The sequence below is a fragment of the Kitasatospora sp. NPDC088346 genome (assembly GCF_044740765.1).
In the GTDB taxonomy this organism is placed as follows: domain Bacteria; phylum Actinomycetota; class Actinomycetes; order Streptomycetales; family Streptomycetaceae; genus Kitasatospora.
Genome location: NZ_JBIURH010000046.1, coordinates 1 through 57403, shown reverse-complemented (window position 1 = coordinate 57403; position 57403 = coordinate 1). Strand labels below are relative to the sequence as shown.

Here is a 57403-nt window from a genome sequence, read left to right as displayed (position 1 = left end):
CCAGGGCGTCCTGGTCGCGGGACGGGGACTCGACCTCGACGAGCGTCCTGAGGTCCTCGATCATCGCGTCGACGCTCACGTCGGCGGTGCTGTGCATCGTCACGCCGCACAGGGTATCCGGCGCACCGGGGCCGGCCCGAAGGCCGGCGTCCCGGCGGCCGGCACCTCGACCGGCCGGTGCGCCGGACCCGGCGGCGGTGCCCCGCGGCAGTGGGCTCAGGGCCCCTGGTCGGCGACGAAGACGAAGCTGGCGGAGTGGTAGTAGTCCGGCAGCTGTGTGAGGGGGGTGCCGAGCGACGGGGGGCTGGTCTTGGCCCACTCCTCGGGGCCGAGCAGGTGGGCGGCGTAGTCGCTGCCGGGGACCGGCGGCACGAACAGCAGCCGGAACGAGGTGCCGTCCGGTTCCGTGGCGAACTTCCAGAGCTGGACGGTGCGTTCGGCGGCGGGAAGGCATGCCGCCTGGACGACCCTGACGACGTTCCCGCCGTCGTCCGTGCCGTCGAGGCAGTTGCCGGTACCGGTGTTGCGCAGCTGGTAGGTGTTGCCGCCGGCGGCGATGCGTTCCCAGCGTTCGGAGGGGTCCTGGTTGCAGGGCCGCAGCGCGAGGTACGGCCCCGCGGCGTCCGCCGGGCCGACGCACAGGCCCGACCGCGTGTTGAGGAGACGGAAGCCGGCCGGCCGGACGCTGGGGGAGGGGGCGGTCGGGGAGGCGGGGGCCGGGCGGGTGGTGGAGGCGGTGACGGGGACCACCGGGACGGACTCGGTGGATGCGGTGGATGCGGTGGGTTCCTGGGTGCTGGGTGTGGCCTCCGCCGTCGGCGAGGCGGGCCCCACGGTGGACGGGGCGGCCGCGAGCGTGGGCACGGAGAGGCTGATGGGCTCGGAGGTCCCCGGGCGCCCGTCGGGGAGGGCCACCATGACCGTCACGACGACCACGACCGTCGCCGTCGCCGCTCCCGCGCACAGGACGAGCAGACGCCGGTGGTCGCGGCGCCGCTCGTCCGTGTTGCGCCGCTCGTCCGTGCGGCGCGGTGCGGCCGTGCTGCGCGGTGCGGTGGTGAGGGCAGCGGAAACGGTCGCGGGGGCGGTACCGGCGTGGCCGGCGGGGATCGCGGGTGCGGCGGCCGGCAGTGCGAGCGCGGGCACCCGTCCCGGCGGGGCCTCGGCGGGCGGGTCGGACGGTCGTCGCGCGGTCCACAGCATCAGGGCGCCGTACAGCACGTCGACGTCCCAGGCGTGGACGGCTTCCAGCTCGCTCCGGGCCCGGCGGCAGCGCTCGCAGGAGGCCGTGTGCCGGTCGAGGCTGGGATGGACCGTCCCGTGCTGCACGGCGTCGCCCATGGCGGCCGCGAGGTGGCGGCAGGGTCGGTCGGCGGTCTGCGCGAACGCCTGGAGGTACGCCTCCCACAGGCCGTCCCCGGCGGCGGCGGACGGTCGCGGGCCGTCGGGCTCCATGGGCTCCTCGGCCACCGCGCGCCACAGCGCGGCCTGCCGGTGTTCCGGCAGGGCCCGCAGCGCCCGCAGCAGGACGGACGCCTCGTCGGCTCGCGTCGCCGCCGACAACGGGTCATCGGCGCCGGGCAGTTCGGCGATCCAGGCGGTGAAGGTGACCGAGAGGCCCGCCGCGCGGTCGTCACCCGCCCACCGCGCGGCGGTGCGTCTCAGTTCCGACGCCAGGTAGGGGCGCCAGGCCGAGGACGGGCCGGCACCCGCGCGGACGGCGTCGAGGGTCGAGGCGAGGGACTCCTCGGCGAGGCGGTGCGCGTCCCGCCCGTCCGGGCAGTACAGGCCGGCGTGGGCGAGGACGGCGTCCCGGTGGCGGGCGAGGGCCTGGGCCGGGGCCGACGGGTGGCCCGCGCGGATGAGTCTGGTGATCCGGGCGTCCGCCGTCTCGCTTGCCATGGACTCGGGCACTGCGCTCCTCGGGAGGTCGGGTGAGGACGGCCGGAATCGGTTCCGGCCACCCACTCCGGTGATCCGGCCGGACGGGCAGGATAACGGAAAGCCGGGCTCCGGTTCGATCTTCGTTTGTGGGCGCCCGAGGGCTTCCGGTCCCTGGTCCCCGGCCGGACGCTGCACGGTAGCGGCCGGAAGGGTGTCGTCGCTGCTCGGAGGGCCGAGTCTGAGCGGAACCTTAGGGCTTTGTCAGCGGACCCTGTGCACCGCCGATTCGGCGCCGCGCCGATCCTACGATCGGACCATCGGTCACCGGCCGGGCGGACAACCCGAACGGGGACCGGTTCGAGGAGCCCGGTCCGGTGGCAGACCGTCACGGAGCCGGCTCCAGACCGATGGTGCGTCCGACGGCGGGTCCCACCGTCGGAACGGCGCGCCGACCGTGCCGCGTCCCGTCCCCCCCGGGCATCCCCCCGCACCGGAAGGGCCGGCGACGCCCCGGGTGGACCGCAGGGCGGCCTCCTGCGGTCCGCCCGGGCCCTCCGGAAGGACGGGGTGTGCCCCGTGGCCGGTCACCGCCGGAGGAGCCGTCGGCGCCCACGACCACCACACCCATCCGCCGCCCCCGACCCCTCCGTCGGTGAGGCACGTCCTCCGGCGCGCCGCGCCGGGTGGGGCCCCGCCGTAGCCGTGGCCGCCGTGTCGGCGGCCCGTCCGGGGGCGAACGAGTGAGGAGCTGCGTGTGACGAGCGAACGAGATACCTGGGTGGCGGACGTCGCCGCGGCCCAGGCCGGTGACAAGGCGGCGATGGGGCGGCTGGTGGCCGCGTTCCTGCCGCTGGTGTACCGGTTGATCGGGCGGGAGCTGGACGGGCACGTGGACGTGGACGACGTGGTCCAGGAGACCATGGTGCGGGTCGTCGACCGGCTGGACACGCTGCGGGATCCGGCCTCGTTCCGGTCCTGGCTGGTGGCGGTGGCCAAGAACGAGGTGCGCCGCCGCTGGACCCGCCGCCAGCAGGTCCTGGAGCCGGTCGAGCCGGGGGACCAACTCCCCGACCCGCAGGCCGACTTCGTCGAGGTGACCATCCTGCGACTGGGCATCCTGGAGGCCCGGCGGGAGTTCGCGGAGGCCGTCCGGTGGCTGGACCCGGAGGACGGCGAGCTGCTGGCCCTCTGGTGCCGGGAGAACGCGGGTGAGCTGAGCCGGGCCGAGCTCGCCGCGGTGCTGGGGGTCTCGCTGCACCACGCGGGCGTACGCGTCCAGCGGCTCAAAGCCCGTCTCACCACCGGCCGTTCGGTGGTGCGGGCGCTGGCCGCGCGGCGCGGATGCCCCGCGCTCGCTCTCGCGACCGCCGACCGCGACGACGCCGTCACACCGCTGTGGCGCAACCGCATCGCCCGGCACATCCGCGGCTGCGACTGCTGTTGCGGCCAGCAGGGCGACCTGATGCCGGTGGAGGTCCTGCTCGCCGGCGCGGCCCCGCTCGGCCCGGTCCGGCGCCGGATGCCGTACGCCGGCGCCCGCCGCCCCCTCCTGCCCGCGCAGCGCCGCCGTTCCGGCTCGCGCCCCGCCCTCGGCGTCGGCTGACTGCCGCTGCGTGGGCCGGGTCGGCACCTGCCGCAGCGCACCGTACGGCGAGTGATCGAAGGGCACGGTACACCGTCGGATCCGCCAATTGCAGACTTTTGCAATTCGCATGATGCACAGTCAGCTTGCTGACTAGCGTTGCGGACATGGCACACACAGACGTGGCGTTGAAGGAAGCGATGATGATCGAGGGCGCCATCGGCGTGGCCCTCGTCGACCTGGGCAGCGGCATGGCGCTCGGCACCCTGGGGGGCAACCGCGAGTTCGACCTCTCGGTCGCCGCGGCGGGCAACACCGACCTCGTCCGGGCGAAGCTGCGCACCATGGAGATGCTGGGCCTCCAGGGCTCCATCGAGGACATCCTGGTGACCCTCACCAACCAGTACCACCTGATCAGGCCACTGACCTCGCGGACCGGCAGTGGGCTCTTCCTCTACCTGGCCCTCGACCGCAGCCGCGCGAACCTGGCCATGGCCCGCCGGCGGCTGCAGCTGGTCGAGGGCGAGCTCGAGGTCTGATGCCGCAGCCCCCGCTCTACCAGGTCAAGGCGGAGTTCTTCCGCATGCTCGGCCACCCGGTACGGATCCGCGTGTTGGAGCTCCTCCAGGGCGGACCCCTGCCGGTGCGCGCCCTGCTGGCCGACATCGGGGTCGAGCCGTCGAACCTCTCGCAGCAACTCGCCGTCCTCAGACGCTCCGGCATCGTGGTCTCCACCCGGGAGGGCCCGGTCGTCCTCTATGCCCTCGCCGGCGGCGACGTCGCCGACCTGCTGCGTTCGGCCCGCCGCATCCTCACCGTCCTGCTCACCGACCGCGAAGGCCTGCTGGACCAACTGCGCGAGCCGGACGCCTCGGCGGGCACTCCCGCAGACTCCGACTCCGACGCCGAGACGGTGGCCGGGCCGGGTGCGGTGTCCGAGTGGGGAGTGGACGAGGGCGCCGAACCGGCGGTCTGCTCGGTGCTCCCCGAACCACGCTGACAGCGCGGTCCAGCCGCCCGCCGTGCACGCGCCCGGCCCGCTCCGAAGGCGGGGCCGGGCGCCACGTCGTGTACGGGGCCGGCGCCGGCCGGTCCGCGGGTCCCGGCGCCAGGCGTACCGCTGGTGCGGCCGTACCGTGATCCCGTCCGAGTGATCCCCCTTTGTTCCCAGGCGAGTTCGAGCTCGTGAACGAGATCCCCGGGGCCCCACGGTGCGCGAGAACCGCGCCGTCGTGTCGTCGCACCGCCGTGCAGCCGGGCGGAGGTGCCGTCCCCTCCCGTGCCCGGACTGCCCGGCGCGTCGCCAGGTCCTGCTCCCGGACCCGCGGCGACCGCTCGGCCCGGTCCCCGCTCCGCTCCGTGATGGGCGCCGGCGGGTGGGGTGCCCGGCGAGCCCGGTCCGAGGGCTGCCGTGACGTCAACCCGGCCTCCAGAAGCGGGCGTTCGGGCGTGGTTCGGCGAAGCGTGCCGATGGGGCCGTTGAGGCGCAGTGTTTCCGAAGTGTGTCCATGACAACACTTCAAAGGTCTGGACCTCGTGTATGCCGTTGGCATACGTTCCTCCCGCGACCGCGTGTCGATGTTCTGAACTCGGCATCAGGGATGGCTACTTGGCCTGTCCTGTCACCTGCCCGGTCGCCCGTCCGCACTGAACCGGAGGGAAACCCATGCGAGTCACGAGCAAGATCAGGATCTTGGCCGGCGCCCCGCTCGCCGCCGCCGCGCTCATCGCCCTGGGCGCGGGAACCGCCAGCGCCGCGATACCCGTCAACAAGCCGATGTCCGGAAAGGCGACGTACTACAACGACGCCGGATTCGGCGCCTGCGGCACCCAGATCAACGCCGGAACCCAGATGCTCGTCGCCGTCTCGCACGCCTGGTGGACGGCGGCGAATCCCAACAACGACCCGCTCTGCAAGGGGATCTCGGTCAAGGTGACCTACCAGGGCAAGACCGTCACCGTCCCCGTCAGGGACAAGTGTCCGTCCTGCGACCGCACGCACATCGACCTCAGCCAGCCCGCCTTCGGCCGTCTCGCCCCGCTGGGCCAGGGCGTGATCAACGGTCTCACCTGGCAGTTCGTCAAGGTCGGCTTCGCTGGCGAAACCGTCCCGCTCTCCGAGCCCGTGACCGCTTCGACCCTCGGCTGACGCCTACGGCTGACACCCGCGGCACCCCGCGCCGCCTCCCGTCTCCCCTTCCCGGGAGGCGGGAGGCGGGAGGCGGCGCGGGGTCGCGGAGAGTTACGGCCGGCGGGGGCTGAGCTCCGCCATCGCGGACCAGCCGTCCCCCGGGGCCTCGGTGCTGATGATCTCCGGGGTGGTGGCGATGGCGTCCGCCATCGTCTCCATGGCCTTCTTGAAGTGGGCCGACTCGACGTGGGTCTGGCCGGCCTCGCGGGAGGCGAATCCCTCGACCAGGACGAACTGGTGGGGGGTGTCGACGCTGGTGGACCACTCGAAGAAGAGGTTGCCGGGCTCCTCCCGGGTGGCGGTGGTGAACTCGTCGACGAGCGTGAGCCAGTCCTTGCTGTGTTCGGGGCGGACGGTCATCTTGACGACGACGAGGATCATCGGAGTCTCCTGTGCGGTCGGTACGGTCGGGACGGTGGTGCTTAGCGGCGGCGGTCCGTCGCCGCTGCCGGCCACGGACCGGGGCCACCAGCCACCGTAGCCGGGCGGGCCGTCGGCCGACCGATCCGACCGGTGCGTGCCGCGCGTCCGGCCCGTGGGGCTCCGGGGACGGCGGCAACCGGCGCTTCGGTTTCGGTGAGGCCCCTGAGGCCCCTGAGGCCCCCTGAGGATCCCCTGAGTGAGGCGCCCCTGAGCGAGACCCCCCGAGGTCCCCCACGCGGCCGCCGCGAAACCGCCGGGCGGGGACCCGTACCGCGCGCCGTGGACCGGACGCCGGTCGTCCCCGTCGTTCAGCGGTCCCCGGAGCGCCCGTGGCCGCGCAGCAGCAGCGGCAGGAGGGAGAGGACCACCACGGCCCCCACCAGGGCCCACAGGTAGTGGTCGATCCCCGGGACGGCCCCGCCCAACCAGAACCCGGCCAGTACCAGGCTCTGCGACCAGAGCACCCCGCCGACGATCTGCCAGACGGTGAAGGTGCGCGTGGGCACGCCCAGCATGCCCGCCACCGGGCTGAGCACCGTCCGCACCAGCGGCACGAAGCGGCCCAGCACGATCGCCTTGCGGTAGCCGTAGCGGCGCAGCAGCGCGTCCCCCCGGGCGGCCGCCGATCTCAGGCGCGGGTTGCCCGTATGGGCCAGGGCCGCCCGTCCGCCGTGCCGGCCGAGCAGGAAACCGAGCTGGGCGCCGGCGACGGCGCCGACGGCGGCGCAGACCATCACCTGCCACAGCGAGAGGTGGGGCCCGGGGCCGGTGCCCGCGGCGCAGAGCACGCCGGCCGGGAGCAGCAGGGTGTCGCCGGGGAGGAAGAATCCCACCACCAGCAGGCCGGACTCGGCGAAGACCACCACCAGGACGGCCAGCGCCCCGAAGGTGGCGAGCAGCGAGGACCCGCTCGTCGGGTCGACGGCCAGCAGCGGCCCGGTCATCGGGCCCCCGCCCCCGCCGTCCGGCGGTGCGGGTGTCGTCCTGCGCGGGAACCGGCCACGTCTTGAACCGTACTCGCGCGGCCGCGGATGTTCAGCGGCCTGCCGGGACGGTGTCATCGCCGTCCCGGCAGGCCGGGTGGGTGCGCCGCTGCGCACCGCGGGGGAGCCCGATGTCGGCTCGGCGCGGACGTCGGTCCGCGCCGGACGTCAGCTCGTGAGGGGCGACGCGGCCTGCGCGGCCGCCGTGTGGTTGCGGGCCAGAGGGCCGGAGAACCGGTAGGCGCCGCCCATCAGGGCGACCACGGCGACCGTCTCGGCCGTGCCCCACACCCAGGTGGAGGCGTCGGCCTGCTTGGCCGCGAGCTTGGGCAGCTTCTTCGCCGGGATGGGGGTGGCGGACTGTTCGGCGGCCTTCGCCTGGTACGCCTGGTTGCGGGCCGAACCGTGCAGGAACGGGGCGACGAAGAGCAGGGCCAGCCCGAGCACGACCTCGACGGCGACCACGAGCGGGAACCTGCGCAGCAGGACGGTGACCAGCGGGCGCTGGTCGCCCTCGTCGCAGAGGGCCTCGATCCGCGGGTGCAGCCAGAACTGGTTGAACGTGCCGAGCAGCAGCAGGCCGCCGAAGATCAGGATCTTCACGCCGAGCACCCGCCCGTACATGGTGGTGATCAGCTGCGACGGGCCGTCCACGTGGGCCCAGTAAAGGAACAGGCCGGACAGGGTGATGGCGGCGACGCAGCTCATGGCGGTGACCGAGAAGCGGCGGACGGTCGTCGACCAGAAGGCGCGCCGCTCGGCGGCGGGTACCGCGCCGGGTGCGGCGAGCAGCAGCAGGCCCGCCAGTCCGCCGAGCCAGACGCCGCCGCCCTGGAGGTGCAGCATCCACATCAGGGTGTCGAAGCTGGTGCGGCCCCAGTTCTCGGGTGTCTTGGTGGGGAACTTGGTGGTGCCGAGTGCCGCGGCGGAGGCGGCCAGGCCGGCGCCGAGCAGCCAGGGGCGCGCCGCGCCGCCCGCGACCGAGCGGGCCGCCAGCGGGGCCACCAGGACGGCTGCGGCCAGTGCGAGGGTGACTTCGAGCCCGGACAGCCGGCCGGCGTTGCTGCCGTCGTAGAGGGCGTCCCATGCGGCCGAGTAGTCGTAGCCGTGGCTCTTCGAGGCCCCGTGCGCCAGCTCGGTGAGGACCGCCGGGACGGTGAGGACGCCGAGCACGGCGGCGGCGCGGGCCAGCCGGGCGGTGACCACGGGCAGCGCGGCCGGTGCGGTGCGGGCGGCGGCCGGGCCGGCCGCCAGCAGGACGAGGGCGATCAGGCCGACCAGGCCCATGAGGGCGACCCACGTCGTCCAGGCCACGGCGCTGTCGACGAACGGGCCGAGTGGGGTGGAGGGCGCGGCCGCCGACAGGGAGGTCAGGGCGGGGGGTATCGACAATCCGGGCACGGGTCTGCTTCCTCGATCGGACGTGGAGGGGGAGGGGCGGGCGCTTAGGTTAGCCATACCTAATTGATGGTGCAACTGCCTGTGGGGCGGTGGGTCCGCGCCGGCCGGAACAGCCGGCGGGTCCACCTTCGGCGCGGCGGTCCAAATCTCCTTCGTGGGTGCCCGGTTGTGCTCACATCGAGGCGCGGTGGGCGTGTCGCGTGATTCCCCGGTCGAAACTATGCAGAAGTGTTGACTGCCGTCATGGGGGCGCCATACTGGCCTCACCCCTGCTGACCGAGAGGCGCCGCCCGTGGAACTCTCCCCGTCCGCCCACGTCGACACGTTCTGCCGCGATCGCCTGCCCCCCGTCGAGCAGTGGCCGGACCTGCTCTTCGAACTGCCCGAACTCCGCTACCCCGACCGCCTCAACTGCGCACGCGTCCTGATCGACGACGCCGTCCGGCGGTGGGGCCCGGACCGCCGCTGCCTGCTCACACTCGCCGAGGAGTGGAGCTACGGCGATCTCCGGCGCCGCTCGGACCAGGTCGCCCAGGTGCTCACCGAGGACCTGGGCCTGGTGCCGGGCAACCGCGTCCTACTGCGCGGCCCCAACAACCCCTGGCTGGTGGCCTGCTGGCTCGGCGTGCTGAAGGCCGGCGGGGTGGTGGTGACCACGATGCCGCTCCTGCGGGCCGCCGAGATCAGCTCCCTGCGCGAGATCAGCAGGCCGGTCGTCGCGCTGTGCGACCACCGCTTCCTCGACGCCGTCGGGTCGGCCGGGACGCCCGGCCTCACCGTCGTCCCGTACGGCGGGTCGGCCGCGGACGACCTGGCACTGCGCTGCGCCGCCAAGGAGGGCGTGTTCGCCGCGGTCGACACCGCCGCCGACGACGTGGCGCTGATCGCCTTCACCTCCGGCACCACCGGCCGCCCCAAGGCCACCCTGCACTTCCATCGGGACGTGCTGGCCAACGCCGACACCTTCTCGCGGCACATCGTGCGCCCCGCGCCCGACGACCTGTTCGCCGGGACGCCGCCACTGGCCTTCACCTTCGGCCTCGGCGGTCTGGTGGTCTTCCCGCTGCGCGCCGGCGCGGCCACCCTCCTGGTGGAACAGGCCACCCCCGAGCAACTCGCGGAACTGGTCGCCGAGCACGGCGTCAGCGTGCTGTTCACCGCGCCGACCGCCTACCGGGCGATGCTGGCGGCCGGACTCGCCGGCCGGCTGCGCGGACTGCGCCGCTGCGTGTCCGCGGGCGAACCGCTCCCGGCGGCCGTCTGGGAGGACTTCCACCGGCAGACCGGACTGCGTCTGATCGACGGCATCGGCGCCACCGAGATGCTGCACGTGTTCATCTCCGCCGCCGACGGGGACATCAGACCGGGTGCCACGGGTCGGCCGGTTCCCGGCTTCCGGGCGGCGGTCCTGGACGAGGACGGCGCGCCCGTGCCGGACGGGCAGCCCGGGCTGCTCGCGGTGCAGGGTCCCACCGGCTGCCGGTACCTGGACGACGAGCGCCAGAGCGTCTACGTGCGCGGCGGCTGGAACCTCACCGGCGACACCTACGTCCGGGACGGCGAAGGCTACTTCTGGTACCAGGCCCGCACCGACGACATGATCGTCTCCTCCGGCTACAACATCGCCGGCCCCGAGGTCGAGCAGGCCCTGATCGCCCACCCCGACGTGGTGGACTGCGCCGTGGTCGGCGCGCCCGACGAGCGCCGCGGCGCGATCGTGAAGGCGTACGTGGTCCTGCGGGCCGGCGCCGCCGACGACGCGGGGGCCGTGCGGGCGCTCCAGGAGTTCGTCAAGCAGGCGATCGCGCCCTACAAGTACCCCCGCGCGGTCGAGTTCGTCGAGGGGCTGCCCCGCACCTCCACCGGCAAGCTCCACCGCGCCGAACTCCGCCGCTGGGCGCACACCGACCGCTGACGGCCGGCCGCCGAGCGGCCCGCCCCACCCGCGTACCCGCCTCACCCACCTACCCCCCCGTGACCGTCGGAAGGCACCCCCATGGACCGTCCCGCCGAACCCGTGCAGCAGGCCGATCCGGCCGAATCCGCCCTCCCCAGTGTGGTGATCGAGCGGAAGGTCGAGTGGTCGGACACCGACGCCGCGGGCCACCACCACTTCTCGGCGGTGCTGCGCTGGGCCGAGGCGGCGGAGGCGGTGCTGCTGCGCCGGCTCGGGCTCGACGGCCTGTTCGGCAGCATTCCCAGGGTCCACTTCGAGGCGGACTACCTGGAACGGCTCTGGTTCGGGGACGTCGTGCGCGTCGCGATCCGCGTCGACCGGGTGGGCACCTCCTCGCTGCACTACGCCTTCGACGTACACGGCCCCCAGGGGCGGGCCGCGGCCGGGCGGATGTCGGTGGTCCACTCCGCCGCCACGGCCAAGGGCGCCGCCCCCTGGCCCGCGGAGACCCGCGCCAGGCTCGCCGGGGCGGGTCCGCAGCGCCCGGAGACGTACGGCGGCTGAACCCGGCCGCCGCGGGCAGCCGATATCGCGCATGCTTGACGGTCGCCAGAGTAACGCAATACCGTGAGTGTCGGAGAACCACTGGAGGGCCTTCATGCGCGTGGCAGTCATCGGGGGAGGGCCGGGCGGGCTGTACTTCGCCGCTCTGGCCAAGCAACTCTCCCCGGCGTGGGAGATCACGGTCTGGGAGCGCAACGCCCGGGGCGACGCGTTCGGCTTCGGCGTCGTCTTCTCCGACGAGACGCTGGACGGGATCGCCCAGGCCGACCCCGAGGTGTTCGCCGCGATGTCGGCCCGGTTCGCCCGGTGGAGCGACATCGACGTCCGCCACCGCGGCCAGGTCCGCACCTCCGGCGGGCACGGGTTCGCCGCCCTCGACCGCAACGTCCTGCGCGCGGTCCTCCAGGAGCGCTGCGCCGCGCTCGGCGTCGACGTCCGCTACCGCACGCCCGCGCCGCCGGTGGCTGAACTGTCCGACGGGTACGACCTGGTGGTCGCCGCGGACGGGGTCCGCTCGCCGACCCGCGAGGCCTTCCCGGACAGCTTCGGCACCGCGCTGGACGAGCGGACCGCCCGCTACATGTGGCTGGCCACCGACCGGGTCTTCGAGGCGTTCACCTTCATCGTGGAGGAGCGGGACTTCGGTGCCGTGCAGGTCCACGCCTACCCGTTCGACGAGCGGCGCAGCACCTTCATCGTGGAGCTGGGGGAGGACGCCTGGCGCCGGGCCGGCTTCGAGGCGCTCGCCGGAAGGGAGTTCGCCCGCGGCGAGAGCGACCTGGCGAGCGTGCGCCGCTGCGAGGAGATCTTCGCCGACCACCTCGACGGTCACCGGCTGATCCCGAACGCGTCGAAGTGGATCAACTTCACCACCGTCCGCAACGCCTCCTGGCGGCACCGGAACGTCGTGCTGCTCGGCGACGCGGCGCACACCGCGCACTTCTCCATCGGCTCGGGCACCAAGCTCGCCATGGAGGACGCCCTGGCGCTCGCCGCGAGCCTGCACGAACGCCCCACCGTCACCGAGGCGTTGACCGCCTACGAGGCGGAGCGGCGGCCGGTCGTCGAGTCCACCCAACGGGCCGCCCAGGCGAGCCTGGAGTGGTTCGAGAACATCGGCCGGTACACCGGTCAGGACGTCGACCGGTTCGCCTTCAACCTGCTCACCCGCAGCCGCCGTGTCACCTACGGCAACCTGCGGGAGCGGGACGCCGCCTTCGTCGACGCCGTCGACACCGCCTTCGCGGACAACGCCCTCACCGACGCCGTCCGGGTCGACAGCGTCCCGGTCGACGCCGACGCCGCGGGCCGCGGGCCCGCCGCCCCGCCGATGTTCCGCCCGCTGAACCTCGCCGGACTGACGCTGCGCAACCGCGTCGTGGTACCGCCCCTGGCGACCTTCACCTCCGTCGACGGCCGCCCCGGGGAGTTCGAGCGGGCCCAGCTCACCGCCCAGGCGCTCGGCGGAGCCGGGCTGGTGTTCGCCGGGATGACGGCCGTCAGCCCGGACGGCCGCGCCACGCCCGGCTGCCCCGGCCTCTGGACGGACCGGCAGGAGGCCGACTGGACGTCGATCGTCCGCGCCGTCCGCGCCGTCTCGGCGACGCCGCTGGGCATCCAGCTCACCCACGCCGGACGCCGCGGATCCACCACGGTGCCCGGCCCGGACGGCATCGGCCGGCCGCTCGGCGGCGCCGGCTGGTCGACCCTCGCCGCGTCGCCGACGGCCTGGGACTCCGGGTACCCCGCCCCCCGCGAGGCCACCCCCGCCGACCTGGCCGCCGTCACCGCCGCCTTCGCCGCCGCGGCGGCCCGTGCCGACCGGGCCGGATTCGACGTCCTGGAGCTCCAGTTCGGCCACGGCCACCTGGTGTCCGGCTTCCTCTCCCCGCTGACCAACCGGCGCACCGACGCGTACGGCGGCGGCCTCGACGGCCGGCTGCGCCTCCCGCTGGAGGTGCTGGCGGCCGTCCGCACCGCCTGGCCGGCCGGGAAGCCGCTCGTCGCCCGGATCTCCGCGAGCGACTGGGCCGACGGCGGCACCACCGAGACCGAGGCCGTCGAGATCTGCCGCGCCCTGGCCGCCGGCGGGGCCGACGCCGTGGACGTGTCCACCGGCGAGGTGGTCGCCCACCAGAGACCGCCGTACGGGCGCAGTTACCAGACGCCGTTCGCGGAACTGATCCGGCACGCCACCGGCATCCCCACCATCGCGGTCGGCGCCATCTCGACCTACGACGACGTCAACTCGATCGTCCTCGCGGGCCGCGCGGATCTCGTCGCGGTGGGCCGGGCCCACCTGTGGGACCCGATGTGGACGCTGCACGCCGCGGCGGAGCAGGGCCACACCGGGCCCGGTGCCCGCTGGCCCGAGCCGTGGCGGGCCGGCAGCCGCAAGCCCGCCGGGCCGCGGGCCGACCGCGTCCCGCCGCGCCTGCACCTGCTGCGCGAGGAGGCCGCCCCCGTCCACCGGCGGTGGCTGCCCGCGTCCGCGGCCCGGCCGCTCGCGGCCACCGCCACCCGCTGACCGCCCTGCGACCGATCCGACCCGGCCTCCGCCCGTTCCGCCCGCCCGCCGGCCAGCCCGGCCCGACCGCCCGATCCGGCAACGGAGGAACTCATGGACCTGCCCCGATTCACCGCGGCCGCCGTCCAGGCGTCCCCGGTCTACCTGGACGCCGCCGCGACCGTCGAGAAGGTCGTCGCGCTGATCGGCGAGGCGGCCGGCCGCGGCGCCTCGCTGATCGTCTTCCCGGAGGTCTTCGTCCCCGGATACCCGTACTGGAACTGGACGATGAACCCCGTTCAGGGATCGCCCTGGTTCGAGAAGCTCTACCGCTCCGCCATCGACGTACCGGGCCCCGAGGTGGACGCCCTGCGCGAGGCGGCCCGCCGGCACGGCGTCACCGTCGTCATCGGGGTCAACGAGCGCGGCGCGCACAGCCTCGGCGTGCTGTACAACACCCTGCTGACCATCGGAGCCGACGGCGAACTCCTCGGCGTGCACCGCAAACTGGTGCCGACCTGGGCCGAGAAGCTCACCTGGACCGGTGGCGACGGCAGCTCGCTGAAGGTCCACCGTACGGGCATCGGCCCGCTCGGGGTGCTCGCCTGCGGCGAGAACACCAACACCCTGGCCCGCTTCACCCTCCTCGCCCAGGGCGAACTCGTCCACGCCGCCTGCTACATCGCGCTGCCGGTCGGACCGGAGGACTACGACATGGCGGAGGCCATCGCGGTCCGCACCGCCGCTCACTGCTTCGAGGGCAAGGTCTTCTCGGTGGTCGCCTGCTCGACGATCTCCGCCGACATCGTCGACCGGATCGCCGGCGAGGACGCGGAGATCCGCAAGATGCTCGCCCGCCCACGCAGCGCCCTGTCCGGCGTCTTCGGCCCCGACGGCCGCCCGGTCACCGAGCCGCTGATCGACGAGGAGGGCATCGTCTACGCCGAGATCGACCTCGCCAGGTGCATCCAGCCCAAGCAGATGCACGACATCATCGGCCACTACAACCGCTTCGACGTCTTCCAGCTCCAGGTCGACAACCGTCCACGCACCCCGCTGACGTTCACGGCTCCGCCCCTGCCGGAGACCGCCCCTTCCGCACCGAAGGAGGAAGCGTGACCACGCACGACGACGACACGCACGACGACGACACGCACGACGACAACCGGCTCGGCCGTGCCCGCGTCTCGGACAGCCCCGAACTCCTCGCCTACTACGACGAGTTGGCCAAGCTCGACGCCGGCGCCCTGTGGACCGTCGCCAACGACATCGAGCCCTGGTACCCGCAGCCCAGGTCCGTACCCGTCCTGTGGCGTTACGAGGACCTGCGCCCGCTCGTCCACAAGGCGCTGCCGCTGGTCAAGGCCGACGACGCCGGCCGCCGGGTGGTCATGCTGGTCAACCCCGGCCGCACCGACGTCAGCGCGGCCGTCGGCCTGCTCTACACCGGCCTGCAGATCATGGGTCCCGGCGAGGCCATGACCGCCCATCGCCACCAGGCCGCCGCCCTGCGCTTCGTCCAGGAGGGCACCGGCGCCTGGACCGTCGTCGACGGCCAGAAGCTCAAGGTCGGCCCCCGGGACTTCGCCATCACCCCCAACGGCACCTGGCACGAGCACGGCAACGAGTCCACCAACGCCCCCGTCATCTGGCAGGACGGCCTCGACATCCCGCTGGTCAACGCCCTCGACGCGGGCTTCTACGAGGTCCACCCCGAGCTGTACCAGGTGCCCGGAAAGGTCATCAACTCCTCCGTCCTCAGCTACGGCACCAACCTGCTGCCGTACGGCATGGAGAAGTGGACCCGCCCGTACTCCCCGGTCTTCGGCTTCCCGTGGGAGCCGACCTACCACTCCCTGCTCAACCTGGCGAAGGCCGTCGAAGGCTCCCCGTACGACGGCGTGATCATGGAGTACACCAACCCCCTCACCGGCGGGCCGGTCATGCCGACCATGGGCGCCCACATCCAGCTGCTGCGCCCCGGCCAGGCCACCCGGGCCCACCGGCACACCGGATCGGTGGTCTTCACCGCGGCCAAGGGGCACGGGGTCTCGGTGGTCGCGGGGCGGCGCTTCGAATGGCGGCAGGGCGACATCTTCTGCGTCCCGTCCTGGGCGTGGCACGAGCACGAGAACCTCGACCGGTCCGAGGACGCCTGCCTGTTCTCCTTCAACGACTTCCCGGTGATGCACTCGCTCGGCTTCCACCGCGAGGAGGCCTACACCGACAACGACGGTCACCAGCCCGTCCCGCCGGACGGCCGCTAGCCCGCCCCCGCCGCCCGCCCTGCCTCACCCCCCCCGCCTCCGACTCCCGACAGCGTCACCGCAAGGAGACACCATGCGTCTGGTCACCTACACCCCGAACGACACCAGCCCGGCGCCCACCCGCCTCGGCGCCGACCTCGGTGACCGGGTGGCCGACCTCGCCGCCCTCGCCCGCGCGGCCGGCGCCGACCTGCCCGGCGACCTGCTCTCCCTCCTCCGGGCCGGCCGGCCGGCCCTCGACACGGCACGTGCCCTGCTCCGCGGCGAACTCCCCGCCGACGCCGTCCACGACCTCGCCGACGTGACCCTGCACGCCCCGCTGCGGCCCGGCAAGATCATCGGCGTCGGGCTGAACTACGTCGAGCACGTCGCCGAATCCCACCGCACCCTGGACACCGACCGCGAACTCCCCGACCGGCCGGTGCTGTTCTCCAAGCCCGCCACCGCCGTCACCGGCCCCGGACAGCCGATCCTGCACAACGCCCGGCTGACCAAGCAGCTCGACTGGGAGTGCGAACTCGCCGTCGTCATCGGCACCACCGCCTTCCGGGTCGCCGAGGACGACGCCATGGACCACGTCTTCGGCTACAGCATCGTCAACGACGTCAGCGCCCGCGACCAGCGCCGCTCCGGCCAGTGGTTCTTCTCCAAGGGGCAGGACTCCTACGCTCCCTTCGGCCCGGCCGTGGTCACCGCCGACGAGATCCCCGACCCGCAGAACCTCGACCTGTCGCTGCGCGTCAACGGCGACACCAAGCAGGACTCCAACACCCGGCACATGCTCTTCGGGATCCGACGCCTGATCGCCGACATCTCCTCCGGCATGACCCTGGAGCCCGGTGACGTCATCGCCACCGGCTCGCCCTCCGGCGTCGGCGCCGGCCTCGTACCGCCGCAGTTCCTCCAGCCGGGCGACCTGGTCGAGGCCACCATCGAGCGGATCGGCACCCTGGCCAACCCGGTCGTCGACGCCCGCTGACCTCCCGTGGGTCGGGCCACGGGTCCACGCCCCACGCACCGCCCGCGCCCCACCCCGTCGCGTACCACGAACCCAACGGAGCACCCCGTGTCGGCACGCACCTACCGGATCGGCCAGATCGTCCCCAGCTCGAACGTCACCATGGAGACCGAGGTCCCCGCCATCCTGCGCGCCCGGGAGACCGTCGCCGCCGAGCGCTTCACCTTCCACTCCAGCCGGATGCGGATGACCCACGTCACCCCCGAGCAGCTCAGGGCGATGGACGCCGACTCCGACCGCTGCGCCGTCGAACTCTCCGACGCCGCCGTCGACGTGCTCGGCTACGCCTGCCTGGTCGCCATCATGAGCATGGGCCACGGCTACCACCGGACGTCGCAGCAGCGCCTGCACACCCGCACCGCCGAGAACGGCCACCCCGCCCCCGTGGTCACCAGCGCCGGCGCCCTCGTCAACGGCCTGCACACGCTCGGGGCGAAGCGGATCGCGCTCATCGCCCCCTACCTGCGCCCGCTGACCCGGACCGTCGTCGACTACCTGACCAACGAAGGCATCACCGTCCTCGACCACGAGGCCCTGGAGATCCCCGGCAACCTCGACGTCGCCGCCCACGATCCCGCCGTGCTGCCCGCCATCGCCAAGCGACTGGACCACGCGGACGCCGACGCCGTCGTGCTCTCCGCCTGCGTCCAGATGCCCTCGCTGTCCGCCATCGAGGAGACCGAACAACAGCTCGGCAAGCCCGTGGTCTCCGCCGCCGTGTGCACCGTCCACCAGATGCTCCGCGCGCTCGACCTGCCGGCGATCGCCCCCGGCGCCGGTCACCTGCTCGCCGGCGCCTACGCCGAGGCCCCGCTGCGCACCGACACCAAAACCGACACCAAAACCGACACCGACACCGACACCGACACCGACACCGACGCCGCCCCGGTCGCGGGCTGACACCGCCGGCGGGAGGGCCGAACCGGGCTCGTACGCGTGTGCCATACTCCGTCGGATGTCGGAGACGCGCACAGAACTGCCCTGCCACACCGAGGTCGAGGCGCCCGACGGCGCCGTCTTCCCACTGCACGGGCTGGCCCAGGACGACCCTGCCGCGCCCGTCGTACTGGTCTCCCCGGCCATGCGCACGCCGGTCGGCTTCTACCGGCGGTTCGCGCAGGAGCTGCACGCCGCCGGCGCCAGCGCGCTGGTGCTGGACCACCGGGGGAGCGGCGCGCGGGCCCGGGTACCGAGCACCACCGGGTACCGCCAGCTCACCGACGACCTGGGTGCGGCCGTCGCCGCCGTTCGCGAGCTACTGCCACAGGCCCCGCTCACCGTCTGCGGACACAGCCTCGGCGGCCAACTCGCCCTCGTCCAGGCCGCCGAGGCCACCGAACGCGGCACGCCGGGACCGGACGCGATCGCCCTGGTCGCGGCCGGATCCGTCTACCACCGGGCCTACGGCCTGCGCGCCCCCGCACTGCTCACCGCGAGTCGGCTGATGGCGCTGACCGCCGCCACGCTCGGCCACTGGCCGGGCCACCGGCTCGGCTTCGGCGGCCGTCAGCCGGCCGGCGTCATCATCGACTGGGCCCACCAGGCCCGGACCGGTCGCTACCGGCTGGCCGGCACGGACATGGAGGACGCCCTGCGGGCCCTGCGGATACCGGTGCTCGCGGTGGACGTCGAGGGCGACCGCCTCGCCCCTCCCGGCGCCGTCGACCACCTGTGCGGCAAGGTCCCGCACGCGGCGGTCGACCGCCGCGGCTACACCGCCGAGGACGCCGCCGGCGGCCCCCTCGACCACTTCCGCTGGGCCCGCCACGCCGCCCCGCTCGCCCGCGACCTGGTCACCTGGTCCCGCAGCCCGCGCACGGCGGGCTAGCGTCACAGCCGCAGGCGTTCACGGGGCCGTGCGGAACACTCGAAGGCACCGGTGGCGATCGGAACGCACATCGAGACCCCGACCGACCCGTGGTCGGGCGGAGCCACCCCGTCCGGGTGCGGAGGGCTGGAGTCGTCGTGGCCGGTGCCTGCACGGGAGTGATGGTGCTGTCCACGGCGGGCCCGACCGGGGCCGCCCGGGTGCGACGTGCCACCTCGCCGAGGCCGAACCCGCCGCCCAGGGAGGCCGGGTGATCGACTCGCGGGCCGTCGACGACGGGGACCCGGTGACCGCGGGCGGTGTCACCGGCGGAATCGATCCGGCGCTCTGGACGGTCGCCCGCGAGTGCGGCGCATCCGTCGCCGCGAGCGTCGGGTCCGTCATGGAGGACGGGCGGTGCGGTGCCGTCCGGCGCTCCGACCCCGGACGTGCCGGAGGGCCTCGGACCGCGTCCCGTTGACGTCACCATGCGCTCCCATCGCCATAGGCATTTGCCTATAGGCTTTAGGTAAATGCATGATGGTCGTAGTCGAGTGGGAGGAAGGCCATGGTTCGAGCGGGGCTGACCCCGGAGCTGCTGATCCGGGCGGGGGCGGAGATGGCCGACGAGGTCGGCTTCGACCAGGTGACCGTCTCGGCGTTGGCCCGTCGGTTCGACGTCAAGGCCGCGAGTCTGTACTCGCACCTCAAGAGCTCTCAGGACCTCCGGACCGGGATCGCCCTGCTGGCTCTGGAGGAACTCGCCGACCGGGTCGCCGCCGCCCTGGCCGGGCGGGCCGGCAAGGACGCCCTGGCCGCCTTCGCGGACGCCTACCGCGACTACGCCCGCGAGCACCCCGGTCGCTACGCCGCCGCCCGGCTCAGGCTCGACCCCGAGACGGCGGCGGCCAGTGCCGGCGTGCGGCACGCGCAGATGACCCGGGCGATCCTGCGCGGCTACCACCTGACCGAGCCGGGCCAGACGCACGCGGTCCGGATGCTGGGCAGCGTCTTCCACGGCTACATCGAACTGGAGCTGGCCGGAGGTTTCAGCCACACCGCCGTCGACCCGCAGGAGTCCTGGGCCTGGATCGTGGACTCCCTCGACGCCCTGCTCCGGGCCCAGGGCAGCTGAAACGCCGTCCGGATAATCCGATCACCAGGACTGAGGCAATGAACACCGAGCACGACTGGATCACCACACCCGTCACCGCCGCGATCCTGCGCGGTTTCCTGGACCTCGAACCGACGGCGCGCGGCCTGCTGCCGCACCGCCTGCCCGCCCGGGCGCGGCGGCAGATCCCCGACGGCCACCTGGCGGTGGCGGAGGCCCAGCCCTCCGGCGTGCGGCTGGTCTTCCGCACCCGGGCCACCACCGTCGAGCTGGACACCCTGCCCACCAAGCGGGTTCACCGGGGCTTCCCGGCTCCGGCGGACGGCGTGTACGACCTGCTGGTCGACGGCCGTCTCGTCGCCCAGGCCACGGTGCCGGGCGGCAACGTCCGTACGGTGACCGACCTGGTCACCCAGGCCTCGGAGCTCCGGGAGGGCCCCGCCGGCAGCGCCCGCTTCATCGGTCTGCCGGCGCGCGACAAGGAGGTCGAGATCTGGCTCCCGCACACGGAGGTCACCGAGCTGGTCGCCCTGCGCACCGACGCCCCGGTCGAGCCGGTGCCGGACCGCGGGCGCAGGGTGTGGCTGCACCACGGCAGTTCCATCAGCCACGGCTCGAACGCCGCCCATCCGAGCGCCGTCTGGCCCGCGCTGGCGGCGGCCCGGGGCGGAGTGGAGCTGGTCAACCTGGGGTTCGGCGGCGGTGCGCTGCTCGACCCGTTCACCGCCCGGGCGATCCGGGACACCCCCGCGGACCTGATCAGCCTCAAGATCGGCATCAACATCGTCAACACCGACGCGATGCGCCTGCGGGCCTTCACCCCTGCCGTCCACGGCTTCCTCGACACCGTCCGCGAGGGTCATCCGACGACACCGCTGCTGGTCGTGTCGCCCGTCCTCTGTCCGGTGCAGGAGGACACCCCCGGTCCGCTCGCCCCCGACTTCGACGGGCGGACCCTGCGGTTCAAGGCCACGGGCGACCCGGCCGAACGTGCCGCCGGGCGCCTGACCCTCACCGTGATCCGCGACGAACTCGCCCGGATCGTCGGAGAGCGGGCGGTCGACGACCCGGACCTGCACCACCTCGACGGCCGTGACCTGTACGGCGAGGCGGACTACGCCGAACTCCCGCTTCCCGACGAGGTCCACCCGGACCCCGCGGGGCACCGGCGGATCGCCGAGAACTTCGCACGGCTCGCGTTCGGCGACGGCGGCCCCTTCGGCCCCGCGACCGGCTGACCACGGTCGCGCGGGCCCGGTCGACGGCGCCGTGCGTCAGGGGGTCCGGCCGCCCGTTGACGCGACGCCGGTGAGCAGCCCGTCGACGGCGGCGTCCACCGTGCCGGTGACGTCCTCACGCGCGATCATGCCGCTGTTGAGCAGCACGGCCAGCCCGTGGACGGTCGCGAACACCAGGCGAGCCGCGGCCCGGACGTCCTCCTGGGCGAGTTCCCCGCTCCGGTGCGCGGACTCGATGACGGCGAACGGCACGGCGTAGGCCGCCTGCGCCGCGGCGAGGGTGGCGTCGGCCCCCTCCCGGTGCTTGCCGGCGAACATCAGCTCGATCAGCGGCATCCGCTCCCGGGTGAAGTCCACGTAGGCGTGCGCGACGGCCCGCAGGCGCGGGCCGAGCGACCCGGGTGCGGCGGCGATGGCCGCCTCCAGGTGCCGGGCCAGCTGGTCGAAGCCGCGCTGGCCGAGGGCGTCCAGCAGCGCGGCCCGGTCGGCGAAGTGCCGGCGCGGCGCCGCGTGGCTGACGCCGACCTCGCGGGCGAGCTCCCGCAGGGAGAGCGACTGTGCCCCTCCCGTGAGTACCGCCCGCTCGGCGGCGTCCAGCAGTGCCGTGCGGAGGCTGCCGTGGTGATAGGTCCGTTCCTGCATGATCGAAGGATATCCGCCGCGATGTTGTCATTGACAACATCGCAGTCGGGCGGCACGCTGGAGCCATGAGCACACCGCACGAGAAGTGGTCCGCCGCCGACCTCCCCCCGCAGACCGGCCGCACGATCGTCGTCACCGGAGCGACCAGCGGCCTGGGCGCCGTCACCGCCCGCGAGCTCGCCCGGGCGGGCGCCCACGTCGTCCTCGCCGTCCGCGACACCGCACGGGGCGAACGCCTGGCGCAGACCCTGCCCGGCAGCACCGAGGTGCGGCGGCTGGACCTCGCCGACCTGTCCTCCGTCCGGGCCTTCGCCGCGGCCTGGGACGGCCCCCTCGACGTCCTCGTCAACAACGCGGGCGTCATGGCCGTCCCCGAGCAGCGCACCGTCGACGGCTTCGAGATGCAGTTCGGCACCAACCACCTCGGCCCGTTCGCCCTCACCAACCTGCTGCTCCCGCAGATCACCGGACGGGTGGTGAGCGTCGCCTCCAACGCACACCGCCGGCCGGGCGTGGACATCGACTTCGACGACATCAACTCCGAACGCGCCTACAGCCCCTGGCGGGCCTACCAGCAGTCCAAGCTGGCCGACCTGCTCTTCGTCCGCGAGCTCCAGCACCGGCTCACCGAAGCCGGGTCACCGGTGACCGCGCACGCCGCCCACCCCGGGTACGCCGCGACCAACCTGCAGAGCGGCTCCGCAGGCGCCGCGCAGCGGGTGATCATGGCCGTCGCCAACCGGCTGGTCGCCCAGTCCGACGCCATGGGGGCGCTGCCGACCCTGTACGCCGTCACCCAGCCGTTGCCCGGCGGCAGCTACACCGGCCCGGGCGGCCGCGGCGAACTGCGCGGTCACCCCGCCCCGGCGCGGCTCAGCCCGCACGCCCGGGACGACCGGCGGGCCCGGCGCCTGTGGGAGGTGTCCGAGAAACTCACCGCGGTGGGCTTCCCCGACCTCCGGTGAACGCCGGGTGACTGCGGGCGGAACGGGGCCGCCTCCCCGCTGACCTGCGTAGTCCCGGTGCCCGGGCGGATGTCGCCGCATCGTTCCGCGTACCCTCGTACCCGTGCCAGCCTCACCCCTTCACCGCGTCGCCGTCCTCGTCCTCGAAGGCGCGAAGCCCCTCGACGTCGGAATTCCCGCCCAGGTGTTCACCACCCGCGCGAGCATGCCGTACGAGGTGCGGGTGTGCGGCTCCGCTCCCGGGCCGGTGACCGGCGGAGACGGCCTGTCGTACTACGTCGCCCACGGCCTCGACGCGCTCGCATGGGCCGACATCGTCTTCGTCCCCGGCTACCGGTTCCCGGACCGGGAGGACCCGCCGCAGCCGGTCGTCGACGCCCTGATCGCCGCCCACCGGCGGGGTGCCCGGCTCGCCGCCATCTCGACCGGCGCCTTCGCGCTCGCCGCCACCGGCCTGCTCGACGGCAGGCGGGCCACCACGCACTGGCACTACACTCGGGCCCTCGCCGCGAAGCGCCCGCTCGTCCGGGTCGACGAGAACGTGCTGTTCGTCGACGAGGGCAGCGTGCTGACCTCGGCCGGCGCCGCCTCCGGCATCGACCTGTGCCTGCACATCCTGCGCGGTGACCTCGGGGTGGCCGCGTCGAACCACGCGGCCCGGCGGCTGGTCGCCGCCCCCTACCGCAGCGGCGGCCAGGCGCAGTACGTGCCGCGCAGCGTGCCCGAGCCGCTCGGCGAGCGGTTCGCCGCCACCCGCGAGTGGGCGCTGCACCGGCTCGGCGAGCCGCTCACCCTCGACGTGCTCGCCCGACACGCGGCGGTCTCGCCGCGCACCTTCTCCCGGCGGTTCGTCGACGACACCGGCTACACGCCGATGCAGTGGGTCATGCGGGCCCGCATCGACATGGCCCGTGAGCTGCTCGAACGCTCCGAGCGCAGCGTCGAGCAGATCGCCGCCGACGTCGGCCTCGGCACCGGCACCAATCTGCGCCTGCACTTCCAGCGCATCCTCGACACCACGCCCAGCGAGTACCGGCGCACCTTCGCCCAGGGGGAGTGACCGCCGCGGCGTGAGCTCGGGGCGTGCCCCCGGGGGTGGCCGGGGGTGACCTGGGGCGCGGCTCCGGCCGCACCGCGTGGCGCGAAACTTTCGGACCGTGGCGATCAACCCGCTGTCACCGGCGGACTCCGCACGCGAACCTGGTGGTGACCCCGAAAGGACACCACCCATGACTCGCATCGCCATCAACGGATTCGGCCGCATCGGGCGCAACGTCCTGCGTGCGCTGCTGGAGCGCGACAGCAAGCTGGAGATCGTTGCCGTCAACGACCTCACCGAGCCCGCCACCCTGGCCCGGCTGCTCGCGTACGACACGACGTCGGGCCGGCTGGGCCGCCCGGTCACCGTCGACGGCAACGCCCTCGTGGTCGACGGCCGCCGGATCACCGTGCTGGCCGAGCGCGAGCCGGCGCAGCTGCCGTGGGCCGAGCTCGGTGTCGACATCGTGCTGGAGGCGACCGGCCGCTTCACCTCCGCCGCTGCCGCCCGGGCCCACCTCGACGCCGGTGCGAAGCGGGTCCTGGTGAGCGCTCCGGCGGACGGTGCCGACGTCACCCTCGCGTTCGGGGTCAACACCGACGCCTACGACCCGGCGCTGCACACCATCGTCTCCAACGCCTCCTGCACGACCAACGCGCTCGCGCCGCTGGCCGCCGTGCTGGACGAGCTGGCCGGCATCGAGCACGGGTTCATGACCACGGTGCACGCCTACACGCAGGAGCAGAACCTGCAGGACGGTCCGCACCGCGACGCCCGCCGCGCCCGCGCCGCCGCCGTCAACATCGTGCCGACCACCACGGGCGCCGCCAAGGCGATCGGCCTCGTGCTGCCGAACCTCGACGGCAAGCTCTCGGGCGACTCGATCCGCGTGCCGGTCCCGGTGGGATCGATCGTCGAGCTGAACACCACCGTCGCCCGCGACGTGACGCGCGAGGAGATTCTGGAGGCCTACCGCGCCGCCGCGCAGGGGCCGCTGGCCGGCGTCCTGGAGTACTCGGACGACCCGCTGGTCTCCTCCGACATCACCGGCAACCCGGCGTCGTCGATCTTCGACTCGGAGCTCACCCGCGTCGACGGCCGCCACGTCAAGGTGGTCGCCTGGTACGACAACGAGTGGGGTTTCTCGAACCGCGTGATCGACACCCTCGAACTCCTCGCCGGCTGATCCCCACCCCGGTCGCCCCGCGGCGCAGCCGCGCGCGCCGGGCCACTTCCCACCGAGCGCTCCGGTCGACCCCGACCAAGACGATCGCAGCGCTCGGCCGGTGGTGGCCCGGCGTTCGGCATTTCTCCCGCCGGACGTGTCACACCACGGGTCCGGGATCCGTCAGAGGGGTGTGGGCACCTGAGCCCGCACCACCTCCGGAAGGACCCGACCGTGAACACCACCGCACCCGTCAGCACCACCGCCGCACCCGCCGCCACCGCCGAGGCGCCGCGCCCGGTCCCGCGGATGTCCGACCCGACGGAGCTGGTTCCCGAGCTGAAGGAGCTGGCCGGCTGGCTGTACCGGGCGGCCGGCAACCGCTCGGTCCCCCGCGGCACGATCGGCCTGGTCCAGCTGCGCGCCGGACAGATCGTGGGCTCGACCTACCTGACGGCGATGCACGCCGGACTGCTGCGCAAGGCGGGGGAGAGCGACGGACGGATCGACGCCGTCGCGACCTGGCGCACGGCCGGCTGCTTCACCGGCGCCGAGCGGGCGGCCCTCGCACTGGTCGACGCCGTCCTGATCGCGAACCCGCACGGCGAGCGCGTCCCCGACGCCCTCTACGCCGAGGCGGCGCGCCACTACGCTCCCAAGGCACTCGCCACCCTGACCATCGCCATCGGCCAGGTCAACTTCTTCGTTCCCCTCGCCCTGATCGGCAAGCCCGTCCCCGGCGTGGCCCCGTCGGAGCAGTGGACCTGAGGGTCGGTGGCTTGATGGTCGCTGGGCCTGACGGCCGGCGGGTCCGCTGCCGTGACCGCCCGCCGCCGCGGGGCGGCGGCTCTCAGTAGCCCGCGGGCGGGCGGTTCGGGTCGGCCTGCTGGACCTTGGCGGCGAGGTCGTGGCCGTCCCGCGCGACGCCGTAGGCGTCCATGACGTAGTTCATCGCGGCGGCGAAGTTGGCGACCGGGTCGTAGATCTGCAGGGACGTACCGGCCTGGTGGTAGCGGGCGAAGGTCTGGGGAATGCACTGGGCGACGCCGCGGGAGCACTGGAACGGGGCCCCGGGGAACGCCGAGTCGTTGGGGACGGGTGGCCCGATCGCGTTGGAGTCGGAGGTGTTGATCTGCCACTGGGGCGAGTTGTAGGCGGATTCCCGGGAGGCGATGGTGGTCATGCCGAGCTCCCAGGCGGCGCGTGCGGGCGGATCGGAGATCCCGGCGAGGTCGAGGGCCCGGTCGATGTAGCCGACGCAGGCGGCCGGGCCGCTGGACCACGATCCGGCGCCGGAGAAGTCGACCTGCGAGGCGGGGATCTGCCCCGGGGTGTCGGGCACCGGATCGAGCGTGGCGTAGACCGGGAACGCCCGACCGTCCGTGCGGGTCACCGTGACGGTGTGGGTGCGCGCGGCGGCGGCGAACCGGACCACCACGGGGAACCCGCCGTCGTTCCCCACGGCGATGGTCCTGACGTCCGCGGTGTCGGACCACAGGACCACGCGGAGCGCGGCCCGCGGGCTCCCGTCGAAGGTGTGGTCGCAGAAGAACCCGACACTGGTGTGCCGGCCGACGGGGAAGGTCACTCCTCCCGTGCGGCCGACGACGAAGTCCAGGTCCGTCGCGGCCATCTCAGTACACCTGCGCGTAGACGGGGAAGGCCTTGCCGTCCGTGCGGGTCACCGTGACGGCGTGCGTCCCGGACGGGACGGCGAACGGGAGGACGACCTGCCGGCCCCCGTCGTTGCCGACCTGGATGTTGTGCACGTCGGGCCGGTCGGCCGACCAGACCACCACCCGGAGGGCGGCCCTGGGATTTCCGTCCAGCGTGTTGTCGCAGAAGAACGCGACGGTGGTGTGGTCGCCCTGCGGGAAGCTCACTCCGCCGCGGTCGGTGATGGTGAAGGAAGGCATACCGGCTCCAGGGGTCGGAGGCGCGGACAGGGGGAGGCGGGCCCGCGCGGACAGCGGACAGCGGACAGCGGACAGCGCACAGCGGTCGACGGTCGGGCGGGAGTCAGTCGGGCGAGGGTCAGTCGGGCAGGAGTCGGACGGCGTTCGATTCGGACACGTACAGTAATCCGTTCGGACCACCGCTGGAGCAAGAGTTCGGGCCCCAAGTAACCCTGATGGCGGAGCGCGAAGGGGCGCGCGGGCGGACCGGCAGCAACGGCCGACGGGCAGTCCCGGGGAGCGGCGGACCGCTCCCCGGGACTGCCCGGGACCCGTGGGTGGAACCGGACCTGTCGGGGACTCAGAACTGGGTGCTGACGGTGACCCCGCTGAAGTCGGTGGCGGCGTACAGGCTCAGGTACCGGTAGCCGGCCGTCGGGTTGGTGACGGTGAGGGACTGGGTGGTGCCGGCGTTGCGGGAGGAGGCGGTGAAGGCGCTCGGCGAGGCCCAGGTGTCCGCGTTGTAGTAGAGGTACGCGGTGCCGGTGCCGCCGGAGGTGGTGACCTTCAGCGTGCTGGTGCCGGCCGGCAGGTAGACGTACAGGTAGTCGAGGTTGCCGGCGGTCGCGGTGCGGTTGGCGCGGGAGCAGTTTCGGCCCATCGCGTCGGTGCGCTGCTCGGTGCAGGCCGGCAGGGTGGCCGGGCCGCCCGTGGTCACGGTGACCGAGGTCGGGGTGCTGGCGCTTCGGCCGGTGTCGTCGGTGACGGTCAGGGCGACCGTGTAGGTCCCGGCGGCGGCGTAGGTGTGCGTGGGGTTGCGCAGGTCGGACGAGCTGCCGTCGCCGAAGGTCCAGTGCCAGCCGGTGATCCGGCCCGGGCCGGTCTGCACGGAGGTGTCGGACAGGGTGACCGTCCCGCCGCTCACGGCCTGGCCGAACAGGGCGGTCGGGCCCGCGGCGAAGCAGGCGCCCGCGGCGCAGCCGGTCAGCCAGTTGTCGAAGTCGGCGTCGTACGAGGTGCCGAGGGAGTTGTAGACCGCGTAGCCGCCGGCGTAGTCACCGGTGCGGAAGTGGCCCAGCACGGCGTAGACGTCGGCCGGGTGCTTCTCGACCATGTACCGGACGGCCAGGTAGCCCCACGGGTAGACCCGGGTTGAGTCCGCGTTGCCGTAGGTGGTCTGGAGGAGGGTGCTGAGCCGGTAGGTGTGCTTGGCGGCCTCGGCCATCGCCTGGGTGTCGGTGAGGCCGCGGTAGGCGTAGGACTCGTACTCGGCGACGCCCTCGATCCACCAGATGTCCGGGACGGAGGTCTCGGCGGCGAAGTTGCCCTTCATGTCGTGGATGCCGTCCAGGTAGTGCGTGTACTCGTGGTTGAGGTTCCACACGTTGCCGGGGAAGCTGTCGTTCCACGACTTCTGGTACATCACCGACACGGCCTGGTTGTTGGGGTCGGTCGGGTCCATCAGGGTCTGGCCGCCGTTGTCGGTGGAGTTGCCGTAGATGGCCCAGGAGTAGGTGAGGTAGTCGGCCTGGTTGGCGAACACCGCCAGGGTGATGGTCCTGTTGTACTGGCCGGGTACCGGGCCGTTGTCCTTGACCAGGTTGTGGAAGAAGGCGTCCTCGCCGCGCAGGCTCGCGCAGACGGCGGCCAGGTCGGCCGGGGAGAGCGCCTCGGTCACGATGGTGCGGTTGTCGCACACCAACCGGTTCGGCAGCACGGTGGCGGTCAGCTTCGCCGTGAGGTCGCAGGTCCGGTAGTACGAACACTGCCCGGGGTCGAAGGCGTTGGCCTGGTACGCGGTGTGGACGTACAGCGGGCCGGTGCGGCCGAGGATCTGGGCGCTGTCGAGCACCTGCTTGACGAGCGGCTTGGCCACGGCCTCGATGGTGGCGTTGTCGCCCGCCATCCGGGCCAGGTCGTTGCCGGCGTTGGTGTCCAGGAAGGCGTTGGGGCCGCCGAGCAGGTCCTGGTGGTTGAGTGCGAAGTTGCCGAGGACGGTGACGATGCCGGGGTCGGCGCTCACCGCGCTGACGAAGTCCGGGTTCCAGTTGGCCCGCCAGAGCGGCGCGGACAGCACGGCGTTGACCGCGCCGACCATCTTGGGGAAGGCGTTGTGGTCGTTGGTGTAACCGTTCAGGACCTGCTGGTAGACCTTCAGGTAGGTGCCCTGCAGGTTGGCGCTGTCGGTGAGGACCAGCACCTCCTTGAGCACCGCGCCGTTGGCGTCGGAGACGTCGCTGCGGCGCGGGTTCGCGAAGAAGGCGTCCAGGGCCGCCCTGGTGGCGTTGGCGAGGGTGGAGTCGTAGGTGCCGACGGCGCCGCTGTTGTACGACTGGACGTAGTAACCGGCCCGTAGGAAGAGCACCAACTGCAGGATGGAGGTGGTGTTGTCGCCGCCGTAGCCGGGTGCCAGGGCCTGGAAGGCGTTGGCGACGGTCACCATCTTCTGCTGCTTGAAGACGGCGCCGGCGTCGGTGCCGGTGATGTTGTACAGCGTGCTGACGCACTCCGTGGTGGAGGACTTGACGAACGCGACCAGGTCGGCGCCGCTGCGGCTGCCGAAGTCGGCCGGGGTGCAGCTCTGCGCACCGGCGGACGCTGGGGCGGCGGCCGCGGCCTTGGCCCCGCCCGGCTGCGGCTGCGCCGGGCGGGGCGCGGCCTGGTAGGCGGTACCGGCGGGCTGGCCCATCACGGCCTGGCCGAGCAGGGCCGGCGGCAGCGGTGCGGCGGCGGGGGCGGGATCCTCGGACCCGGACGAGACGAGCGGGCCGAGCGGCTGCGGCACGGTGGGGGACGCCGTGGCGGGGGAGGCCACGGCGGCCGGTGCCCCGCCGGTCCGGGCGGACGTGTGGAGGGCGGACGCGTGGAGGGCGGGCGCGGCGAACGCCGCGGCCGGCAGCAGGCCGGCCACGGTGACGCAGCCGGCGACCGCGCCGGCCACGAGGGTGGGTAGCGGTATGCGAAGGCGCACTGCGGGTCCTTCATCCTGTGGGGGAGCTCACCGGGCATCGGGGTGAAGCCAGGGGGGTGACGACGTGAATCCTGACACCGGCTCAGCAACAGAACAATGTCACAGGTCATATGACATCATCGGCCCGCGGCATAACACCTTTACGGCTCCATGGCGGACGGCCCCGACTCGCCGGCGGCGGGGCGGTACGCCCGGGTGCCCCGCGCCCGCAGCGGCCCCGGGCCCGCGACCAGGCCCCGGTATGCGGAGGCCGCGGCGCCGAACAGCGCCTCCGCCTCCTCCTCGCTCATCGCCGCCCGCCGCCAGACCAGCAGCTGCCGGAACCAGATCGGCGTACCCGCCAGCGGTTTGACCACCACGTCGGCCAGCGGACGGGTGGTCGCCCGGACCACGGAGACCCCGAGGCCGGCCGCGATCAGCTCCTGCAGCTCCAGTCGGCCGCCCAGGAACTCGTGCACCGCCACCGGTGCGAACCCGGCCGCGGCGCAGGCGTCGTGGAAGACCGCGTGCCAGCCCGCCCCGTCGTCCGGAGTGAGGAGCCAGGTCTCCGCCGCCAGGTCGGCGAGCGCGATCTCGGGTCGGTGCCTGAGCCGGTGGCCGGCCGGCAGGGCCACGGAGGTGGGCTCGGTGACGATGCTCCGGCAGGCGAGTGCCGACGAGTGCCGCAACTCCCGCCCGGGGTAGTCCACGGCCAGGGCGGCGTCCGCACCGCCGCGCTCCAGAAGCTCGACGATGTCCGAGGAGCGGTAGACGCTGCTCACCGTGAAGCGCAGCTCGGGCCGCTGCCGCCGGGCCCGGTCGAGCAGTCCCGGCAGGACGGGGGAGAGGGTCGCGGCCAGCCGCAGCACCCGGGGCGCCCGGGCGGCGTCCTCGGCGCCGCGGCGGCCCAGCCGGTCGGCGCGGACCAGCACGTCGCGCGCGGCCGCCAGCACCTCGACACCGAAACAGGTCGGGACCACGCCCGAGGCCGCCCGCTCGAACAGTGGAGCGCCCAGGTAGCGTTCGATCCGGCGCAGCTGGGTGCTGGTCGCCGGCTGGGAGGCTCCGAGCGCCGCGGCCGCCCTGCCCACGCTGCCGGTGTCCGCGATCGCGCACAGCACCCGCAGGTGTCGAAGCTCCAACTCCATGGGCCCTCCTCGGCGGGCGGCCCGCCCGGTCCGCCGGTGGCGGCGAACGGCTGCCGTCGCTGGTGCCATGGCACGCGTGACATGGCAATGACGGCTCACCTTCGCGGTGCGCACCTGCCGCGTCAAGCCCGATCCGCCACGCCGCCCCGCCACCCCGCCGCCCCGGCACCCGGGCCGGGTGGACGCACGAAGGCCCCCCACCCCGGGTGGAGGGCCTCGCGTCGTACGGGGGAGGTCAGTTGTCGCTGCCGGTCGCACCCCCGGTCTGACCGCCGGAGGCGGGCTTCAGCTGGACCCAGCCCGCCGTGCTCGGGACGCCCTCCTCGTTGAGCAGGAAGATCATGTAGTAGCCGGGCGGGGCCGCGGCGGCGGACGGCGGCGCCTGCAGTTCGAGGAAGTTGCCGCTGCGGCTCTTGATCCGCAGGTCGAGGTGGCGCTGGCTGGTGTTGACCGAGTGGGTGGCGGTGGTCGGTGCCAGCAGGACGGCACGGGTGACGTCGGAGGCGGTGCTGCTGCTGACCGTGATCTTCTCGTTGTAGCCGACGGTCGGGTTGTACACGGTGCCGAGGTTGGGCCGGCTGCCCTGCTGGAGGTAGGCCGGCTCGTAGATCTCGATGCTGCCGTTCATGTCGTCCGTGATGTCGGGGTCGTTGGCGAGCTGTTGCAGCTCGTCACCGGTGACCATGACCCGGCCGTCCGGGAGCACCACCGCGTTGGAGTGGTAGCCGCGCGGCAGCCGCTGGACGGGGCCGAGCCGCCAGTTCCCGTTCTCGTCGCGCGTCTCGGTCTGGCGGTACTTCAGGTCGGCGTTGGGGTTCTTGTCGCCGTTGCCGTAGTCGCGGATGTCGAAGGAGCCGTTGACGGTGAGCAGCGTGGCGTCCGGCATCAGGAGGGTGTCGTCCTGGGTGCGGCCGAACGCGCGGGGCTTCTCGGTGTTCCACTTGCCGCCGACCAGCTGGTACGTGTTCGGGTCGTCCCGGTTGCCGCCGAGGATCAGGACCGAGTCCGGGCCCCTGAAGCCGGCGGGCAGCGGCACGGCGGAGCCGTAGTTGCGCTTCAGGCCGTCGGGGCGGGGCGGCAGGTCGGAGCGGGTCTCGCTGTTGATGTCGAACAGCCACTGCTGTTCGGGGGAGCGTCCGAGGCCGTAGATCTTGCCGTCGCGCAGCGAGAACAGGTGCGGGTAGTCCCAGGTGAAGGGGGCGTCGGCCTTGAACCTGTCGAGCGCGTAGCCCTGCGGCCGGTCCGTCTTGAGGTAGGGCACCGGTGTGTTCTTGGCGGGGAACCGCTCGACGATCGGGGTGGGCGTGCCCCAGCCCAGCTCCGACTGGCCGGACATGATCAGCTGCCGCCCGTCGGCGCCGGTCACCACCGTGGGGTACCAGCGTCCCACCGCCATGTCCCGGTTCTGGTACCAGACTTCCTGCCACGGGTCGAAGACCAGGGACAGCTTGGCGCCGCTGCCGCCGTTGCCGCCCAGGTTGCCGCCGAAGACGCCCAGCATCCCGTTGGGCAGGTACGAGTGGCCGGCGCAGAAGAACGGAGCCGGGCGGGGTTCGTTCTTCCCGTCCGGCATGTTGACCACCGGGGGAGTCACCTTGGTGAACGAGCCGGCACCGGTGCCCTTGGTCGGGTCCCAGAGGTAGGCCCGGCCGGCGTTCTCCTTGCCGATGGTGTCGGTCGGCGCCGGCTCCTTCTGGGGGTTGGTCTCGATCCGCTCGAAGGAGAACAGCAGCACCTTGCCGGTGGGCAGCAGGGCGATGTGGGCGGCGAAGTCGGGGGACTGGAAGTACTCCCGGAACCTGCCGAACTCGGCCGGGTCGAAACCGGCGTTGGCGGCCGCCTGGGAGTCGGTGAGTGCCTTGAGCCGCTCGGTCCGGGTGCTCTGCGGGTACTCGCCGACGCCCCGCAGGGCCGACCTGGTGCGGGCGTGCTCCTCGGCGTGCTCCTTGCCGAGCGCGGCGGCCTCGTCCGGGTCGACGGCGGTCGGTTTCGCCAGGCCGGGACCGGGCTCGGCCGGGCCGGCCGCGGGGGTGTCGCCGTGACCGCCGTGGTGGCTGAGGGCGGCCACCGGCGCGGCGGCGGCGAGCACGGTGGTGGCCGTCACGGCGGCGACGGCACAGGCTGCGATCGCGGACAACGTCCGCCGGGAGGCGCGGGCCCTCCGGGTCGGGGGCTGCCCGGCGGTGGTGGGCGGGTTCCTGCGGGACATGGGGCTCCTTGCGAGCGGGGGGACGGGACGCGTGGCGAGGGGCGGCGGAGCACCCGGACCACGCCGGGCACCGGACTCGATGCGGGATACATCGCATACGCTCAGTGACGGCACTCAGTGTCCGTGGCGAGGTGTCCGTTGTCGCGCCGACGCGCGCAGCGGAGTGCGTGCCTGTCGGTTCGTGTCCCCAAAGACCTTTTGGCAGGAGGTAATTCCATACTCAGGTTCGGCCGGCCGGGCTAATCGGCGGCTCGGGACCTGGTCAGCGTTCGAGTACGCACCATAGTCTCGTGGCTACCCTCCGCGATCGCGGCCGGGTACGAGCCGGGGAGAGCGCATGCCGAACGACCTGAAGCTGTCCGGGAGCGACGACATCCAGGGGGATGTGATCGCGGGCTTCAAGAAGGACCGGACGACCCTGCTCTTCCTCAAGTTCGAGGACGCCACGCGGGCGCGGACCTGGGTGAAGCGACTGGCGCCGCTGATCTCCACCACCCGGCAGGTGGCCGCCTTCAACGGTGCCTTCCGCAGGGCGAGGGCGAGTTCCGGCGGCGACGACCCGCAGTCGCTGAAGGCCACCTGGATCAACGTCAGCTTCACCTACGAGGGTCTGAAGGTCCTGACCGGCAAGGATCCGCTGCCCTCGGTGCGGCCCGGTGGCACGTTCGAGGCCTTCAGGCAGGGCTCGGACAAGCGGGCCCTCGGTGACACCGGCGACAGCTCCCCGGAGAACTGGCTCTTCGGTGACGGGAAGGGCCAGACCGTCCACGCGGTGGTCACCGTCGCCTCCGACACCGTCGAGGACCTCCAGGCGGCCGTGACCGCGCAGCGCGAGGCCGCCGCCCAGGCCAAGATCGTGATCGTCTTCCAGCAGAACGGCGAGACGCTGCCCGGCAGCCGGCGCGGCAAGGAGCACTTCGGTTTCAAGGACGGCGTCAGCGAGCCCGGCGTGCTCGGCTACGACGAACCCGACCCGGAGCGGCCCGAGTACGTCAGGGGCAAGCCCGGCACCCGGCTGATCCCGGCGGGCGAGTTCCTGCTCGGCCACGACCGGATCGGCGGGATCCCCTACGACACCCCGCCGGACTGGGCCGTCAACGGCAGCTTCCACGTGGTCCGCCGGCTCGCCCAGGACGTCCCCGCCTGGTGGGCCCAGGTCGCCGTCCAGCTGAAGGTCCTCAAGCGGGCCAAGGTGGTGCCGGACGAGGCCACCACCGAATGGCTCGCCGCGCGCATGGTCGGCCGCTGGCGCTCGGGCACACCCGTCGCCAAGTGTCCGAACGCCGACATGCCGTCCAACGCGCTCTCCGGCGACGACAACGACTTCGGCTACCGCAACGACCCCGAGGGCTTCACCACCCCGCTCTTCTCCCACCTGCGCAAGACCAACCCCAGGGACGGGCTGCTCGAAGCACCCGGCGCCGAACCGCTCCCCGAGAAGCCGGTGATGGACCGCCGCAGGCTCATGCGGCGTGGCGTCCCGTACGGCGCACCCTTCGACCCCGCCTCGGACGGCCCGGGCGGCCCCGACGCCCCGCGCGGACTGGTCTTCGTCTCCTACCAGTCCGACCTGGTCGAGCAGTTCGAGTTCGTCCAGAAGGCCTGGATCAACAACGTCGACTTCCCGCCCGGCCGCGGCGGCAAGCCGGGGCCCGACCCCATGGTCGGCCCGACCGGCACGGTCTCCTTCGAGTCGCCCGGCGCGACCACCGAGCTGACGTTCAGCCAGTTCGTCGTCACCGAGGGCTCGGTGTACGCCTTCGCCCCCTCGCTCACCACGCTGCGCCACCTCGGCGACGGCCGGCTCACCGACCGGCTCCCCAGCGCCGTCCGGCCGACCGACGCCTTCCTGCCGATCCCGGACATGCAGCGGGAGAACGGGAAGAGCTGGTACTGGGCGTACGGGACGGGCGGCGAGGGCCCGGTCTGCCGGACGATCTCCATCGCCGACGGCAACGAGCACAACGACGCGGTGGAGCGGCCGGACCGCCCGCTGACGACCTGGCCGTGCTACGACGGCGTCACCAGGGTGGACGCGGTCCTGCCCGTCCCGGACGAGCAGCGGATCAACGGCCGGAGCCGCTACTGGCTGTTCCACACCACCGAGGGTCGGCAGGTCTACCGGCTGATCTCCGTCGCGGACGGTGCGGAGCGGGGGCTGCAGCCCGGCGCCGCGTGCGCCGTTGACCGGCCCGACCGGCCGATCTCCGCCTGGGACTCCTTCAGCGGGATCGCCCAGGTGGACGCCCTGCTGGCGGTGCCGGACATTCAGCGGACGAACGGGAAGAGCTACTACTGGCTGTTCCACACCCTCCTCGGGCAGCAGGTCTACCGGCTGATCTCGGTCGCGGACGGCAGCGCGCACACCGACGTCATCGAGCGCGGCGACCGTTCGCTCGGCCTCTGGCCGTCGCTGGCCGGGATCCCGAGGATCGACGAGTTCCTCGCCGTCCCGGACATGCAGCGGGTCGACGGACTGAGCCTGTTCTGGGTCTTCCACCAGGACGCGTACCGGATCATCGGCATCGCCGACGGCGCCGCGCACCACGACCGGATCGTGGTCCCGGACCGCCCGCTGACCCTGTGGCGGTCCCTGACCTCCTGACCCGCCGGCTCGCGGCCGCCCGGAGGCGTCCGGGCGGCCTCAGTCCAGCAGCTCCGGCGCGAAGTAGTCCCGCAGCCGGGCGATCCGCCCGTCCCGGATGCGGAAGATCTGCACCAGCGAGACGGTCATGTCCGGGCCGGCCCCGCCGCCGTCGAAGACCGTGTCGATCTCGGCGATGAACACGTCGGGATCGGTGGTGGTGTGGAGCACGTAGCCGGACTTCTCCAGGTTCGGCAGGCCGGTCTCCCTCAGCTCCCGCGCGTAGTGCGCGGCCATCTGCCTGCGGATCTCCTCGCGGCCCACCAGCCTCCGGGGGAAGGCGGCCCCGGCGGGCAGCAGCGGCGCTTCGAGGACGCCGTCCGCGGTGAAGGTCTCGGCCAGGGCGTCGGCGTTCCGGGTCAGCGGACCGGCGTGGGCGTAGCTCTCGAAGATCTCCTGCGGTGTACGGGACACGGCTGCCTCCCCGGGGTCGTCAACTGATGCCCCACACAATCACAGTGCCGCCCGCGGGGCGGCGGTTTCCGGTGACCTGCCGTCCGGTCGCACCGGCCGTCACAGGCCCCCGCCGCGCCAGATGTTGTCGAAGGCCGCGTCCTCGACGGCCCGTCGGCGGCGGACGGCGTCCAGTTCCCTGACGGCGTCGTGGACGGTGGCCAGCACGGTCGCCACGGTGTCGTCGGTCACGTCCGGTTCGTCCTCGGAGCGTGCGGGCCCGATCCCGGCGGCAGCCGCGAGGCCGGTGAGGACGGGTTCGCGCGCCGCCAGGCGGTCCGTCGCCGCACGGCGGTCGGGGGATTCCTCCGGCACCGGTCCGGCCGCCCCGGAGGGCCGGCGCCGGCGGTGCGGCCGTCCGGTCCGGCCTTCGGGTTCCAGGGTGGCCCGGTAGGCGGCGGCCAGTCCGCGGCCCCTGCGCCAGAGCCAGTCCTCGACGGATTCGTACGGTGGCTGGCGGACGAGCTCCGCGGCGGCCCGGTCCAGCAGGTCGTCCGCGATCGTCGGCCGCAGGTCCGGCACGATCACGTCTCCGTCGAGCCGGACGGCGCCGGCGCCGAGCAGGTCGATCAGTTCGGCCCCCGCGAGCGCGAGCGACAGTTCGCCCTGTTCGGGCGGGCGGCCGGACTCCGCGTCCAGGGCGACGAGCAGCAGGTCCTGAGGTGTGGTGGTCATGGGCCATCCGTGGTCCGGCGGCGGGTGGGGGAGGTCGGTGCGCCCGCGCTCGCGCGGGTACGGGTCAGGCTACGGCCGCCCGCGCCGAGCCGCAGGCCGACGACCCGGAAGGGGTTCGAACAGGCGTCCGATAAAGTGGGTTCGAGGCTGCGGGAGACTCCCGCGCGCGTGACGGCAAAGGACCACCCATGCCCGCTGGAGACCTGAAGCAGCAGCTTGCCGAGCGCTTCCGCGAGATCAACGGCGTCCACCCGATGACCCCCGCCGACGACGCCTACGTCAGCCGGCAGTTCGTCGTCCTGGCCGGGCCGCGGGCGGGGACGAGTGGGACGCCTACCTGAGCGGGCAGTACGTCTGCCTGCACTCCGTCACGCCGGCCACCATCCAGCGCAAGGGCGGCCTGACGGCGGCGATCGCCGCCGCACCCGGGGAGCCAGACGCCGGCACCGCCGCCTGGTCGTCCCGCCTGCACACCATGGTCGACGAACTCGACGCACTGGAGCCGCGGTTCGCCGACTACGACCGCCTGCGCTTCGGAGGCCCGACCTCGCGCGACCTGTGCATCGACGCGGTGCGCGCCCGCCACCCGCGGCCCGCCCGGCAGCCGTAGGCCGGTCGACCGGGCGAGGCGCCGCGCGGCGGCACGGTGTCAGCCCGCCTCGCCGCCGGGGGTGATCCGCAGCGTGACCAGCTCGAACGGCCGCAGGGACAGCTCGACACCGTCACCGGCCACGGCGACCTCGCCGCGCGTGCCGTCCCACGGCCGCTCCAGCAGGTCGCAGGGCACCGCCCCGGCCAACGGGAACGACGTGGAGAGCCGGCCCCGGGCACGGCCGCCGTTCGCCTCGTAGACGCGGACGACCAGGTCGCCGCTGCGGTCGTCGGCGAGCTTGACGGCGCTGACAACCAGCGCGTCGTGGCCGACGGCGACCAGCGGCCGGACGGCCTCGGCGGTACCGGCCACCCGACGCTCGGGCAGGCTGATCAGGTAGCCCTCCCGGACGGCGTCGGCGATCGAGGCGCCCGGCACCAGCGCGTGCCGGAACCGGTGCACCCCCTGGTCGGTCCGCGGGTCGGGGAAGCGCGGCGCGCGCAGCAGCGAGAACCGGACCGTCGTGGTGGTGCCGCCGTCCCCGTCCCGCACCGCGCGGGTGACGTCGTGGCCGTAGGTCGACGCCGTCACCAGCGCGACCCCCCAGCCGGGTTCGTCCAGGTGAACGAAGCGGTGGTTGCACGCCTCGAACTTGGCGGCCTCCCAACTGGTGTTGGTGTGGGTCGGTCGGTACAGGTGGCCGAACTGCGTCTCCGCGGCGTACCGCTCGGTGTGCACGTCCAGCGGGAAGGCGGCCTTGAGGAACTTCTCCGTCTCGTGCCAGTCCACCTCGGTGTCGATGTCCAGCCGCCCGGCACCCGCCCGCAGGGTGAGCAGCTGGAGCACCGTGGAGGAGCCGAACGACCGGGCCACCCGCACCGTGACGGCCTCCTCCGAGGCGGCGGCGACCGTCACCTCGTCCGCCGCGGTCAGGTCGGTGACCGTGTTGCGGTAGAACCGGTCGACGTCCCAGGCGTCCCACATGTTGGGGAAGTCGGGGTGCAGCTGGAGCAGGTTGGCGCGGGTGCCGGGGGCCACCGTCTCGCGCCCGCTCGCCCGGTCGACCACCGACACCACCAGGCCGTCGCCGTCCACCGCCACGTCCAGCAGCCCGTTGCCGAGCAGGAACCCGCCGCCGGGCCGCTCCGTCACCGAACAGCCGCCCGCGGCCGCCACGGCCGCCGCCCCACCGGCCGGCACCGCGGACCGGGCGTGCGGCGCCGCGTTGAACACCAGCTCGCGGCCGCCCGCCGGATCCCCGGCCAGCGCCCGCTGGGCCCGGCCGATCAGCCGCTCCAGCTCCTCGGCGACGGCCCCGTACGTCCTCTCGGCCTCGCGGTGCACCCAGGCGATCGAGGAGCCCGGCAGGATGTCGTGGAACTGGTGCAGCAGCACCGTCTTCCAGATCCGGTCCAGCTCCTCGTACGGGTACGCCGCGCCGCACCGCAGTGCGGCGGTCGCGCACCACAACTCGGCCTCGCGGAGCAGGTTCTCGCTGCGGCGGTTGCCCTGCTTGGTCCTGGCCTGGCTGGTCAGCGTCGCCCGGTGCAGCTCCAGGTAGAGCTCGCCGACCCAGACCGGCGGGTTCGGGTACTCGGCCTGCGCCTTCTCGAAGAACTCGGCGGGCCGCTCCCAGCGGACCGTGGCCGAGCCCTCCAGGTCCCGCAGCCGGGACGCCTTCGCGACCATCTCGCGGGTGGTGCCGCCACCGCCGTCACCCCAGCCGGTCGGCGCGATCGAGTGCCGCGCGACGCCCTTGTCCTTGAAGTTCCTCGCCGCGTGCGCGATCTCGCTGCCCTTCATGGCGCAGTTGTAGGTGTCCACCGGCGGGAAGTGCGTGAAGATCCGCGTCCCGTCGATGCCCTCCCACAGGAACGTGTGGTGCGGGAACTTGTTGACCTGGCTCCACGAGATCTTCTGCGTCAGCAGCCACGTGGAGCCCGCGTTGCGGATGATCTGCGGCAGCCCGCCGGTGAAGCCGAACGTGTCCGGCAGCCACGCCTCCCGGTTCTCGACCCCGAACTCCTCCAGGAAGAACCGCTTGCCGTGGACGAACTGCCGGGCCATCGCCTCGGACCCCGGCATGTTGGTGTCGGACTCCACCCACATCCCGCCGGCCGGCACGAACCGGCCCTCGGCCACCGCCTTCTTCACCCGGGCGTACACCTCGGGCCGGTGCTCCTTGATCCAGGCGTACTGCTGCGCCTGGGACATGGCGTAGACGAAGTCCGGCTCGTCCTCCAGCAGCGCCGTCATGTTGGCGGTCGTCCGGGCGACCTTGCGGACCGTCTCGCGCAGCGGCCACAGCCACGCCGAGTCGATGTGCGCGTGGCCGACCGCGCTGATCCGGTGCGCCGAGGGCGCCGCGGGCGAGGCCAGCACCCCGGCCAGCTGCTCCCGGGCCGCGGCGGCGGTGCCGCCGACGTCCTGGAGGTCGACGGTGTCCAGGGCACGCTCGACCGCCCGCAGCACGTCCCAGCGGCGGGCCGACTCGACGGGCAGCTCCGCCATCAGCTCGCCGAGCACCTCCAGGTCCATGACGAGCTGCCAGACCGTCTCGTCGAACACCGCGAGGTCCGTCCGGGCCAGTCGGTACTGAGGCTCGTCCCCGGCGGTCTCCCGGTCGCCGAGCTCGGTCGGCAGGAAGGGGTGGTAGTCGAGGATGACCGGGTTGGACGCGGCCTCGACGTGCAGCAGCACCCGCTCCCCGCCGGCCGCCGGGGCGGCGATCCGCACCCACTGGTTCTGCGGGTTGAGCCCCTTCACCGGGGTGCCGTCCGGACGGTAGACCAGGCCCTCGCACTGGAAGCCGGGCATGTTGGCGTCGAAGCCCAGGTCGATCAGCGCCTCGACGGTCCTCCCGGCCCACGCCTCGGGCACCGTGCCCGAGACGGTGAGCCAGCTGGTGCCCCACGGCGCGCCCCACGCGTCGCCGACGGCGATCGGGGTGCGCGGAGCGGCGAGTCCCTCGGCGACCGGGACGGGCTCGCCGGGGGCGGTCCAGATGCCGACCTCCAGCGGGACGGACTCGGCGTACACCGCCGGGCGGATGCGTTCGTCCAGGACGCGCTTGAGGCGGGACTCGACCAGGGTGCGGTCATCATGCATGGCAGCGGGCTCCGTTGCGTGACTCGGGGGACGGGCGAGAGGGGTGTGCGCGAGGGGCCGCTGTCAGCGTACGTCGCCCGGCTGGACCACGTCGGTGATCCCGCGGGCGGCCAGCAACTCCCGGTTCCCGGCGTGTTCGGCGAGGACGGTGGTCGGGCGGGCGCCGGCCTCGGCGAGGCGCATGAACGCCTCGAACACCGGCCCGCCGGGGGCGCAGACCGAGCGCCGGGGAGCGGTGACCTCGTCGCCGGTGGCGACCACCACGGCGGTGGTGCGCGGCCGGGGCGGACGCCAGCCGGCCCGCACCTCCTCGACGGCCGCGGCGATCCGGGCGCCGGCCGGTTTGACCCGGCGGTCGGTGGTGAGCAGCCCGAGGCCGTACTCCAGCTCGGGGAAGTCCGCCAGCGAGCGGTCCACGTCGTGCGAGCACCACCACGTGACGCCCCAGAGGTCCGGGCAGTCCAGCACGGCCGTGAGGGTGTCGCCGGTGAACCGGGCGGCGTCCTGGGCGGTGATGTGCGGGGCCGGCGCGCCGACCTCCTGCAGCCAGACCGGACGGTGCGGGTCCCCGGCCCAGGCCTTGGAGAGCTCGACCAGGTACGCGGCGTGCTGCGCGGTCGGGACGGAGTGCGCCCCGTACCGCTGCGCGGTGCCGTTGAACACCCAGGAGTGCACGGCGGTGGCGGCGCCGATCCGGGCCGAGTGCCACGGGGTGAAGGGGTGGTCGTCCTGGTACCAGGCGGCGTCGTAGGAGGCGTGCAGGTGGAACCGGCCCGGCGCGCCCTGCTCGCAGGCGGCGAGCATCCGGTGCAGCCAGGCGTCGGCCTGGGCGGGGGTGACGCGGTCGGGGTCGGGGTGCGGCTCGCCGGAGAACTGGTCGATCTCGTTGCCGACCGTCATGCCGAGGAAGTTCGGCCGGCCGGCCAGGGCCGTCGCGAGGGTGCGCAGGTAGGCGGCCTGGCCGTCGAGCACCTCGGGGTCGGTGAAGATGTTGCGCCGGTGCCAGGTCTGCGTCCAGGAGGGCAGGAAGTCGAAGCTCGACAGGTGGCCCTGCAGGCCGTCCACGCAGACGTCCAGGCCGCGTTCGCCGGCCGCGTCGACCAGCTGGGTCAGCTGCTCGACGGCGCGCGGGCGGATCAGGGTGCGGTTGGGCTGGAAGACGGGCCAGAGCGGGAAGACCCGGACGTGGTCGAGGCCGAGGGCGGCGATCGAGTCCAGGTCGGCACGGACGGCGTCGAGGTCGAAGTCGAGCCAGTGGTGGAACCAGCCGTCGGCCGGGGTGTAGTTGACGCCGAAGCGCGGTGCGCCGGGTGCGCTCGGGGGGCCGGGCGGTGCGCCGGGCGGGGTGCGGTCCGGACGGGGGGCCGGGGTGCGGTCCGGACGGGGGGCCGGGGTGCGGGCCGGTACGGGGTCCTGGGCGGCGGTCATGCGCGGTGGGCTTCCTCGGTGGGTGCGGGCCGGGGTGCGGGCCGGTACGGGGTCCTGGGCGGCGGGCTATCCCTTGACGGCTCCCTCCTCCACGCCCTTGAAGAAGAAGCGCTGGCAGAGGGCGAACACCACGACGATCGGCAGGAAGGCGATCATGGTGCCGGCCGCGATCAGTCGGGGGTTGGCGCTGAACGTGCCGTTGAGGTACTGGAGTCCGACGGTGAGGGTGTACTTCTGCGGGTCGTTGAGCACGATCAGCGGCCACAGGAAGTCGTCCCAGGCCCCGATGAAGGTGAAGATGACGATCACGCTGAGCATGCCGCGCACGTTCGGCAGGCCGATGTGCCACAGCCGCTGCCAGACGCTCGCGCCGTCCACCAGCGCGGCCTGGTCCAACTCCGGTGGCACGGCGGCGAAGGCGGTCCGCATCAGGAGCACGTTCAGCATGGCGACCGCACCGGGCAGCGCGACGCCCACCAGCGAGTCGGCCAGGCCCAGGCTGCGGACCGTCACGTACTGGGAGACGACGGTGACCTCGCCGGGCAGGACGAGGGTGGCCAGGAAGAGTCCGAGGACGAGTCGGGCGCCGCGGAAACGCAGCTTGGCGAGGGCGTAGCCGGCCAGGGTGCAGCCGACCACGTTCCCGAGCACCGCGATGGCCGCGACCAGGAGCGAGTTGGCGGCGTACGTCCAGACCGGGATGGTGTCGGCGACCTTCGCGTAGTTGGCGAAGGTGAGGTCCTCGGGCAGGAAGGCGGGGGTGCGGGTGTAGACGTCCTCGCCGGGGCCCTTGAGCGAGGTGGAGAGCTGCCAGAGGAAGGGGCCGATCACCAGCATCAGGACGGCGAGCAGGAGCAGGTAGCGCAGGGCCGTGCGGCCGGCGGTGGAGCCGTACGGGCCCGGGGCGGCGCGTCGGGTGGTCACGGCGTCAGTCCGCCTTCCGGTTCAGGCGCATCAGCAGCAGCATCGGGCCGAGGGTGATCACGAACAGCAGGAGGCTGAGCGCGGAGGCGTAGCCGAGGTGGCCGGTGAAGCCGCGGCTGTACATCTGGATCAGCATCACCACCGACATGTCCCGGCCGCCGGGGCCGCCGGTGCCGTTGGAGAGCACGTACAGCTCGGAGAAGACGCGCAGCGCGGAGACCGAGATCAGGACGGAGACCAGCAGCATGGTGGGCCGCACCCCGGGCAGGGTGACGTGCCAGAACCGGCGGGCGGCGCCGGCGCCGTCGACCGCGGCGGCCTCGTGCAGTTCCCGGCCCACGTTGGCGAGCGCGGACAGGTAGATGACCATGTAGTAGCCGAGCCCCTTCCAGGTGGTCAGGGCGATCGCGCTGAACAGCAGCAGCCAGCGGTCGGTGAGGAAGGAGACCGGTGCGTCCGCCAGCCCGCTCTGCTGGAGCACCCCGTTGACCAGTCCGCGGTCGTCCAGCACCCAGCCCCAGATCAGCGCCACCACGACGGCGGAGGCGATGACCGGGGTGTAGAACGCGGTGCGGAAGAACGTGATGCCGGGCACCTTGCGCTGGACCAGCAGGGCGAGCAGCAGCGGCAGGAAGGTGAGCAGCGGGAGGCAGGCCAGCAGGTAGACGATGCTGTTGAGGAGGGCGTCCGCCAGCTGGTCGTCGCCGAGGACGCGTTCGAAGTTGTCGAGGCCGGTGAAGCGTCCACCGCCCAGGGGTTTGGCGTTGGTGAACGAGAGGATCACCGTGTTGACCGTCGGCCAGAGGTTGAAGACGGCCAGCCAGACCATCGCGGGCCCGGCGAGCAGCCAGGGGGTGAACCAGCGCCGGTGGGTCATGCGGATGCCTTCCTGGGGGCGGTGCGGGGTCGTTCCCGGGGCGGGCGGCCTGGGCGCGGCCGCCACGCCACCGGTACGGGGCGTTCCGGCGCCGGATCAGCCCTTGAGGAGCTGGTTGCAGCGTTCGACGGCGGTGTCCAGGGCCTGCTTGGAGCCCGCCTCGCCGCTGATGGCCAGGGCGATCTGCTGGTTGATGACCGTGCTCATCGCGTCGTCCACCGGGACGGGTTGGAGGATCTTCGCCTTGGCCAGCGAGCCGAACGCGATCACCTTGGCGTCCCCGGCGTTGGTGCCGTCGCTCCGGCTGAAGAACGGGTCGTCGGCGGAGGCCTTGGTGGACGGGAAGATGCTGGTCAGGTGGGCGAAGGCGGACTGGTTCTCGGGGCTGGTGATCCAGCGGGCCAGGGCCACCGCGGCGGCCGGGTTCCTGGTGCTCCGGGGGATCGACAGGCCCTGGACGTACAGCGGTGGCGTGCCCATCGCGGGGGAGGGGACGACCTTCGGTGCGAGCGTCGGGTTGTCGGTGGCGAGGCTGGTGATGAAGTTGCCCCCGCCGGTGGTCCACGCCGCCGTACCGGAGTTGAAGAGTTTGGTGTTGCCGGCGTAGGTGTCGGTCAGGACGTCCTTCGGCAGCAGGCCCTCCTTGAAGGCGTCGCGGTAGCGGTCGAGCAGGGCGGCGGCCTCGGGGGTGTTGAAGGTGAAGCTCCTGCCGTCGTCGGACATCACCTTGACGCCGGCGTTGACCAGGTCGCCGAGGCCGGGCTTGCGGCTCATCAGGTAGGTGGAGCCGCCGGACTTCTGCTTCATCACCCGGGCCTGGGCGATCAGCTCGTCCAGCGTGGTGGGAAGGGCCTTCGGGTCCAGGCCGTACTTCGCCAGCAGCTCCGAACTCCAGTAGTTGACGTCGGTGTTGAGGTACCACGGGTAGCCGAAGGTGCCGTCGCGGCCGGCGAACCGGTAGGCGTCGACGCCGCCCGCGACGTACTCGTCGGCGAGCTTCGGATCCGCCTTGGCGACGTCCAGCAGCAGGTCCTGCTTGGCCAGCGGGAGGGCGAAGTCGGGCGGGAGGTTCACCACGTCCGGCAGGCTCCCGGCGGCGGCCTGGCTGAGGACCTTGGCCGAGTAGCCGTCGCCCGGCTGGTCCAGCCACTCGACCTCGACACCCGGGTACTTCTTCTTGAAGCCGTCGATCACGCCCTGCACGTAGTCGGTGAACTTCGGTTTGAGCGCCCAGGTCTGGAGCGAGACCTTGCCCTTGACCTCGCCGGACGCGGCGCTGGCCGCGGTGTCGCCGCTCTTGGTGCCGGAGTCGAGTCCGCAGCCGGTGAGCGCGGCGGCGGTGACCGCGGCCGTCGTCAGTGCCGCCCAGATTCTTCGCATGAGGGTCTCCCGGTCCTGGGGGTGGGTGGGGATCGTGCTGACGTGCCGAACCTGCCGTACTAAACCGGTATAGCCGTTGCAGGGACTATGGTCCCGCGCAAACTTTGATGTCAAGGGAGCAATCGGATTCGACGGGTGCGCCGACTGCTTCCGTGGCCCTCCGGCCGGCCGGTCGGCTTCCTCCGGGGTGGCCGGCAGTCGGGTCCGGCCGGAGTGCGGGGGACGGATCGTCTGCTGGCTCGAACTCGGCTCGGTGGATGAGCCGTTGGCCCGCGGGGCGAGCGCGCCTTGCGATCGGTGCGGGGCGTGTCGGCTCTCTGACCTGCACATGCTCAGTCGGGGGTGCGCGGCCCGTTGACGACAGTCCTGAACCGGTTTAGCCTCCGTTCACCGACCGCCCCGCGGGCCGGACCGGGCCGCCCGCCGCCCGGGGTCCTGCGGTGCCCGCCGCATCGCGCTGCCCGGTGCCGCCCGGTGCTGCCCGGTGCCGCGCTCGCAGGCCTACCGGACGGCCGGGCCCCGGGCCCACCCCCACCCGCCTCCGCCCGATCGGAGCACACGCCATGCCACGACGACTCCCCCTCCTGCTGAGCGCCGTCCTCGCAGCCGCCGTCCTGGGCGCCGGCCCGGCCGCCCAGGCCCGGCCGGCCGGGACCGCCCCGGCCGCCGCACCCGCGACAGCGGCCGCCGGCACCCAGCCGTACGCCTCGTACTGGTACCCCAACACGATCCTGAACTGGGATCCGGCCACCGACCCGGACGCCCGCTTCAACCGCTCCAGCGTCCCCCTCCGGCCGCGTACCAGCGACCCCGCGCTCCGGGCCAACCCCAACGCCCGCGCCGGCGAAGGCAAGATCGCTTCCCTGGCCGCGTTCGGGCCGACCTCCAACAACCCCTCCCAGGGCTCCGCCGACCCGAGCTACTACGCCTTCGGCTACTGGCAGTACGTCGACAAGCTGGTCTTCTGGGGCGGCTCCGCCGGCGAGGGGCTCATCCTCGCCCCCAACCCGACGGTGATCGACGCCGCCCACCGCAACGGCGTCAAGGTCTACGGCACGGTCTTCTTCCCGCCGGTCGCCTACGGCGGCCAACTCCAGTGGGTGCGCGACTTCGTGCTGAAGTCCGGCAGTCGCTACCCGGTCGCCGACAAGCTCACCCAGGCCGCCCGGTACTACGGCTTCGACGGCTGGTTCATCAACCAGGAGACCGGCGGCGGCACCACCGCCCTGGCCACCGAGGTCCGCAACCTGATGCAGTACACCAAGGCGCAGAGCGGCACCGAGTTCATGTGGTACGACGCCATGACCGAGTCGGGCTCGGTCTCCTGGCAGAACGCGCTCACCACCGCCAACGACGCGTTCCTCCAGGACGGCACCCGCCGCACCGCGGACTCGATGTTCCTCAACTTCGGCTGGAGTGCCGACGGCCTCGCCTCCTCGCGCAGCCGCGCCACGGCCCTCGGCCGCAGCCCGTACGAGCTCTACTCCGGCATCGACACCGAGGCCAACGGCTACAACACCGGCGTCGACTGGAACACCCTCTTCCCGGCCGGCGGCCGGCACACCACCTCACTCGGCCTCTACCGGCCCGAGTGGACCTGGAAGAGCGCGACCGACCGCGCCGACTTCTACGCCAAGGACGCCCGCTACTGGGTCGGCGCCAACAACGACCCCTCCGACACCACGACGTCCTCCAGCTGGAAGGGGCTCGCCGCCTACGTCGCCGAGTCCTCCCCGATCACCGCCAAACCCTTCGTCACCAACTTCGACACCGGCCAGGGCGACTTCTACAACGCGGGCGGCACCCGGGTCGCCACCGGAGGCTGGAACAACCTCTCGCTGCAGGACGTCCCGCCCACCTACCGCTGGCTGGTCACCTCCACCGGGAGCAGGCTCACCCCGTCCGTCGACTTCGGCGACGCCTACGAGGGCGGCTCCTCGCTGCGCCTCACCGGCAGGCTGGACGCCGCCAACACCGTCCGCCTCTACCAGACCAGACTCCCCGTCGCGGCGGACAGCAAGCTCTCCGTGGTCCTGAAGACGCCGGCGGCCGGGGCGTCCGACCTCAAGGCCGCGGTCTCCTTCACCGACGCGCCGGGCAGCTTCACCACCCTCGACCTCGGCGCCACGACGGGCACCGGCTGGGAGCGCCGGACCGTCGACCTCTCCGCGTACGCGGGCCGCACCATCGCACAGATCGGCCTCCGGGTCGACGGCAACAACCCCGCCTACGACGTACGGGTGGGTCAACTCGCCTTCTACGACGGATCGGTGGACGTGACGGCCGCCCCGAGCGGCCTCACCGTGCTCGGCGCCACCGACGTGGTGCCCGGATCGAGCCGGTCGCTGCGGCTCTCCTGGACGGCTGCGCCGAGCGGCTCCGTCCACCACTACGAGCTGTACCGGCGCAACGCGGACGGCACCCGCAGCTACCTCGGCGCCACCCCGTCCGACGCGTACTTCGTCAGCCGGCTCGACCGTGCCGGCACCGAGAGCAGCACCACCGTCGAGGTGGAGGCCGTCTCGGCCGAGTACGGCCGCTCGGCTGCCGCCAGTACCTCCGTCTCCTGGACCGGCACCCCGCCGGTCGACGGCAACCTGGCCCTGAACCGCCCGGCCACCGCCTCGGGCCGGTGCAACGCCGACGAGAGCCCGGCCAAGGCCGTCAACGGCAGTGTCAACGGCGGGAACGGCGACAAGTGGTGCACCACGACCGCGGACAAGTGGCTGGAGGTCGACCTCGGTTCGGCGCGTGCGCTCTCCAGGTTCGTGGTCAAGCACGCCTCGGCCGGCGGGGAGAGCGCCTCGTACAACACCCGGGACTTCACCGTGCAGGTCCGCTCCTCGGCCACCGACCCGTGGACCACCGTCGCCACCGTCACCGGCAACACCGCCGGCACCACGACCCACCCCGTCACCACCACGGCCCGCTACGTCCGCCTGGTGGTCACCAGGCCGACCCAGACCACCGATCCGGCGGCCCGGATCTACGAGTTCGAGGCCTGGGGCGCGTAGCGCCGTCCGGCCGGTCGCCTGCACCCCGGCCGGCCCGTGCCGGCGACCGCCGCCGCCGGCCGGCCGGGGTCAGTCGTGGGCCGGTGCCGGCTCCGGGGCTGGGGCGAGGGCGGGCTTCAGCGCGGTCAGCACGCTCTGCATGTAGGACGGCGGGAACGGGCGGGTGCGCAGCAGCCAGGCGTGGTACAGCGGACCGTAGATGAGCTCCACCGTCAGCTCCAGGTCGAGGTCGGGGCGGAGCTGCCCGGCGTCCCGGGCCCCGGCCAGGCGGGCGAGGGCCGCGTCGATGGAGCCCCGCAGGATCCTCCGCACGGAGTCGGCGGCGTACTCCTCGGTCTGTGCGGCGGCGATCAGGCCCCGCCAGATGGCACCGAACTCGGTGTCGAAGAGCCGCGTGACGTTGCCGGTCTGGGTGGCGAGGTCGGTCCAGATGTCCCCGGTGTCGGGGAAGGTGGCGGACGCGTCGCGCTGGATCTCCACCCCTTCGGCCAGGATCGCCGCCTTGGAGGGCCACCAGCGGTAGATCGTCGTCTTGCCGACGCCCGCCCGGGCGGCGATCGCCTCGATGGTGGTCGCGGCGAATCCCCGCTCGGCGCAGAGCTCGAAGGCGGCCGCGATGATCGCCTGGCGCGCGTGCTCGCTGCGGCGGGCCGGATCCGGGGTGGGCATGGCCCGATCCTATCCCAGCGAAACGCTACGTATCGTGTTGACAGGGATCCGTGCCGCTGGGACGGTGGTCGCGCGAAACGATCCGTTTCGCGCCGCCGGCCGGGGTCGGACACGGGGGTGCCGACCGCGGCCCGTACGCGATCGGCCGGGGCGTCCGCGCGAAGGTCCGCGCACGCCCCGGCCGGGCCTGGGGCCACCCGCGGAGATTGCTAGGCTGCGCCGGTGACCGCACCCACCGTCCGGAGCGTCCGTGCCCTGCACGAGAAGTACGCCCCCAGCACCGAGGCGCTCGACCTGGTCCTGACCCACTGCGAGATCGTGTCCCGGATCGCGCTGGCCCTCGCGGCCCGCACCGCGCAGCCCGTCGACACGGAACTGGTCGAGATCGGAGCGCTGCTCCACGACATCGGCGTCTACCGGCTCGACGGCGGCGCCTACATCCGGCACGGCGTGCTCGGCCACGAGATCCTGCGCGCCGAGGGCCTGCCCGAGTCGTACTGCCGGTTCGCCTCCTGCCACACCGGGGTCGGACTGACCCGGCAGGACATCGAGGACCAGGCCCTGCCCATCCCCGCCTGCGACTACCTCGCCGGAACCGCCGAGGAGCGGCTGGTGATGTACGCGGACAAGTTCCACTCCAAGAGCACCCCGCCGAGGTTCCTCGACGCGGCCGCCTACGCGCAGCGGCTGACGGTCTTCGGCCCCGACAAGGTGGCCGTCTTCGACGCCATGGTCACGGAGTTCGGCGAGCCCGACCTCGCGCCGCTCGTCGCGGAGTACGGCCACGCCTGGCAGCAGGGCGCGGCGCTCCGCGGCTGAGCGCCGACGATCCGAGCCGGGGGTCTCGGTCACGGCCGACCCACCGGCCGCTGCGGCCCACCGGCCCGGGGCCGCCGGCCGCACCGGTCACGACTCCGGGTGGACCCTGGCGCCGTCCGGCGACCCGGTGGGGCGGGGAGCGACGGCACCGCGGCGCGGTGGGGCGGTGAGGACCGCGATCTCGGAGCCGAAGCCGACCACCAGTTCCCCGGTCGGGGCGAAGGTGATCGCTCCGACCGGTTCGGGGAAGGGCAGGTCCGGGCCCACCCGGCGGCCGGTGGCCAGGTCGCGGACGCGGACGCTGTGGTCCGCCCATCCGCCGGTGGCCAGGACCGGGCGGCCGTGCAGCCTCCCCGTCGCCGCGACCCGGGCTCCCCGGCGCTGGTCGGTGAGCGGCTCCCCGATCTGCTCACCGGTCGCCAGGTCCCACACCCGGACGGTGCCGTCGTCGCCGACGGTGACCGCGACGGTGCGGCCGTTCAGCTCGGTCACGGCCAGGGCCGTCACCCAGCCGGCGTGGTCGGTGAGCGGCCCCCCGACCTGCTCGCCGGTGGCCGGTTCCCAGACCGTCCCGCCGTCGCCCGCGGTGGCGACGACCGGCCGGCCGTCCACTTCCGCCGCCGCCAGGGCCATCACCCAGCCGGCGTGGTCGGTGAGCGGTCCACCGATCCGGCGACGGGTCGTCAGGTCCCAGACCAGCACCGTGCCGTCGGCGCCGCCGGTGACCGCGACCGGGCGCCCGTGGACCCGCGTCACGGTGACGGCGCGGGCGGGGCGGGAGGTGACGCGCTCGCAGTAGCCGGTCGTCAGGTCGTGCAGACGTAGTCCGTCACCGCCGGCCGTGACGGCCACCTTGCGGTGGTCGACGGTCGCGGTCGCCAGGGCCTCCACCGGCGCGGTCGGCCCGGTCAGGGCCGGACCGAGCGGCGCGCCGGTGCCGAGGTCCCACCGCCGGAGCGTGCCGTCCTCACTCCCGGTGACCACGGTCGCGCGGCCCTGGACCCGGGTCACCGCCACGGCGCGGACCTGCCCGGTGTGGCCCCCGGGCGGCGCACCGAGTTCGCAGGCGAGGTCCCAGACCCAGGCCGCGTCGTCCGAGCCGCCGGTGACGGCGACCGGAAGGCCGTCCACGACGGCCGCCGCGACCGCCCGGACGCCGTCGGGGTGGCCGGTCAGCGGCGCTCCGAGGGCGGTCCGGCCGGCCAGGTCCCACCTGCGGAGCGTGCCGTCCTCCCCACCGGTCACCGCGACCGCCCGGCCCTGCACCACGGTCGTCGCCAGCGCCCACACCGGCCCGGAGTGGGCGCCGATCGGCCGGCCGATCGGCCGTCGGCCGGCCGGATCCCACAGCCGGACGGTGCCGTCCCAACCGCCGGAGACGGCAACCAACCGGCCGGACACCGTGGTCGAGGCGAGCGCGAGGACGGCGCCGGTGTGGCCGGGCAACGGCCGGCCGGTCCGCCTCCCGGTGGCAAGGTCCCAGAGCCGCACCGTTCCGCGGCAACTGCCGGTGAGCACGGCCGTACGGCCGCGCACCACGGCGGTCGTCAGCGCCGTCACCGCCGTGGTCCGCCCGGTGAAGGAGATCGGCAGAACCCGGCCGGTGAGCAGGTCCCAGACCCGCATCCCGGTCTCGTCGCCGGCGTCCACCACGACGGTGCGGCCGTCCAGTCGAGCCGTCGCGACCGCCCGTACCGGCCCGCCGGGAGGCGCGCCGAGCGCCCGTCCGGTGGCGAGGTCCCACGCCCGTACGGTCCCGTCCCAGGCGCTGCACACCGCGACCGCCCGCCCCTCGGCCGTGGCGGTCGCGACGGTACGCAGTCCCGAGGTGCGCCAGGGCGGTGCCGGGCCGAACCGGCGGCCGGTGGCCAGGTCCCGGACGCCCACCGCGCCGTCGGTGCTCCCGGTGACCACGACCGGGACGCCCTCCACCACCGCCGTCGCCACGGGCCCGCGCGGCCGGCCGCCGAGCGGGCGCAGTCGGTGCCCGTCGAGCCGCGCGCCGACCGTCCAGCGGACCTCCCACCCGGCCGTGTCCCCGTCCTGATCGGCGTCGTGCGCGGCGACGGCGTCGATCGCGTCGAGCCGGTCGACCAGCGTGCGGTGCCCCCACCGGGCGGCCTCCAGGCGCAGCCGCCACCGGCGGCGGTCCGCGCCCATCGTGCGGTGCGCGCCCAGCGACCGCCAGTACACCCACGCGGACAGCCGGGCGTGCCAGCCGGAGGCCGCGCCCAGCAGCGGGATCACCTCGTCCGGATCGGCCCGGATCAGGAACTCGGCGTCCGCCAACAGGTCGTCGGCCTGACCGGCCTGACCGGCCTGACCGGCCTGACCGGCCTGACCGGCCTGACCGGCCTGACCGGGCAGGACGGCCGGCTCGGCCCCTGCGGTCGGTCGTACCGGTTCGTCCTCCGCCCGGTGGGAATCGGGTATCGGATGCACGTCGGCCCCTCCTGATCATTGGTTCGACACGGACTGCTGTGTCCGAACGGTCCGGCAACCTGCTCGAGGTGCGGGGGAGTTGCGGCCCTCAGGCGGCGCTCGGCAGCCCGGCAGGTGGCCCACCAGGCGTTGCCGTTCGAACGGAACCGGGCGCCGTGCGCCGAGGCGAAGGACAGGACGATCGCCAGTCCGAGCCCGTGCTCCTCCCCGGCCGCACGCCGATCCGGGCTGCCGCTCCCGCCCGGGGCAGGCCCGCCGTCGGTGACCTTCCCAGTCGTCCAGGAGTTCGGCCGACACCCGCCGGGCAGCGCGGACGGACCACGGGCCGTGCGCCAGGTCCCACGAGCAGCGGTCGTACCGGAGTGCCTGTCCACCCCGGTGATTCCTGTCGGTCGGGTCATCCAGGTCGTCCCTACCATTGCGGTCGTGCCGGTCGTGCCGGTCGTGCCCGTGCCGCCGGAATCGGTCGGTGGAACGACGGACCGGAATCCCGTCGGTGGTGATTGCGCCCGGACGGTGACGACCGTTCCGACGCTCGTCATGCGCCATGGATCCTCCTCGGCAGACAGCCGGCCGGCGCGCCGGTCGTCCTCGCGATCGGGGCGTGACCTGCGGCTGTCGGAGAAGACCCTACGGACGTCCGCCGCCGCCCATAACGTGCGTCCGTTGCGCGGCGGGTGGCATTCGTTGCGCGATCCGGGCCTGCGCGCGCAATCGTTGCCCGGCCGTTGTTCCGGCCCGTCGCGGTCCCGGCTCAGCCGATGAGTCGGGAGAGCGCCACCAGGCTGCGGCTCCGCTGTACCCCGGGTTCCTTGCGGATGCGCTCGATGACCGTCTCCAGGTGGCGCATGTCCGTGACCAGCAGGTGCACCAGGGCGTCCGAGTCGCCGGTGACCGTCCAGGCCGAGAGCACCTCGGGGAACTGCCGCAGCGACGACAGGATCTCCTCGGGCGGGGTGCGTTCCCGGCAGTAGACCTCGACGAAGGCCTCGGTGCCCCACCCCAGCAGCGCCGGATCGAGCACCACCGTGAAACCGCGCACCACCCCCTGCGCCCGCAACCGGTCGATGCGTCGCTTCACCGCGCTAGCGGACAGATTGACCCGCACACCCATCTGCGCGAACGATGCCCGGGCGTCCTGGCCGAGGTGCCGCAGCAACAGGAGGTCGGTGGCGTCCAGCCCGGCAGCCGCCGACGGTGCCGGCGCCGGGCCGCTTACCGCCGCGAGGCGCCCGCAACCGGTCACTTCGCCGAGCGGGGGCACGTCGTGCCCTTGCTGGTCTCTCAGCACGTGGTCGACTCCTTCGTGGGTGGCCGCCGGATCGTGGACGCGCGGCTTCTGCCTCCCCGGCGGGCGGCCTCCTGGCAGGGCCGTCAACAGGGGCCGGCGCCTTGGCCGTTCGGCGGAGGGGCGGACGTCGGCGCACGGCCCGCGCCGGCCGGCGGCGAGCAGGGGTCTGTGCGGGGGTGAGAGGGCTGCGCACTGATGGTGTCGGCAGCGGGGCCCGGCGCACGGCTCGTGCGGAGGCGGGATGCGCCCGGGGGTTGCCCGGCCGAATGCGGTCCCACCAGTGCGGCCCCACGAGGCCCGTCCGGTCACAGTAGGAGCGAATCACCGCATAGGCATTGGCCGGAGCACACAGACCACGGGCAGCGCCTTGTGCAGATTGTCCAGATCCGGGCCGGACGTCTCCGGCTCGCGTCCGTTCTGACGGCCCGACAGCCCGCAGGTCGTCGCCGGTGGGGATCCGGGGGCGGGGTCCTACCGCGTCTGCGGGGCCGGGCGGGCGGCGGCCAGCACCTCGGGCAGTGAACCGTCGAAGGTGGGGAGCAGCTCGGCCAGCCGGCGCCAGAAGCCCGGGGCCGCGCCCGCCGCCGCGTCGTGGGCCAGGTCGGCGCAGAGGCCGGCCCAGCGGTCGCGGCTCGCGGTGCCGGAGGCCAGGGCCCGGCCGTGGGAGAGGGCCTCGCGCGCCGGTCGGATGGCGGCGAGCACCGCCCGGTCGTCGAGGACCCCCGCGCTGCGGACCTGGCCGATCACGATGCCGGGCACAGCCGGGGAGCCGAGGTTCGCCAGCGCCGTGCGGGCGGCGGCCGGGCTGCCGGCGGAGAGCCGGAACAGGTGGGTGGGCGGCAGCGCAGCGGCCAGTGCGTCGGGGAACCCCGGGCGGGCGGCCAGCACGCACAGGACGGGCCCGGGCAGCGGCTCGGCGTCGTGGGCGTCGACCAGTTCGGGCCAGGGCGGCGCGGCGCGCTCGCCGTACGCGGCGTCCAGGACGGCCTGGGCCTCGACCGGTCCGCCGCACCGGCGCAGGGCCGTGATCGGATCCGTCGCGAGGGGCCGGGCCGGCGTGCGGCGGGCGAGTAGGCGGCGCAGCCCCTCGTGGTGGTGGGCGGAGTCGTCGGTGGCGTCGTCTAGGCCCCCGTGCAGCCCGTAAAGCCAGGCGCAGACCGTGGGGGTGCGGGCGTGCGTCGAGTACGCCCAGCGTGCGAACGGCTCCCGTGGTGGGACGCCCGCCTGCTGGAGGCGGTCGAGGACCAGGTGGAGCAGGTGACTCCGGGCCCGCTGCCGCAGGACGGGCTCGGCCGCGGCCGCCAGCGCGCTGTCGTCGAACCGTGCGACCAGGTCGGCCAGCACCTCGGGCGGCGCCAGCGCGAGGACCCGCAGGTCGAAGGTGTCGGAGGCGGATCCGGCGGCGGGACGGCCGAGCCCGCGCAGCAGCCCGCGCAGGGATCCGCGATGGCCGCTCAGCCGGCGGGCGACGGTGAGCCAGGCCTCCCGGTCGTCGCCCAGTGACGCCCGCAGCGCCGTGCCGACGGCCTCCCAGAACCACAGCAACTGCCGTTGGTGGTTGTGGTCGTAGCCGTCGTAGGCCCGGATCAGCAGGTCCAGCCGGGTGGCGGCGGACACGATCCCGGCCGCGTTGCGCTCGGTCAGCACCTCGCGGAGCAGGGCGGGCCGCAGCTCACCGATCCGGGACAGCCCCGGCCACCACGCCCGGGCGGGCGGCTCGCCCCGGCGGACCACCAGGCGGCCGGCCACCCGCGGGTCCCAGGGCGTGAGGAGCGCGTCCGTGATGTCCTCGGGGCAGTCGTCCCGCGCGATCAGGGCTCGCCGCTGGGCCCGGCCGAACGGCTCGCCGCCGTGCGCGGCGGCCAGGGCGGGCCAGTCCGGCGGGACGGCCGCCAGGATCGCGTCGCAGCTCAGGACGGTACCGGCCGCCCGCAGCGCGGCGATCCGGTCCTCGGCGCCGGCGGCCGGGTCGGTTCTGCGGGGACGGTGCGTCCTCGGGTGTGCGTCGGCCGCGGCCGCGAGCAGGTCGCCGAGTTCGGCGAAGGCGCGGTAGCGCACGTCCGGCGGCAGCAGCGACGCGACCCACTCGGCCAGCATCGCGCCGTACACCACCTGCTTCTCGGGTGTGCCCGGTGACCACACCGCCATCTTGCGCCCCCCGTTCGGCTTCCGTGCCGAGCGTATCCCGTGTCACCCGGGGTGTTGTCGTGCCGACCCGCTCGCTGGATTGACCTGTGGAGCCGGAGTCGAATTGCACCTGACAGCGGGTCACTTCAGCTCCTAGGATGATCATTATGAACAAGCAGACCTCCTTCGCCCCCATCCTCACCCGCGCCGCCGAGGCCGAGACCGCCAGCGACCCGAGCAGCGTCATGACCCTGCTGGCCGACTCGGACACCACCGGCGGTCAACTCACCAGCTACCGCTCCTCCTTCGCCAAGGGGGCGATCGGCGCGCCGGCCCACTTCCACACCAGGGCCTCGGAGATGTTCTTCGTGATCGACGGCTCGCTCCAGGTGCTCCTCGGTGAGGAGCTGACGGTGCTGAACAAGGGCGACTTCCTGCTCGTCCCGCCGCACACCCCGCACGCCTTCGCCGCCGCCCCGGGGGCCGAGGCGGACGTCCTGTTCGTCTTCACCCCCGGCATGGCCCGCTTCGACTACCTGCGGCTGCTGGGCCGGGTGATGCGCGGGGAGGCGAGCCCGCAGGAGATCAAGGACTCCTCCGAGCAGTACGACAACCACTACGTGGACAGCCCCGTCTGGCAGAAGGCCCTCGCCGAGCGCGCCTGACCCGGTGCGGGGACCGGCGGGCCTGGACGGCGGCGGGCCCGCCGTCCGCGGCGGGGCCCGTCGTCGCCGTCAGGAGCCGAACACCGCCTCGGTCTGGGCGGTGTCCTCGGTGCCGCGGTAGTGGACGATCTTCCCGTCGCGGAAGGTGAACCGGTGGTGCAGGTCCATCGCCAGCAGCTTCCCGCTGGCTCGGTGGGTGGCCCGCATCCGTACGACGGTCAGGACGTCGTGGTCGTTGGCGGCGAAGGACAGCGGGGTGAACTCCTCGACCGCCATGGTGGAGCCGAACTGCGCGAAGAAATCGGCGACTTCGGCCTTCCCGTGGCGGACGCCGTACCACGGCGCCGCGGTGGACGCCGCCTCCGAGGCCCAGTCGACGTCGTCGGCCAGCCTGGCGAGGATCCCGGGCACGTCACCACTGCCGAACGCCGTGTAGACCGATCTGATCGTCTCGATCATGTTCTGCTCGTTCACCGGACACCCCTCTCCGGTCGATGTCGGCACCTCCATGTCGGCATCTCCATGCTAGGCACGGCCCGCGCGCCCCGCCTTCCCGGCTGCCCGCGCGGCTCCGGTCCGCGGCTCCCGGTCCGCTGCTCCGGGGCCGGGGGCGCGGCCTATGCTGGGGCGGTGACAGCGACAGCCGGGCAGGGACCGGTGCTTCGGGCGGATGCCGCGCGGAACCGCGCCAAGGTGCTCCAGGTCGCCCGCGAGCAACTGGCCGCCGGTGACGACTCGCTCCAGCTGAACGCCATCGCCCGGCTCGCCGGTGTGGGTGTCGGCACCGTGTACCGGCACTTCCCCAACCGGCACGCGCTGGTGGAGGCGCTGTCCGCGGAACGGTTCCGGGAGCTGGTCGGCGAGGCGCAGGCGGCGGCCGCCGCCGAGGACGCCCTCAGCGGCCTGCACCACCTGCTGCGCTTCGCGCTGGACCGGGCGCTGGACGACGCCGGGTTCGCGGCCGTGCTGGAGTCCGCCACCGCGGCCGAGGCGCAGACCGCGGCGATGAAGGCGGAACTGGACGGTGCGGTCGCCGACCTCCTGGACCGCGCCCGCCTCGACGGTGTCATCCGCGCCGGCATCGCGGCGGACGACGTGCGCCGGCTGCTCTGCGGCATCGAGCACGCCGTGCGCTCCGGTGACGCGGGCTCGGACCCGGACGCCGACGCCGAACGCCGGGAGCTCTACCTCGGCATCCTGCTGGACGGCCTTCGCCCGCCGCGCTGACTGCGGAGCGCCCACCGGACGTCGTACCGGCACCGCCACTGCGGTAGTCGGGCGCGGCCCACTCCACCGACGCACTCCCATCGACTAAGGGCGTCCGCCAGTAGGTGGTAGCAGTGCAGGCACGGTTCGCCCGATCATGGAGGTCTCTACGCTTCATGATCACCGGGGGATCCGTGCCTG

The 57403-nt window shown here is 73.4% G+C and carries 46 protein-coding genes and 1 pseudogene (1 of these 47 cut by a window edge); 24 read left to right on the top strand and 23 right to left on the bottom strand.

The window, feature by feature from the left end; genetic code table 11:
* On the bottom strand, nt 1–97 hold the start of the coding sequence (locus ACIOFR_RS34495) for a M20/M25/M40 family metallo-hydrolase (RefSeq protein WP_401003502.1). It extends 1013 nt beyond the left edge of the window; only the first 97 of its 1110 coding nucleotides appear in the window; its start codon is at nt 95–97; the stop codon falls past the left edge of the window.
* A gap of 119 nt (nt 98–216) precedes the next feature.
* On the bottom strand, nt 217–1914 hold the full coding sequence (locus tag ACIOFR_RS34490; protein WP_401003494.1) for an RICIN domain-containing protein: 1698 nt from the start codon (nt 1912–1914) through the stop codon (nt 217–219).
* A 724-nt stretch (nt 1915–2638) separates the two neighbouring features.
* Between ACIOFR_RS34490 and ACIOFR_RS34485 the strand changes: the two genes are divergently transcribed.
* The 4 genes from ACIOFR_RS34485 (at nt 2639) to ACIOFR_RS34470 (ending at nt 5615) form a co-directional block, all read left to right on the top strand.
* Nucleotides 2639–3487 (top strand): sigma-70 family RNA polymerase sigma factor, encoded by an 849-nt coding sequence (locus ACIOFR_RS34485; protein WP_401003492.1) that lies wholly within the window; start codon nt 2639–2641, stop codon nt 3485–3487.
* A 146-nt stretch (nt 3488–3633) separates the two neighbouring features.
* Nucleotides 3634–4005 (top strand): hypothetical protein, encoded by a 372-nt coding sequence (locus tag ACIOFR_RS34480; protein WP_401003490.1) that lies wholly within the window; start codon nt 3634–3636, stop codon nt 4003–4005.
* Complete coding sequence (locus ACIOFR_RS34475; RefSeq protein WP_401003488.1) at nt 4005–4466, top strand: ArsR/SmtB family transcription factor; 462 nt, start codon at nt 4005–4007, stop codon at nt 4464–4466. Before ACIOFR_RS34480 ends, ACIOFR_RS34475 begins: the two co-directional genes overlap by 1 nt.
* Before the next feature lie 666 nt (nt 4467–5132).
* Nucleotides 5133–5615: a cysteine/serine endopeptidase inhibitor gene (locus tag ACIOFR_RS34470; RefSeq protein ID WP_401003486.1), complete on the top strand. Its 483-nt coding sequence runs from the start codon at nt 5133–5135 to the stop codon at nt 5613–5615.
* Between the two features lie 93 nt (nt 5616–5708).
* Here ACIOFR_RS34470 and ACIOFR_RS34465 read toward each other — a convergent pair whose 3' ends face one another.
* The 3 genes from ACIOFR_RS34465 to ACIOFR_RS34455 form a co-directional block, all read right to left on the bottom strand.
* A complete protein-coding gene (locus ACIOFR_RS34465; RefSeq protein ID WP_401003484.1) occupies nt 5709–6038 on the bottom strand; it encodes a putative quinol monooxygenase in 330 nt (109 codons plus the stop codon).
* A gap of 350 nt (nt 6039–6388) precedes the next feature.
* Nucleotides 6389–7024, bottom strand: coding sequence for a DedA family protein (locus ACIOFR_RS34460; protein WP_401003482.1), 636 nt, complete (start codon nt 7022–7024; stop codon nt 6389–6391).
* Nucleotides 7025–7231: 207 nt separating this feature from the next.
* Nucleotides 7232–8464: a copper resistance D family protein gene (locus ACIOFR_RS34455; protein WP_401003480.1), complete on the bottom strand. Its 1233-nt coding sequence runs from the start codon at nt 8462–8464 to the stop codon at nt 7232–7234.
* Nucleotides 8465–8756: 292 nt separating this feature from the next.
* On the opposite strand from ACIOFR_RS34455, the gene ACIOFR_RS34450 reads away from it, so the two are divergent.
* The 10 genes from ACIOFR_RS34450 (at nt 8757) to ACIOFR_RS34405 (ending at nt 20875) form a co-directional block, all read left to right on the top strand.
* Nucleotides 8757–10379, top strand: a complete 1623-nt coding sequence (locus tag ACIOFR_RS34450) for an AMP-binding protein (protein ID WP_401003478.1) — start codon at nt 8757–8759, stop codon at nt 10377–10379.
* A gap of 81 nt (nt 10380–10460) precedes the next feature.
* Nucleotides 10461–10925, top strand: coding sequence for an acyl-CoA thioesterase (locus tag ACIOFR_RS34445; protein ID WP_401003476.1), 465 nt, complete (start codon nt 10461–10463; stop codon nt 10923–10925).
* 94 nt (nt 10926–11019) lie between these two features.
* Nucleotides 11020–13452: an FAD-dependent monooxygenase gene (locus ACIOFR_RS34440; RefSeq protein ID WP_401003474.1), complete on the top strand. Its 2433-nt coding sequence runs from the start codon at nt 11020–11022 to the stop codon at nt 13450–13452.
* Between the two features lie 93 nt (nt 13453–13545).
* Entirely contained in the window at nt 13546–14550 is a 1005-nt protein-coding gene (locus tag ACIOFR_RS34435) for a carbon-nitrogen hydrolase family protein (RefSeq protein WP_401003472.1), read from the top strand.
* On the top strand, nt 14547–15698 hold the full coding sequence (locus ACIOFR_RS34430) for a cupin domain-containing protein (RefSeq protein ID WP_401003470.1): 1152 nt from the start codon (nt 14547–14549) through the stop codon (nt 15696–15698). The genes ACIOFR_RS34435 and ACIOFR_RS34430 overlap by 4 nt, the downstream gene beginning before the upstream one ends.
* A 73-nt stretch (nt 15699–15771) precedes the next feature.
* Complete coding sequence (locus tag ACIOFR_RS34425; RefSeq protein WP_401003468.1) at nt 15772–16677, top strand: fumarylacetoacetate hydrolase family protein; 906 nt, start codon at nt 15772–15774, stop codon at nt 16675–16677.
* Nucleotides 16678–16818: 141 nt separating this feature from the next.
* Nucleotides 16819–17616, top strand: coding sequence for an Asp/Glu racemase (locus ACIOFR_RS34420; RefSeq protein ID WP_401003500.1), 798 nt, complete (start codon nt 16819–16821; stop codon nt 17614–17616).
* A gap of 55 nt (nt 17617–17671) precedes the next feature.
* Entirely contained in the window at nt 17672–18544 is an 873-nt protein-coding gene (locus ACIOFR_RS34415) for an alpha/beta fold hydrolase (protein ID WP_401003466.1), read from the top strand.
* Nucleotides 18545–19091: 547 nt separating this feature from the next.
* Nucleotides 19092–19658, top strand: coding sequence for a TetR/AcrR family transcriptional regulator (locus ACIOFR_RS34410; protein WP_401003464.1), 567 nt, complete (start codon nt 19092–19094; stop codon nt 19656–19658).
* 38 nt (nt 19659–19696) lie between these two features.
* Entirely contained in the window at nt 19697–20875 is a 1179-nt protein-coding gene (locus ACIOFR_RS34405; RefSeq protein ID WP_401003462.1) for a GDSL-type esterase/lipase family protein, read from the top strand.
* A gap of 36 nt (nt 20876–20911) precedes the next feature.
* Here ACIOFR_RS34405 and ACIOFR_RS34400 read toward each other — a convergent pair whose 3' ends face one another.
* Nucleotides 20912–21517: a TetR/AcrR family transcriptional regulator gene (locus tag ACIOFR_RS34400; protein ID WP_401003460.1), complete on the bottom strand. Its 606-nt coding sequence runs from the start codon at nt 21515–21517 to the stop codon at nt 20912–20914.
* Between the two features lie 65 nt (nt 21518–21582).
* On the opposite strand from ACIOFR_RS34400, the gene ACIOFR_RS34395 reads away from it, so the two are divergent.
* The 4 genes from ACIOFR_RS34395 to ACIOFR_RS34380 all read left to right on the top strand — a co-directional run bounded on the left by ACIOFR_RS34395 (nt 21583) and on the right by ACIOFR_RS34380 (nt 25454).
* On the top strand, nt 21583–22482 hold the full coding sequence (locus ACIOFR_RS34395; RefSeq protein ID WP_401003458.1) for an oxidoreductase: 900 nt from the start codon (nt 21583–21585) through the stop codon (nt 22480–22482).
* Nucleotides 22483–22585: 103 nt separating this feature from the next.
* Entirely contained in the window at nt 22586–23542 is a 957-nt protein-coding gene (locus tag ACIOFR_RS34390) for a GlxA family transcriptional regulator (RefSeq protein WP_401003456.1), read from the top strand.
* Between the two features lie 169 nt (nt 23543–23711).
* Nucleotides 23712–24707, top strand: a complete 996-nt coding sequence (gap, locus tag ACIOFR_RS34385) for a type I glyceraldehyde-3-phosphate dehydrogenase (protein WP_401003454.1) — start codon at nt 23712–23714, stop codon at nt 24705–24707.
* A 288-nt stretch (nt 24708–24995) separates the two neighbouring features.
* A complete protein-coding gene (locus tag ACIOFR_RS34380) occupies nt 24996–25454 on the top strand; it encodes a carboxymuconolactone decarboxylase family protein (protein WP_401003498.1) in 459 nt (152 codons plus the stop codon).
* Between the two features lie 82 nt (nt 25455–25536).
* Here the strand turns inward: ACIOFR_RS34380 and ACIOFR_RS34375 are convergent, their stop codons facing one another.
* The 5 genes from ACIOFR_RS34375 to ACIOFR_RS34355 all read right to left on the bottom strand — a co-directional run bounded on the left by ACIOFR_RS34375 (nt 25537) and on the right by ACIOFR_RS34355 (nt 32888).
* Nucleotides 25537–26319, bottom strand: a complete 783-nt coding sequence (locus tag ACIOFR_RS34375; RefSeq protein WP_401003452.1) for a hypothetical protein — start codon at nt 26317–26319, stop codon at nt 25537–25539.
* Nucleotide 26320: 1 nt separating this feature from the next.
* Nucleotides 26321–26602 carry a hypothetical protein gene (locus ACIOFR_RS34370; protein WP_401003450.1) on the bottom strand — a complete coding sequence of 94 codons (282 nt, stop codon included), beginning with the start codon at nt 26600–26602 and terminating at the stop codon, nt 26321–26323.
* Between the two features lie 340 nt (nt 26603–26942).
* Complete coding sequence (locus ACIOFR_RS34365; RefSeq protein ID WP_401003448.1) at nt 26943–29552, bottom strand: collagenase; 2610 nt, start codon at nt 29550–29552, stop codon at nt 26943–26945.
* A 140-nt stretch (nt 29553–29692) separates the two neighbouring features.
* Nucleotides 29693–30679 (bottom strand): LysR family transcriptional regulator, encoded by a 987-nt coding sequence (locus ACIOFR_RS34360; protein ID WP_401003446.1) that lies wholly within the window; start codon nt 30677–30679, stop codon nt 29693–29695.
* A 235-nt stretch (nt 30680–30914) separates the two neighbouring features.
* The gene (locus ACIOFR_RS34355) at nt 30915–32888 is read right to left on the bottom strand and encodes a galactose oxidase-like domain-containing protein (RefSeq protein WP_401003444.1); all 1974 of its coding nucleotides are present in this window, start codon (nt 32886–32888) and stop codon (nt 30915–30917) included.
* Between the two features lie 337 nt (nt 32889–33225).
* Here ACIOFR_RS34355 and ACIOFR_RS34350 point away from each other — a divergent pair, with 337 nt between their 5' ends.
* Nucleotides 33226–35493, top strand: a complete 2268-nt coding sequence (locus tag ACIOFR_RS34350) for a Dyp-type peroxidase (RefSeq protein WP_401003442.1) — start codon at nt 33226–33228, stop codon at nt 35491–35493.
* A 39-nt stretch (nt 35494–35532) separates the two neighbouring features.
* Here the strand turns inward: ACIOFR_RS34350 and ACIOFR_RS34345 are convergent, their stop codons facing one another.
* Nucleotides 35533–35946 (bottom strand): nuclear transport factor 2 family protein, encoded by a 414-nt coding sequence (locus tag ACIOFR_RS34345; RefSeq protein ID WP_401003440.1) that lies wholly within the window; start codon nt 35944–35946, stop codon nt 35533–35535.
* Nucleotides 35947–36045: 99 nt separating this feature from the next.
* A complete protein-coding gene (locus tag ACIOFR_RS34340) occupies nt 36046–36660 on the bottom strand; it encodes a GPP34 family phosphoprotein (protein WP_401003438.1) in 615 nt (204 codons plus the stop codon).
* 188 nt (nt 36661–36848) lie between these two features.
* Here ACIOFR_RS34340 and ACIOFR_RS34335 point away from each other — a divergent pair.
* Nucleotides 36849–37270 (top strand): annotated as a pseudogene (locus tag ACIOFR_RS34335) (DUF6058 family natural product biosynthesis protein).
* A gap of 39 nt (nt 37271–37309) precedes the next feature.
* Here the strand turns inward: ACIOFR_RS34335 and ACIOFR_RS34330 are convergent.
* The 5 genes from ACIOFR_RS34330 to ACIOFR_RS34310 all read right to left on the bottom strand — a co-directional run bounded on the left by ACIOFR_RS34330 (nt 37310) and on the right by ACIOFR_RS34310 (nt 44969).
* Nucleotides 37310–40360, bottom strand: a complete 3051-nt coding sequence (locus tag ACIOFR_RS34330) for an alpha-mannosidase (RefSeq protein WP_401003436.1) — start codon at nt 40358–40360, stop codon at nt 37310–37312.
* A 63-nt stretch (nt 40361–40423) separates the two neighbouring features.
* Nucleotides 40424–41788: a glycosyl hydrolase gene (locus ACIOFR_RS34325; protein ID WP_401003434.1), complete on the bottom strand. Its 1365-nt coding sequence runs from the start codon at nt 41786–41788 to the stop codon at nt 40424–40426.
* Nucleotides 41789–41854: 66 nt separating this feature from the next.
* Nucleotides 41855–42712 carry a carbohydrate ABC transporter permease gene (locus tag ACIOFR_RS34320; protein ID WP_401003432.1) on the bottom strand — a complete coding sequence of 286 codons (858 nt, stop codon included), beginning with the start codon at nt 42710–42712 and terminating at the stop codon, nt 41855–41857.
* 4 nt (nt 42713–42716) lie between these two features.
* Nucleotides 42717–43589 (bottom strand): carbohydrate ABC transporter permease, encoded by an 873-nt coding sequence (locus tag ACIOFR_RS34315; protein WP_401003430.1) that lies wholly within the window; start codon nt 43587–43589, stop codon nt 42717–42719.
* 96 nt (nt 43590–43685) lie between these two features.
* Entirely contained in the window at nt 43686–44969 is a 1284-nt protein-coding gene (locus tag ACIOFR_RS34310; RefSeq protein WP_401003428.1) for an ABC transporter substrate-binding protein, read from the bottom strand.
* A gap of 563 nt (nt 44970–45532) precedes the next feature.
* Between ACIOFR_RS34310 and ACIOFR_RS34305 the strand changes: the two genes are divergently transcribed.
* Nucleotides 45533–47983, top strand: coding sequence for a discoidin domain-containing protein (locus tag ACIOFR_RS34305; protein ID WP_401003426.1), 2451 nt, complete (start codon nt 45533–45535; stop codon nt 47981–47983).
* Nucleotides 47984–48052: 69 nt separating this feature from the next.
* On the opposite strand, the gene ACIOFR_RS34300 is transcribed toward ACIOFR_RS34305, so the two are convergent.
* Nucleotides 48053–48652, bottom strand: a complete 600-nt coding sequence (locus ACIOFR_RS34300) for a TetR/AcrR family transcriptional regulator (RefSeq protein ID WP_401003424.1) — start codon at nt 48650–48652, stop codon at nt 48053–48055.
* A 222-nt stretch (nt 48653–48874) separates the two neighbouring features.
* Here ACIOFR_RS34300 and ACIOFR_RS34295 point away from each other — a divergent pair, with 222 nt between their 5' ends.
* The gene (locus ACIOFR_RS34295) at nt 48875–49471 is read left to right on the top strand and encodes an HDIG domain-containing metalloprotein (protein WP_401003422.1); all 597 of its coding nucleotides are present in this window, start codon (nt 48875–48877) and stop codon (nt 49469–49471) included.
* Between the two features lie 87 nt (nt 49472–49558).
* Here the strand turns inward: ACIOFR_RS34295 and ACIOFR_RS34290 are convergent, their stop codons facing one another.
* The 3 genes from ACIOFR_RS34290 to ACIOFR_RS34280 form a co-directional block, all read right to left on the bottom strand.
* On the bottom strand, nt 49559–51913 hold the full coding sequence (locus ACIOFR_RS34290; RefSeq protein WP_401003420.1) for a WD40 repeat domain-containing protein: 2355 nt from the start codon (nt 51911–51913) through the stop codon (nt 49559–49561).
* A 754-nt stretch (nt 51914–52667) separates the two neighbouring features.
* Nucleotides 52668–53093, bottom strand: coding sequence for an Lrp/AsnC family transcriptional regulator (locus ACIOFR_RS34285; RefSeq protein WP_401003496.1), 426 nt, complete (start codon nt 53091–53093; stop codon nt 52668–52670).
* Between the two features lie 582 nt (nt 53094–53675).
* Complete coding sequence (locus ACIOFR_RS34280) at nt 53676–55352, bottom strand: hypothetical protein (protein ID WP_401003418.1); 1677 nt, start codon at nt 55350–55352, stop codon at nt 53676–53678.
* A gap of 146 nt (nt 55353–55498) precedes the next feature.
* Here ACIOFR_RS34280 and ACIOFR_RS34275 point away from each other — a divergent pair, with 146 nt between their 5' ends.
* Complete coding sequence (locus ACIOFR_RS34275) at nt 55499–55996, top strand: cupin domain-containing protein (protein WP_401003416.1); 498 nt, start codon at nt 55499–55501, stop codon at nt 55994–55996.
* 69 nt (nt 55997–56065) lie between these two features.
* Here the strand turns inward: ACIOFR_RS34275 and ACIOFR_RS34270 are convergent, their stop codons facing one another.
* Nucleotides 56066–56470 (bottom strand): nuclear transport factor 2 family protein, encoded by a 405-nt coding sequence (locus tag ACIOFR_RS34270; RefSeq protein ID WP_401003414.1) that lies wholly within the window; start codon nt 56468–56470, stop codon nt 56066–56068.
* Between the two features lie 156 nt (nt 56471–56626).
* On the opposite strand from ACIOFR_RS34270, the gene ACIOFR_RS34265 reads away from it, so the two are divergent.
* On the top strand, nt 56627–57223 hold the full coding sequence (locus tag ACIOFR_RS34265) for a TetR/AcrR family transcriptional regulator (RefSeq protein ID WP_401003412.1): 597 nt from the start codon (nt 56627–56629) through the stop codon (nt 57221–57223).
* The last annotated feature ends 180 nt before the right edge of the window (nt 57224–57403 follow it).

Bases quoted from the DNA above. Each gene is read 5' to 3' on its own strand.
- ACIOFR_RS34480 (WP_401003490.1), top strand. From the start codon at position 3,634: ATGGCACACACAGACGTGGCGTTGAAGGAAGCGATGATGATCGAGGGC.
- ACIOFR_RS34475 (WP_401003488.1), top strand. From the start codon at position 4,005: ATGCCGCAGCCCCCGCTCTACCAGGTCAAGGCGGAGTTCTTCCGCATG.
- ACIOFR_RS34470 (WP_401003486.1), top strand. From the start codon at position 5,133: ATGCGAGTCACGAGCAAGATCAGGATCTTGGCCGGCGCCCCGCTCGCC.
- ACIOFR_RS34465 (WP_401003484.1), bottom strand. From the start codon at position 6,038: ATGATCCTCGTCGTCGTCAAGATGACCGTCCGCCCCGAACACAGCAAG.
- ACIOFR_RS34460 (WP_401003482.1), bottom strand. From the start codon at position 7,024: ATGACCGGGCCGCTGCTGGCCGTCGACCCGACGAGCGGGTCCTCGCTG.
- ACIOFR_RS34445 (WP_401003476.1), top strand. From the start codon at position 10,461: ATGGACCGTCCCGCCGAACCCGTGCAGCAGGCCGATCCGGCCGAATCC.
- ACIOFR_RS34440 (WP_401003474.1), top strand. From the start codon at position 11,020: ATGCGCGTGGCAGTCATCGGGGGAGGGCCGGGCGGGCTGTACTTCGCC.
- ACIOFR_RS34435 (WP_401003472.1), top strand. From the start codon at position 13,546: ATGGACCTGCCCCGATTCACCGCGGCCGCCGTCCAGGCGTCCCCGGTC.
- ACIOFR_RS34425 (WP_401003468.1), top strand. From the start codon at position 15,772: ATGCGTCTGGTCACCTACACCCCGAACGACACCAGCCCGGCGCCCACC.
- ACIOFR_RS34420 (WP_401003500.1), top strand. From the start codon at position 16,819: ATGGAGACCGAGGTCCCCGCCATCCTGCGCGCCCGGGAGACCGTCGCC.
- ACIOFR_RS34415 (WP_401003466.1), top strand. From the start codon at position 17,672: ATGTCGGAGACGCGCACAGAACTGCCCTGCCACACCGAGGTCGAGGCG.
- ACIOFR_RS34410 (WP_401003464.1), top strand. From the start codon at position 19,092: ATGGTTCGAGCGGGGCTGACCCCGGAGCTGCTGATCCGGGCGGGGGCG.
- ACIOFR_RS34405 (WP_401003462.1), top strand. From the start codon at position 19,697: ATGAACACCGAGCACGACTGGATCACCACACCCGTCACCGCCGCGATC.
- ACIOFR_RS34400 (WP_401003460.1), bottom strand. From the start codon at position 21,517: ATGCAGGAACGGACCTATCACCACGGCAGCCTCCGCACGGCACTGCTG.
- ACIOFR_RS34395 (WP_401003458.1), top strand. From the start codon at position 21,583: ATGAGCACACCGCACGAGAAGTGGTCCGCCGCCGACCTCCCCCCGCAG.
- gap (WP_401003454.1), top strand. From the start codon at position 23,712: ATGACTCGCATCGCCATCAACGGATTCGGCCGCATCGGGCGCAACGTC.
- ACIOFR_RS34380 (WP_401003498.1), top strand. From the start codon at position 24,996: ATGTCCGACCCGACGGAGCTGGTTCCCGAGCTGAAGGAGCTGGCCGGC.
- ACIOFR_RS34375 (WP_401003452.1), bottom strand. From the start codon at position 26,319: ATGGCCGCGACGGACCTGGACTTCGTCGTCGGCCGCACGGGAGGAGTG.
- ACIOFR_RS34370 (WP_401003450.1), bottom strand. From the start codon at position 26,602: ATGCCTTCCTTCACCATCACCGACCGCGGCGGAGTGAGCTTCCCGCAG.
- ACIOFR_RS34360 (WP_401003446.1), bottom strand. From the start codon at position 30,679: ATGGAGTTGGAGCTTCGACACCTGCGGGTGCTGTGCGCGATCGCGGAC.
- ACIOFR_RS34355 (WP_401003444.1), bottom strand. From the start codon at position 32,888: ATGTCCCGCAGGAACCCGCCCACCACCGCCGGGCAGCCCCCGACCCGG.
- ACIOFR_RS34350 (WP_401003442.1), top strand. From the start codon at position 33,226: ATGCCGAACGACCTGAAGCTGTCCGGGAGCGACGACATCCAGGGGGAT.
- ACIOFR_RS34340 (WP_401003438.1), bottom strand. From the start codon at position 36,660: ATGACCACCACACCTCAGGACCTGCTGCTCGTCGCCCTGGACGCGGAG.
- ACIOFR_RS34330 (WP_401003436.1), bottom strand. From the start codon at position 40,360: ATGCATGATGACCGCACCCTGGTCGAGTCCCGCCTCAAGCGCGTCCTG.
- ACIOFR_RS34325 (WP_401003434.1), bottom strand. From the start codon at position 41,788: ATGACCGCCGCCCAGGACCCCGTACCGGCCCGCACCCCGGCCCCCCGT.
- ACIOFR_RS34315 (WP_401003430.1), bottom strand. From the start codon at position 43,589: ATGACCCACCGGCGCTGGTTCACCCCCTGGCTGCTCGCCGGGCCCGCG.
- ACIOFR_RS34310 (WP_401003428.1), bottom strand. From the start codon at position 44,969: ATGCGAAGAATCTGGGCGGCACTGACGACGGCCGCGGTCACCGCCGCC.
- ACIOFR_RS34305 (WP_401003426.1), top strand. From the start codon at position 45,533: ATGCCACGACGACTCCCCCTCCTGCTGAGCGCCGTCCTCGCAGCCGCC.
- ACIOFR_RS34300 (WP_401003424.1), bottom strand. From the start codon at position 48,652: ATGCCCACCCCGGATCCGGCCCGCCGCAGCGAGCACGCGCGCCAGGCG.
- ACIOFR_RS34280 (WP_401003418.1), bottom strand. From the start codon at position 55,352: ATGGCGGTGTGGTCACCGGGCACACCCGAGAAGCAGGTGGTGTACGGC.
- ACIOFR_RS34275 (WP_401003416.1), top strand. From the start codon at position 55,499: ATGAACAAGCAGACCTCCTTCGCCCCCATCCTCACCCGCGCCGCCGAG.